59 protein-coding genes and 1 riboswitch (1 of these 60 running past the window's edge) are annotated in these 55,258 nt (G+C 72.7%); of the genes, 33 read left to right on the top strand and 26 right to left on the bottom strand.

Going from position 1 to position 55,258, the window contains the following annotated elements:
- Positions 1 to 1,726, bottom strand: partial view of an endopeptidase La gene (lon, locus tag LNK82_RS30585; protein ID WP_230570344.1) — the 5' portion only. The gene continues 662 nt to the left of window position 1, outside the view; only the first 1,726 of its 2,388 coding nucleotides appear in the window; it begins with the start codon at positions 1,724 to 1,726; its stop codon lies beyond the left edge, outside the window.
- A 153-nt stretch (positions 1,727 to 1,879) separates the two neighbouring features.
- Here lon and LNK82_RS30580 point away from each other — a divergent pair, with 153 nt between their 5' ends.
- Positions 1,880 to 2,680 (top strand): SAM-dependent methyltransferase, encoded by an 801-nt coding sequence (locus tag LNK82_RS30580; protein WP_230570343.1) that lies wholly within the window; start codon positions 1,880 to 1,882, stop codon positions 2,678 to 2,680.
- A 9-nt stretch (positions 2,681 to 2,689) separates the two neighbouring features.
- Here LNK82_RS30580 and LNK82_RS30575 read toward each other — a convergent pair whose 3' ends face one another.
- A complete protein-coding gene (locus LNK82_RS30575; protein WP_230570342.1) occupies positions 2,690 to 4,600 on the bottom strand; it encodes a patatin-like phospholipase domain-containing protein in 1,911 nt (636 codons plus the stop codon).
- A gap of 215 nt (positions 4,601 to 4,815) precedes the next feature.
- Complete coding sequence (locus LNK82_RS30570; RefSeq protein ID WP_230570341.1) at positions 4,816 to 5,457, bottom strand: CatB-related O-acetyltransferase; 642 nt, start codon at positions 5,455 to 5,457, stop codon at positions 4,816 to 4,818.
- Between the two features lie 75 nt (positions 5,458 to 5,532).
- Between LNK82_RS30570 and LNK82_RS30565 the strand changes: the two genes are divergently transcribed.
- Complete coding sequence (locus tag LNK82_RS30565; protein ID WP_230570340.1) at positions 5,533 to 6,114, top strand: TetR/AcrR family transcriptional regulator; 582 nt, start codon at positions 5,533 to 5,535, stop codon at positions 6,112 to 6,114.
- 6 nt (positions 6,115 to 6,120) lie between these two features.
- Here LNK82_RS30565 and LNK82_RS30560 read toward each other — a convergent pair whose 3' ends face one another.
- Positions 6,121 to 6,543, bottom strand: a complete 423-nt coding sequence (locus tag LNK82_RS30560; protein WP_230570339.1) for a hypothetical protein — start codon at positions 6,541 to 6,543, stop codon at positions 6,121 to 6,123.
- Between the two features lie 17 nt (positions 6,544 to 6,560).
- Entirely contained in the window at positions 6,561 to 7,478 is a 918-nt protein-coding gene (locus LNK82_RS30555) for an MBL fold metallo-hydrolase (protein WP_230570338.1), read from the bottom strand.
- Positions 7,479 to 7,571: 93 nt separating this feature from the next.
- Here LNK82_RS30555 and LNK82_RS30545 point away from each other — a divergent pair, with 93 nt between their 5' ends.
- Entirely contained in the window at positions 7,572 to 8,513 is a 942-nt protein-coding gene (locus LNK82_RS30545) for a LysR family transcriptional regulator (RefSeq protein WP_308257331.1), read from the top strand.
- The gene (locus tag LNK82_RS30540) at positions 8,510 to 9,346 is read left to right on the top strand and encodes a serine hydrolase (protein ID WP_230570337.1); all 837 of its coding nucleotides are present in this window, start codon (positions 8,510 to 8,512) and stop codon (positions 9,344 to 9,346) included. Before LNK82_RS30545 ends, LNK82_RS30540 begins: the two co-directional genes overlap by 4 nt.
- Positions 9,347 to 9,631: 285 nt before the next feature.
- Here LNK82_RS30540 and LNK82_RS30535 read toward each other — a convergent pair whose 3' ends face one another.
- Complete coding sequence (locus tag LNK82_RS30535) at positions 9,632 to 10,564, bottom strand: alpha/beta hydrolase (protein ID WP_230570336.1); 933 nt, start codon at positions 10,562 to 10,564, stop codon at positions 9,632 to 9,634.
- Positions 10,565 to 10,634: 70 nt separating this feature from the next.
- Here LNK82_RS30535 and LNK82_RS30530 point away from each other — a divergent pair, with 70 nt between their 5' ends.
- The gene (locus LNK82_RS30530) at positions 10,635 to 11,657 is read left to right on the top strand and encodes a M48 family metallopeptidase (protein ID WP_230570335.1); all 1,023 of its coding nucleotides are present in this window, start codon (positions 10,635 to 10,637) and stop codon (positions 11,655 to 11,657) included.
- A gap of 72 nt (positions 11,658 to 11,729) precedes the next feature.
- On the top strand, positions 11,730 to 12,506 hold the full coding sequence (locus tag LNK82_RS30525) for a S1 family peptidase (RefSeq protein ID WP_230570334.1): 777 nt from the start codon (positions 11,730 to 11,732) through the stop codon (positions 12,504 to 12,506).
- A gap of 83 nt (positions 12,507 to 12,589) precedes the next feature.
- On the opposite strand, the gene LNK82_RS30520 is transcribed toward LNK82_RS30525, so the two are convergent.
- Entirely contained in the window at positions 12,590 to 13,198 is a 609-nt protein-coding gene (locus LNK82_RS30520; RefSeq protein ID WP_230570333.1) for a LysE family translocator, read from the bottom strand.
- A gap of 176 nt (positions 13,199 to 13,374) precedes the next feature.
- On the opposite strand from LNK82_RS30520, the gene LNK82_RS30515 reads away from it, so the two are divergent.
- Positions 13,375 to 14,094, top strand: a complete 720-nt coding sequence (locus LNK82_RS30515) for a S1 family peptidase (protein WP_230570332.1) — start codon at positions 13,375 to 13,377, stop codon at positions 14,092 to 14,094.
- Between the two features lie 95 nt (positions 14,095 to 14,189).
- Positions 14,190 to 14,648 (top strand): GNAT family N-acetyltransferase, encoded by a 459-nt coding sequence (locus tag LNK82_RS30510; protein WP_230570331.1) that lies wholly within the window; start codon positions 14,190 to 14,192, stop codon positions 14,646 to 14,648.
- Here LNK82_RS30510 and LNK82_RS30505 read toward each other — a convergent pair.
- On the bottom strand, positions 14,602 to 15,780 hold the full coding sequence (locus LNK82_RS30505) for an 8-amino-7-oxononanoate synthase (protein ID WP_230570330.1): 1,179 nt from the start codon (positions 15,778 to 15,780) through the stop codon (positions 14,602 to 14,604). The two genes, LNK82_RS30510 and LNK82_RS30505, sit on opposite strands and share 47 nt — an antisense overlap.
- A gap of 36 nt (positions 15,781 to 15,816) precedes the next feature.
- On the opposite strand from LNK82_RS30505, the gene LNK82_RS30500 reads away from it, so the two are divergent.
- Entirely contained in the window at positions 15,817 to 17,055 is a 1,239-nt protein-coding gene (locus LNK82_RS30500; RefSeq protein WP_230570329.1) for a cytochrome P450, read from the top strand.
- Here LNK82_RS30500 and LNK82_RS47935 read toward each other — a convergent pair.
- Entirely contained in the window at positions 16,975 to 17,874 is a 900-nt protein-coding gene (locus LNK82_RS47935) for a quinone oxidoreductase family protein (RefSeq protein WP_230570328.1), read from the bottom strand. The two genes, LNK82_RS30500 and LNK82_RS47935, sit on opposite strands and share 81 nt — an antisense overlap.
- A 117-nt stretch (positions 17,875 to 17,991) precedes the next feature.
- Between LNK82_RS47935 and LNK82_RS30490 the strand changes: the two genes are divergently transcribed.
- Positions 17,992 to 18,576 carry a TetR/AcrR family transcriptional regulator gene (locus LNK82_RS30490; RefSeq protein WP_230570327.1) on the top strand — a complete coding sequence of 195 codons (585 nt, stop codon included), beginning with the start codon at positions 17,992 to 17,994 and terminating at the stop codon, positions 18,574 to 18,576.
- Here the strand turns inward: LNK82_RS30490 and LNK82_RS30485 are convergent.
- Both LNK82_RS30485 and LNK82_RS30480 read right to left on the bottom strand, forming a co-directional pair.
- On the bottom strand, positions 18,565 to 18,732 hold the full coding sequence (locus LNK82_RS30485; RefSeq protein ID WP_230570326.1) for a hypothetical protein: 168 nt from the start codon (positions 18,730 to 18,732) through the stop codon (positions 18,565 to 18,567). The two genes, LNK82_RS30490 and LNK82_RS30485, sit on opposite strands and share 12 nt — an antisense overlap.
- Entirely contained in the window at positions 18,726 to 18,887 is a 162-nt protein-coding gene (locus LNK82_RS30480; protein ID WP_230570325.1) for a DUF6247 family protein, read from the bottom strand. Before LNK82_RS30480 ends, LNK82_RS30485 begins: the two co-directional genes overlap by 7 nt.
- A 206-nt stretch (positions 18,888 to 19,093) precedes the next feature.
- A riboswitch (cobalamin riboswitch) is annotated at positions 19,094 to 19,165 on the top strand.
- Between the two features lie 57 nt (positions 19,166 to 19,222).
- Here LNK82_RS30480 and LNK82_RS30475 point away from each other — a divergent pair.
- The 9 genes from LNK82_RS30475 to cobA all read left to right on the top strand — a co-directional run bounded on the left by LNK82_RS30475 (position 19,223) and on the right by cobA (position 28,977).
- Positions 19,223 to 21,196 carry a putative cobaltochelatase gene (locus LNK82_RS30475; protein WP_230570324.1) on the top strand — a complete coding sequence of 658 codons (1,974 nt, stop codon included), beginning with the start codon at positions 19,223 to 19,225 and terminating at the stop codon, positions 21,194 to 21,196.
- A gap of 10 nt (positions 21,197 to 21,206) precedes the next feature.
- Positions 21,207 to 21,821 (top strand): cob(I)yrinic acid a,c-diamide adenosyltransferase, encoded by a 615-nt coding sequence (cobO, locus tag LNK82_RS30470; RefSeq protein ID WP_230570323.1) that lies wholly within the window; start codon positions 21,207 to 21,209, stop codon positions 21,819 to 21,821.
- Entirely contained in the window at positions 21,818 to 23,191 is a 1,374-nt protein-coding gene (locus tag LNK82_RS30465; RefSeq protein WP_230570322.1) for a cobyrinic acid a,c-diamide synthase CobB, read from the top strand. The genes cobO and LNK82_RS30465 overlap by 4 nt, the downstream gene beginning before the upstream one ends.
- Positions 23,192 to 23,256: 65 nt before the next feature.
- On the top strand, positions 23,257 to 24,363 hold the full coding sequence (locus tag LNK82_RS30460) for a cobalt-precorrin-4/precorrin-4 C(11)-methyltransferase (RefSeq protein WP_230570321.1): 1,107 nt from the start codon (positions 23,257 to 23,259) through the stop codon (positions 24,361 to 24,363).
- 1 nt (position 24,364) lies between these two features.
- Positions 24,365 to 25,207: a bifunctional cobalt-precorrin-7 (C(5))-methyltransferase/cobalt-precorrin-6B (C(15))-methyltransferase gene (locus LNK82_RS30455; protein WP_230570320.1), complete on the top strand. Its 843-nt coding sequence runs from the start codon at positions 24,365 to 24,367 to the stop codon at positions 25,205 to 25,207.
- Entirely contained in the window at positions 25,204 to 26,463 is a 1,260-nt protein-coding gene (locus LNK82_RS30450; protein WP_230570319.1) for a cobalamin biosynthesis protein, read from the top strand. The genes LNK82_RS30455 and LNK82_RS30450 overlap by 4 nt, the downstream gene beginning before the upstream one ends.
- Before the next feature lie 98 nt (positions 26,464 to 26,561).
- The gene (locus LNK82_RS30445; protein ID WP_230570318.1) at positions 26,562 to 27,353 is read left to right on the top strand and encodes a S1 family peptidase; all 792 of its coding nucleotides are present in this window, start codon (positions 26,562 to 26,564) and stop codon (positions 27,351 to 27,353) included.
- A gap of 70 nt (positions 27,354 to 27,423) precedes the next feature.
- A complete protein-coding gene (locus tag LNK82_RS30440; RefSeq protein ID WP_230570317.1) occupies positions 27,424 to 27,708 on the top strand; it encodes a hypothetical protein in 285 nt (94 codons plus the stop codon).
- 51 nt (positions 27,709 to 27,759) lie between these two features.
- A complete protein-coding gene (cobA, locus tag LNK82_RS30435) occupies positions 27,760 to 28,977 on the top strand; it encodes a uroporphyrinogen-III C-methyltransferase (protein WP_230570316.1) in 1,218 nt (405 codons plus the stop codon).
- Here cobA and LNK82_RS30430 read toward each other — a convergent pair.
- The gene (locus tag LNK82_RS30430; protein ID WP_230570315.1) at positions 28,922 to 29,863 is read right to left on the bottom strand and encodes a hypothetical protein; all 942 of its coding nucleotides are present in this window, start codon (positions 29,861 to 29,863) and stop codon (positions 28,922 to 28,924) included. The two genes, cobA and LNK82_RS30430, sit on opposite strands and share 56 nt — an antisense overlap.
- A gap of 88 nt (positions 29,864 to 29,951) precedes the next feature.
- Between LNK82_RS30430 and LNK82_RS30425 the strand changes: the two genes are divergently transcribed.
- Positions 29,952 to 30,833 (top strand): ArsR/SmtB family transcription factor, encoded by an 882-nt coding sequence (locus tag LNK82_RS30425; RefSeq protein ID WP_230570314.1) that lies wholly within the window; start codon positions 29,952 to 29,954, stop codon positions 30,831 to 30,833.
- Here the strand turns inward: LNK82_RS30425 and LNK82_RS30420 are convergent, their stop codons facing one another.
- Positions 30,834 to 31,298, bottom strand: a complete 465-nt coding sequence (locus tag LNK82_RS30420) for a winged helix-turn-helix transcriptional regulator (RefSeq protein WP_230570313.1) — start codon at positions 31,296 to 31,298, stop codon at positions 30,834 to 30,836.
- An 82-nt stretch (positions 31,299 to 31,380) separates the two neighbouring features.
- On the opposite strand from LNK82_RS30420, the gene LNK82_RS30415 reads away from it, so the two are divergent.
- Entirely contained in the window at positions 31,381 to 32,388 is a 1,008-nt protein-coding gene (locus LNK82_RS30415; protein WP_230570312.1) for a 4Fe-4S binding protein, read from the top strand.
- A gap of 61 nt (positions 32,389 to 32,449) precedes the next feature.
- On the opposite strand, the gene LNK82_RS30410 is transcribed toward LNK82_RS30415, so the two are convergent.
- Both LNK82_RS30410 and LNK82_RS30405 read right to left on the bottom strand, forming a co-directional pair.
- Positions 32,450 to 33,928 carry a DEAD/DEAH box helicase gene (locus tag LNK82_RS30410; protein ID WP_372470688.1) on the bottom strand — a complete coding sequence of 493 codons (1,479 nt, stop codon included), beginning with the start codon at positions 33,926 to 33,928 and terminating at the stop codon, positions 32,450 to 32,452.
- A 186-nt stretch (positions 33,929 to 34,114) separates the two neighbouring features.
- Positions 34,115 to 34,624 carry an HXXEE domain-containing protein gene (locus LNK82_RS30405; protein ID WP_230570310.1) on the bottom strand — a complete coding sequence of 170 codons (510 nt, stop codon included), beginning with the start codon at positions 34,622 to 34,624 and terminating at the stop codon, positions 34,115 to 34,117.
- 26 nt (positions 34,625 to 34,650) lie between these two features.
- Here LNK82_RS30405 and LNK82_RS30400 point away from each other — a divergent pair, with 26 nt between their 5' ends.
- A complete protein-coding gene (locus LNK82_RS30400) occupies positions 34,651 to 35,208 on the top strand; it encodes a TetR/AcrR family transcriptional regulator (protein ID WP_230570309.1) in 558 nt (185 codons plus the stop codon).
- On the opposite strand, the gene LNK82_RS30395 is transcribed toward LNK82_RS30400, so the two are convergent.
- The 3 genes from LNK82_RS30395 to LNK82_RS30385 all read right to left on the bottom strand — a co-directional run bounded on the left by LNK82_RS30395 (position 35,171) and on the right by LNK82_RS30385 (position 37,926).
- A complete protein-coding gene (locus tag LNK82_RS30395) occupies positions 35,171 to 36,148 on the bottom strand; it encodes a serine protein kinase RIO (protein ID WP_230570308.1) in 978 nt (325 codons plus the stop codon). The two genes, LNK82_RS30400 and LNK82_RS30395, sit on opposite strands and share 38 nt — an antisense overlap.
- Before the next feature lie 224 nt (positions 36,149 to 36,372).
- Entirely contained in the window at positions 36,373 to 36,909 is a 537-nt protein-coding gene (locus LNK82_RS30390; RefSeq protein WP_230570307.1) for a hypothetical protein, read from the bottom strand.
- A gap of 66 nt (positions 36,910 to 36,975) precedes the next feature.
- Entirely contained in the window at positions 36,976 to 37,926 is a 951-nt protein-coding gene (locus LNK82_RS30385) for a helix-turn-helix domain-containing protein (protein ID WP_230570306.1), read from the bottom strand.
- 86 nt (positions 37,927 to 38,012) lie between these two features.
- Between LNK82_RS30385 and LNK82_RS30380 the strand changes: the two genes are divergently transcribed.
- Positions 38,013 to 38,249 carry a hypothetical protein gene (locus tag LNK82_RS30380; protein WP_230570305.1) on the top strand — a complete coding sequence of 79 codons (237 nt, stop codon included), beginning with the start codon at positions 38,013 to 38,015 and terminating at the stop codon, positions 38,247 to 38,249.
- A 3-nt stretch (positions 38,250 to 38,252) separates the two neighbouring features.
- Here LNK82_RS30380 and yaaA read toward each other — a convergent pair whose 3' ends face one another.
- Positions 38,253 to 38,990 carry a peroxide stress protein YaaA gene (gene yaaA, locus LNK82_RS30375; RefSeq protein WP_230570304.1) on the bottom strand — a complete coding sequence of 246 codons (738 nt, stop codon included), beginning with the start codon at positions 38,988 to 38,990 and terminating at the stop codon, positions 38,253 to 38,255.
- Positions 38,991 to 39,630: 640 nt separating this feature from the next.
- A complete protein-coding gene (locus LNK82_RS30370) occupies positions 39,631 to 39,984 on the bottom strand; it encodes a VOC family protein (RefSeq protein ID WP_230570303.1) in 354 nt (117 codons plus the stop codon).
- A gap of 142 nt (positions 39,985 to 40,126) precedes the next feature.
- Here LNK82_RS30370 and LNK82_RS30365 point away from each other — a divergent pair, with 142 nt between their 5' ends.
- Positions 40,127 to 41,872 (top strand): proline--tRNA ligase, encoded by a 1,746-nt coding sequence (locus LNK82_RS30365; protein ID WP_230570302.1) that lies wholly within the window; start codon positions 40,127 to 40,129, stop codon positions 41,870 to 41,872.
- A 94-nt stretch (positions 41,873 to 41,966) separates the two neighbouring features.
- On the opposite strand, the gene LNK82_RS30360 is transcribed toward LNK82_RS30365, so the two are convergent.
- From LNK82_RS30360 to LNK82_RS30350, 3 genes are read right to left on the bottom strand one after another with little or no spacing between them, the layout of a single operon-like run.
- On the bottom strand, positions 41,967 to 42,680 hold the full coding sequence (locus tag LNK82_RS30360; RefSeq protein WP_230570301.1) for an HAD family hydrolase: 714 nt from the start codon (positions 42,678 to 42,680) through the stop codon (positions 41,967 to 41,969).
- On the bottom strand, positions 42,677 to 43,378 hold the full coding sequence (locus LNK82_RS30355) for a DUF8017 domain-containing protein (protein ID WP_230570300.1): 702 nt from the start codon (positions 43,376 to 43,378) through the stop codon (positions 42,677 to 42,679). Before LNK82_RS30355 ends, LNK82_RS30360 begins: the two co-directional genes overlap by 4 nt.
- Positions 43,375 to 44,292: a DUF8017 domain-containing protein gene (locus LNK82_RS30350; RefSeq protein ID WP_230570299.1), complete on the bottom strand. Its 918-nt coding sequence runs from the start codon at positions 44,290 to 44,292 to the stop codon at positions 43,375 to 43,377. Before LNK82_RS30350 ends, LNK82_RS30355 begins: the two co-directional genes overlap by 4 nt.
- Positions 44,293 to 44,419: 127 nt before the next feature.
- On the opposite strand from LNK82_RS30350, the gene LNK82_RS30345 reads away from it, so the two are divergent.
- Positions 44,420 to 45,451, top strand: a complete 1,032-nt coding sequence (locus LNK82_RS30345) for a YhgE/Pip domain-containing protein (RefSeq protein ID WP_230570298.1) — start codon at positions 44,420 to 44,422, stop codon at positions 45,449 to 45,451.
- On the opposite strand, the gene LNK82_RS30340 is transcribed toward LNK82_RS30345, so the two are convergent.
- A complete protein-coding gene (locus LNK82_RS30340; RefSeq protein ID WP_230570297.1) occupies positions 45,347 to 45,754 on the bottom strand; it encodes a YjbQ family protein in 408 nt (135 codons plus the stop codon). The genes LNK82_RS30345 and LNK82_RS30340 overlap by 105 nt on opposite strands.
- Positions 45,755 to 45,803: 49 nt before the next feature.
- Between LNK82_RS30340 and LNK82_RS30335 the strand changes: the two genes are divergently transcribed.
- Genes LNK82_RS30335 through LNK82_RS30320 form a run of 4 tightly spaced genes read left to right on the top strand, consistent with a single transcriptional unit; the run spans position 45,804 to position 48,906 of the window.
- Entirely contained in the window at positions 45,804 to 46,589 is a 786-nt protein-coding gene (locus tag LNK82_RS30335) for an SDR family NAD(P)-dependent oxidoreductase (protein ID WP_230570296.1), read from the top strand.
- 41 nt (positions 46,590 to 46,630) lie between these two features.
- Positions 46,631 to 47,110, top strand: a complete 480-nt coding sequence (locus LNK82_RS30330) for a DUF4442 domain-containing protein (protein ID WP_230570295.1) — start codon at positions 46,631 to 46,633, stop codon at positions 47,108 to 47,110.
- Between the two features lie 7 nt (positions 47,111 to 47,117).
- The gene (locus LNK82_RS30325) at positions 47,118 to 48,125 is read left to right on the top strand and encodes an aminotransferase class V-fold PLP-dependent enzyme (protein WP_230570294.1); all 1,008 of its coding nucleotides are present in this window, start codon (positions 47,118 to 47,120) and stop codon (positions 48,123 to 48,125) included.
- 25 nt (positions 48,126 to 48,150) lie between these two features.
- The gene (locus LNK82_RS30320; RefSeq protein ID WP_230570293.1) at positions 48,151 to 48,906 is read left to right on the top strand and encodes a hypothetical protein; all 756 of its coding nucleotides are present in this window, start codon (positions 48,151 to 48,153) and stop codon (positions 48,904 to 48,906) included.
- 67 nt (positions 48,907 to 48,973) lie between these two features.
- Here the strand turns inward: LNK82_RS30320 and LNK82_RS30315 are convergent, their stop codons facing one another.
- Together LNK82_RS30315 and LNK82_RS30310 are read right to left on the bottom strand one after the other, a co-directional pair.
- Positions 48,974 to 49,408 carry a ferritin-like domain-containing protein gene (locus tag LNK82_RS30315; protein ID WP_230570292.1) on the bottom strand — a complete coding sequence of 145 codons (435 nt, stop codon included), beginning with the start codon at positions 49,406 to 49,408 and terminating at the stop codon, positions 48,974 to 48,976.
- Entirely contained in the window at positions 49,405 to 49,848 is a 444-nt protein-coding gene (locus LNK82_RS30310) for a hypothetical protein (protein ID WP_230570291.1), read from the bottom strand. The genes LNK82_RS30315 and LNK82_RS30310 overlap by 4 nt, the downstream gene beginning before the upstream one ends.
- Positions 49,849 to 50,059: 211 nt before the next feature.
- Between LNK82_RS30310 and rimP the strand changes: the two genes are divergently transcribed.
- The 4 genes from rimP (at position 50,060) to infB (ending at position 55,178) form a co-directional block, all read left to right on the top strand.
- Positions 50,060 to 50,602 carry a ribosome maturation factor RimP gene (gene rimP / locus LNK82_RS30305; RefSeq protein ID WP_230570290.1) on the top strand — a complete coding sequence of 181 codons (543 nt, stop codon included), beginning with the start codon at positions 50,060 to 50,062 and terminating at the stop codon, positions 50,600 to 50,602.
- The gene (gene nusA, locus LNK82_RS30300; protein ID WP_230570289.1) at positions 50,599 to 51,621 is read left to right on the top strand and encodes a transcription termination factor NusA; all 1,023 of its coding nucleotides are present in this window, start codon (positions 50,599 to 50,601) and stop codon (positions 51,619 to 51,621) included. Before rimP ends, nusA begins: the two co-directional genes overlap by 4 nt.
- Positions 51,563 to 51,988 carry a YlxR family protein gene (locus LNK82_RS30295; protein WP_308257325.1) on the top strand — a complete coding sequence of 142 codons (426 nt, stop codon included), beginning with the start codon at positions 51,563 to 51,565 and terminating at the stop codon, positions 51,986 to 51,988. Before nusA ends, LNK82_RS30295 begins: the two co-directional genes overlap by 59 nt.
- An 88-nt stretch (positions 51,989 to 52,076) precedes the next feature.
- A complete protein-coding gene (gene infB / locus LNK82_RS30290; RefSeq protein WP_230570287.1) occupies positions 52,077 to 55,178 on the top strand; it encodes a translation initiation factor IF-2 in 3,102 nt (1,033 codons plus the stop codon).
- Positions 55,179 to 55,258 lie beyond the last annotated feature (80 nt).

The following is a 55,258-nucleotide window of genomic DNA, read 5'->3' as shown; positions in this document are numbered from 1 at the left end:
GGATGTCGACGGTGACCGGCAGGGTGGATTGGTCCAGGGCGACGCGTGCGGTCACCTTGCGGAGGACGCGTGCCAGGGAGCGTTCCAGTTGGCGCACGCCGGCCTCGCGGGTGTACTCGCCGGCCAGTTTGCGCAGTGCCGGCTCGGTGATGGTGACGTCGTCGGGGGTGAGGCCGGCGCGTTCGACCTGGCGCGGCAGGAGGTGGTCGCGGGCGATGGTGACCTTCTCGTCCTCCGTGTAGCCGTCGAGCTGGACCAGTTCCATGCGGTCCAGGAGGGGACCCGGGATGGATTCCAGGACGTTGGCGGTGGCGAGGAAGACGACGTCGGAGAGGTCGAGTTCGACTTCCAGGTAGTGGTCGCGGAACGTGTGGTTCTGGGCCGGGTCGAGGACTTCCAGCAGGGCCGCCGTGGGGTCGCCGCGGTAGTCGGCGCCCACCTTGTCGATCTCGTCCAGGAGCACGACGGGGTTCATCGAGCCCGCTTCGGAGATGGCGCGGACGATCCGGCCGGGCAGTGCGCCGACGTAGGTGCGGCGGTGGCCGCGGATCTCGGCCTCGTCGCGGACGCCGCCCAGGGCCACCCGGACGAACTTGCGGCCCATGGCGCGGGCGACGGATTCGCCGAGTGAGGTCTTGCCCACGCCGGGAGGGCCGACCAGGGCCAGGACCGCGCCGGAACGGCGTCCGCCCACGACGCCGAGACCGCGATCGGCGCGGCGGCGGCGGACGGCCAGGTACTCGGTGATGCGCTCCTTGACGTCGTCCAGCCCCGCGTGGTCGGCGTCGAGGACGGCGCGTGCACCCGCGATGTCGTAGGCGTCCTCGGTGCGTTCGTTCCAGGGCATGTCGAGGACGGTGTCGAGCCAGGTGCGGATCCAGCCGACCTCGGGTGACTGCTCGGAGGTCCGTTCGAGCTTGTCGACCTCGGACAGGGCGGCCTTGCGGACGTTCTCGGGCAGCTCGGCGCCTTCGACGCGGGCCCGGTAGTCCTGCTCGTCGGTGGCGGGCTTGCCGTCGAGCTCGGCCAGTTCCTTGCGGATCGCGGCCAGTTGTTGGCGCAGCAGGAACTCCCGCTGCTGCTTCTCGACGCCTTCCTTGACGTCCTTGCGGATGGTCTCGGCGACGTCGAGCTCGGTCAGGTGCTCGCGGCCCCACTCCAGCAGCTTCTCGAGCCGCTCGGTGACGTCGCTGGTCTCCAGCAGCCAGACCTTCTGCTCGTCACTGAGGTACGAGGCGTAGCCGGCGAGGTCGGCGAGGGCGGACGGGTCGTCCACCTGCTGGACCGAGTCGACCACCTGCCACGCGCCGCGCTGCTGGAGGATCGTGGTGACCAGCCCCCGGTACTCGCGGGCCAGTTCGCGGGTGCGGTCGTCGACCGGTGATTCGTCCGCGATGGTCGCCTCGACCCACAGCGCCGCGCCGGGGCCGGTCGTGCCGGTGCCGATGCGGACCCGCTCGGTGCCGCGCACGACGGCCGCGCGCTCGCCGCCGGAGAGCCTGCCGACCTGCTCGATCAGGGCCAGCGTGCCCACCTTGGCGTACTTGCCGTCCAGCCGGGGCACCAGCAGGACCTTCGACTGACCGCCCGTCGCCGTCGCGGCCTCGATCGCGGCGCGCGCCTCGGCGGTGGCGTCCGAGCCGCTGAGGCGGATCGGCACGACCATGCCCGGCAGCACGACGACGTCGTCCAGCGGCAGCACCGGCAGCGCCACAGTCTCGCCCATGATCCCTCCAAAGTTGAGTCTGACTGGCTCAACCAAGATGAGCGGGGGTTTGTTTCCGGTAGGTGTTCGCCCAGAGCGAGCGTCCATTCGGGGGTTGTGCCCGGTGGGCGACGTCGCGACGATCACGCGGTCGGCTGACGAGGAGATGTGCGCATGGAGCAGGCAAGCTGGGTTCCGTCATCGGTGGACCTGGACCGGCCGAGCGCGGCCCGCATGTACGACTACTTCCTGGGTGGGTCGCACAACTTCGCGGTGGACCGCGAGGCGGCGAAGTCGGTCGAGCAGATCTTCCCCGGAATGTCCGGCGCGGCCCGGGCCAACCGGTCGTTCCTGCGCCGTGCGGTGCGGTACCTGCTGTCTCAGGGCATCGACCAGTTCCTCGACCTGGGGTCGGGCATCCCGACCGTCGGCAACGTGCACGAGATCGCCCAGCAGACCAACCCGGCGGCACGGGTGGTGTACGCGGACGTCGAGCCGGTGGCCGTGGCGCACAGCACGGCGTTGCTGGCGGACAACCCGCTGGCCAGCGCGATCCAGGCGGACCTGCGCGACCCGGACTCGGTGCTGGGGAACGAGGAGGTCCGGGCGGTGCTCGACTTCGACCGGCCGATCGGGCTGCTGATGGTCGCGGTGCTGCACTTCGTGCCGGACGAGGACGAGCCGGCCGCGGCCATCGCCCGGTACCGGGAGGCGCTGGCGCCGGGCAGCTTCGTGGCCATCTCGCACGCGAGCTGGGACGGCGTGTCGCAGGAGGGTCGGGAGAGCGGCGAGCAGGTCAACGCGATCTACCGCCGCACGGACAGCCCGTTGGTGCTGAGGACCGGCGCCGAGGTCGCCGCCTTCTTCACCGGGCTGGAGGTCGTGGAGCCGGGCGTGGCGCCGTTGAGCGAGTGGCGGCCGGATTCGGACGACGCCTACATCAGCGCGTACGCGGGGGTCGGGAAGAAGGTCTGACGGCGTCGGTCACTCGGGCGGGGTGAGGCGGAGGTCCGGGTCGATCGGCGGCTCGCCGTCGAACGGGCCCTCGGGCACGGCGCCCAGCGCGTCGAGGGTGAGGCCGATCTCGCGGGCGTTCGGGTCGGTGTCGGGTGGCGTGGCGAACCAGGCGTGCAGGTCCTCGGGGATCCGGTAGCGGGCGGTGAGGTCGCGGTAGAGGGCGGCGCGGTCGCCGGACTGCTCGGCCAGCTGCTGGTACTCGCGCATGGCCAGCCGCATCCGGATCCAGCGGTAGCGGTCGGTCTTGGTGGCGTCGTCCTCGGTGAACCGGGTGCGCAGCAGTCGTCCGGCCTCCGCGCCGCGTTCGGCCAGGGCGCGGATGGTCTCCGGGCGCATGAAGAGGTTCGTGCCGCCCTCCAGGGCTCCCACGCGGACGTGCGCGATCCGTCCCCGGTAGCCCGGCAGGGCGGACTGCATGGTGTCGCGCCAGTCGAGCATGGTGTTGAGGATGGCCGACGCGAAGTGCTGCACGAGCCCGATGCCGCGCCACGGCGTGCCGCCGGTGGACGCGTCCTGCTCGGGCAGCCAGACGTCCCGGTCGTCGCCCGGCGGGTAGGACTGGAGGCTCAGGCCGAACGTCGGCCAGCGCGGCAGCAGGTTGTCGAAGAAGTGGATCGGGAAGTTGCTGGTGATGCCGCCGTCGGAGAACCAGTGCACGCGCGGCTCCGGCTCGGCGCGCACCAGCGGCACCGCGGCGATCAGGCCGGGCAGCGGCATGCTCATCCGGACGGCCAGCGCGACGGGCAGGTTCTTCGGCAGCGCGTGGAGGGTCTCGGCGGGGTGCAGCGGGCAGTGGTGCGGTGTGGCGTCGTGGCCGAGCTTGTCGACGGTCCGCGGCGGCAGCACGGTTCCCAGGCACGTGGGGCAGAACAGCCACGCGGCCGGCGGTTCGGTGAACGGCAGGCGGTAGGGGCGGCCCTCGGACAGGTCCGTGGTCATCAGGACCAGGTTGGTGGTCAGGTCGTCGAACGTCAGGTCCGTCGTCCCCGAGAGGTCGTCCAGCACGTCGGCGATCCAGTCGCTCAACGGCGGCACGCCGGTCGACGCGGGCACGCCGCACCGGCGGTCCCAGAAGTTCGGCCGGAACGCGCCGGTGCCCGGGATGAGTCCGAAGTGGACGGTGGTGGCCATCCGGTCGAGGAACCGCTTGGCGCTCAAGCCGTAGGTGACCGCGACCGCGCTGACGAACGCGAACCCGAGCACCAGCCACCACACGGCGGCGGTGGCGGCGCTCGCCAGGCTCGGGGCCGTCCAGCGCGTGCCCAGGGCGACCGGGATCAGCGGGACGACCAGGAGCAGCCCGGTGCCGATGCGGCGCAGCCACGCGTCCCGGCCGTTCGGCAGGACTCTCAGCACGATGCCGGGCACGGCGACGAGGGCCGCGACGGTGAGGCTGATCAGCGCCCACGTCGGCGTGGAGCCCCAGTCGATCGAGTGAAACCACAGCGTCGGACCGATGAGCCACAGCCCCAGTGCCACGGCGAGGAACACCCGTGCCCGCCAGCCGATCGCGCTGATCAGGGCGAGCAGGAGGCAGGTGAGCGGGCTGCGCCCGGTGGAGTCGCGGCGCTGCATGGAGGCCGCCACGATCCGGTACAGCTTGCGGGTGTGCTCGCTGGGCTGGAAGAGCTGCGCCAGCCGCCAGCCGGGCGCGGCGAACCAGTCGACGACCTCCGCGAGCTTGCGGAAGCCGTCCCGGTCCCGGCCCTTCTCCGCGGCGGCGGTGAACGCGGCCCCGATCGCACCGGCCGACGCGCCGCCCAACGACCGGAACCGGTAGTGCCCGGCCAACTCCACGACCGCCAACGGGTAGACGACGCCGCTCGCCGCCCCGCCCCGCATGGTCAGGTCGCAGTACCGGTTGAAGTCCTCGGCCATGGCGAACCTCCCGGCAACCATGATCTCCCGCCGCCGGCGCGCGTGGCGCTAGACCAATCGGTTGTCGCACCCGCGTGTCGAACGCCCACGGCCCGCGTGTCGAACGCTCAGGACCCCCGAATTCCACGTTCAGGTACCGCGCACAGGGACCTGAACGTAGAACTCGGGGGTCCTGACGGTTCGACACGCGGGACCTGAGCGTTCGACACGCGCGTTTACAACTGGGTCAGCGCGATGTGCTCGATCTCGGCGGGTGTGCCGGACATGATCGTGCGGACGTGTTCGGTCACCAGCTCGATCGGCCAGTCCCACCACTTGGCGCGCAGCAGCCGGGCCACGTCCTCGTCGGCGTAGCGCTGCTTCACGGGCTTCGCCGGGTTGCCGCCCACCACCGCGTACGGCGGCACGTCCGACGTCACCACCGCGCCGGTCGCGATGATCGCGCCGTCGCCGATCGTCACGCCCGGCATCACGAGCGCGTTGTAGCCGAACCAGACGTCGTTGCCGACCACCGTGTCGCCACGCGTCTCCATGCCGGTCATCAGGTCCATCGTCTTCTCGGCCCACGTGCCGCCGAAGATCGTGAACGGGAACGTCGACACGCCGATGTTGAGGTGGTTCGCGCCGGCCATGATGAACCTGGTGCCGGTGGCCAGCGCGCAGAACCTGCCGATGACCAGCTTCTCGGCGCCGTACCCGTAGAGCACGTTGCGGGTCTCGAACTCCAGCGCGTGCTCCGGGTCGTCGTAGTACGTGTACTCACCGACCTCGATCGTCGGCGACGTCACCAACGGCTTGAGCTGGACGACGCGGTCCGCGTGCGGCAGCGGGTGCAGGACGGTGGGGTCTGGGATCAAAGCAGAGGGCTCCTAACGCGACTGGTGTTGCGTTAGAGTGGCACACCTCGCCCACTAACGCAACTGGAGTTGCAGTTGACCTCACGACCGGGTGGACGCTCGGCCCGCGTCCGCGAAGCCGTCCTCGAAGCCGTGCACGCCGAGCTGACCATGCGCGGCTACGCCGGCCTGACGGTCGAGAACGTCGCCGAACGCGCGGGCGTGCACAAGACCACCGTGTACCGCCGTTGGGGAACGGTCGACGTGCTCATCGCCGACGCCCTCGACCACACCCGCGAGTCCGAGTGGCCGGTGCCCGACACCGGCACGCTGGAGGGCGACCTGATCGCCATCGCCACCGAGGTCGCGGACACCTTCGCCGACCCGGTGCACCGCCTCGTGCCGATCGCGATCGTCATCGCGGCACAGCAGTCCGCCCGTGCCCAGGACGCGAAGCGCCGGTTCTACGCCGCCCGGCAGGCCGAAGCGGCCAAGGTCGTCACCCGCGCCGTCGACCGCGGCGAACTCCCACCGCAGGCCGACCCGGTCGAACTCATCCGCCTCACCTGCGCCCCGCTGTACCACCGGATCTTCATCACCGGCGAGCCGGTCGACCGCGCCACCGCCGAACGCTCCGCCCGAGCCGCCCTGGCCGCCGCCCGCGCCGGCCTGCTCTGAACCGGATCAAGCGTCGGACAGCCGGAGATCACCTTCCCGACACCGGCACCGCACGCGGCCCGACGGGAACACGAGGTCGAGAGCTATCCGCCCGGTGCGCGGTTCGTACTCCTGGGCGACCGCGAGCACCTCTTCCCCGAGGTGACGGGCGAACGGCGTCTCACCGCCGATCGGCCCGACCTCGACCCGCCCGTACTCCTGCATGTCGTAGCCCTCGTGGGGCGGTGACCCCTCCACGATCAGGCACCAGTCCGAACCGGTCGTGACGTGCGTGCACCCCTCCTGGTCGTCCACCAGCCACACGTCCAGCGGATCGGTCGGCACCTCCGAGCCGTAGTGGTGCCAAGCCGCGATCACCCGCTCCAGCCGTCGACCGACCAGCCGCCGGGGATCGGTGCCGGCACCGTGCAGTCCACAACGAGCGTCCACGGGCGAACCGTACGCCGCTACAGCTCGTACCAGCGCAGGATTTCCGGGTCCAGCACGCGGGCCGCGAGGCCGATCCGCCGCGCCGTCTCCGCCAACTCCGCCGCCGCCGCGGGATTGCCGCGCGGCGGCAGGGCGGGGTCGTCCAACTGGGTCACCATGTCGTCGTGGTGGCTCGGGATCAGCACCTTGGGCCGGGTCGCCCGCAACGCCCGCGCGGTGTAGTCGTGCACGTTCGCGTGGCCGCTCATGCCCAGCACGAGGACGTCCGGCCGCAGTCCCGCGACCTCCCGCTCGACGTAGTTCGCCGTCCCCGACAGGAACAGCACCGAGAACCCGCCCACGGTGATCATGTACGCCAGCGAGCCGCCCTCCACGAGGTCGCTGATCGTCGCCGGCGCCTTCGGCGGCGCGGTCAGGCTGCCCGGCGCGAAGTACCCGTACGAGCCGAACTGGCTGTGCAGGCTCCGGAACACCTGGACGGTGAAGCCGTGGAAGTCCAGGTACTCCCCACCGGACGCCACGACCACGTTGTCCCCCGGCACGCCCTGCGCCACCAACAAGTGCCGGTGCGTCTCGGTCCCGATCACCCGGGAACCGTGCTTCTCCACCACGTACGGGATCTCCGACAAGTGGTCGTAGTGCCCGTGCGTCGCCAGCACCAGCTCCGGCCGCTCCCCGAGGTGCCGGTCGACCAACTCCCTCCGCACCGCCAGCGGGTGGTCGGCGATGAACTCCCCGTCCTCGCCGAACACCGGCAACCGGCTCAAGTACGGGTCGATCAGCACCCGCCGACCGCCGAACAGCACCTCCCACCCGGCGACACCCAGCCACCGCAGGCTCACCCCGCTGCGCCCCGCCGCGAACGCCACCCCCGGCAGCCCCGCACCCGCCACCGCGACCGCCGCCGACCCGATCAACACCTGTCGCCTGTTCACGCACATGCCACCAACAAGACCAGTGCCCGGCCGCACGTGTCCAAGTCCGATATCAGCACGTCTGCCATATGCGAACGGCTATCATCCCAGCTCGTGGACCTCCTGCGGCACCTGCGGTACTTCCTGGCCGTGGCCGAGGAACTGCACTTCGGCCGTGCGGCGGCCCGCCTCCACATGTCCCAGCCACCGCTGTCGCAGAGCATCCAACGCCTGGAACGCGAACTCGGCGTCCGCCTCTTCGACCGCGACGCCCGGCACGTCGCCCTCACCGACGCGGGCCGCCAGATCCTCACCGAAGCCCGCGGCCTGCTCGCCCGCGAAGACCGGCTCCGCGCCCTCGCCGGACGGTTCCGCCACGGCGAGGCCGGATCACTGCGCGCGGGCGTCCCACCGGACCTGGGCGGACGAGCGGTGGCCGCCCTCCTCCCGGCGTTCCGCCACCGCAGCCCCGTCGAGCTCAAGCTCCGGGAGATCGGCACCGCCGAACAACTGCGCGCCCTGGCCGACCGCAGCCTGGACGTCGGCGTCCTGCGCTTCCCGTTCGACGTCTCCTGGCTGAGCCTCGGCCCGGTCCTGACCAGCCCGCTGGGCGTCCTCCTGCCCCGCGACCACCCCCTCACCACCGCCCCGGACGTCCGCCTGGCCGACCTGAACGGCCTGGCCCTCGTCCTCTTCCCCCGCACCACCGCACCCGCGCTGCACGACGAGGTGCTGACCACGTGCGCCCGACACGGCTACACACCCACCGACGTCCACCAAGCCGGCAACCCGGAATTCGCGCTGGGACTCGTCCTCGCCGGCGGCGCGGTCGCCCTGCACGACGGCGTCACCCCACCACCGGACGCCGCCTGGCGACCACTGCGCGGCAACCCCATCCTGTGGCGGACCTCGGCCGCCTGGCCACGTGGCCGCCAAACCCCTGCCGTCACCGCCTTCGCCGACGCCGTCACCGAAGTCCTGACCGCACAAGGAATGCGCCACGCCGAGGGCACGCTGCCCCGCTACCCCCGCCCGGCCGCGGAGTACCTGTCATGACCGCCGCCCGCGTGCGCGCCGCCTTCGCCGACGCCGGCGTCACCGGCACGCTGCACGCCATCGACCTCGACCACCCCGACCGCGAGCTCTCCGTCGGCGCCGACGACCCCGTCGTCCTCGCCAGCGTCTTCAAAGTCCCCCTGCTCGTCGCCCTGCACCACAGCGCCCACGACCTGACCGACCGGATCACCCTCGACCACCACCGCAGCACCGGCCCCACGGGCATCGGCGGCATGCTCGACCCCGTCACCATCTCCCTGCGAGACCTGGCCTACCTGGCCATCACCGTCTCCGACAACGCCGCCGCCGACGCCCTGGTCGACCTCATCGGCCTCGACACCATCAACCGGACAACCGACCAACTGGGCCTGACCCGAACCCGAATCGTCCACCGGGCAAGGGACTTCATGCGCACCATGGCCGAAGACGCCGCCCCCGCCGAACCACCGGCCGCCCTCACCGACCCGGTCGTCCTGTCCCGACTGCGCGCCCTGGACCCCGACCAGACCAACCGCAGCACCGCACGCGACCTGACCACCCTGCTGCACCACATCTGGCACCACGAAGAATGCGCCCCGATCCGCCGCCTCATGGCCCTTCAAGTCTGGCCACACCGCCTGGCCTCCGGCTTCCCCTTCGACGACGTCCGCGTAGCCGGCAAAACCGGCACCCTCCCGACCATCCGCAACGAGATCGGCGTCGTCGAATACCCAGACGGCGGCCGTTACGCCGTAGCCATCTTCACCCGCAGCGCGAGCACCGCCTTCACCCTTCCACCAGCAGACGCCGTCATCGGCCAAGCCGCCAGACTGGCCATCGAACACCTCCGCTAGACCTCCCAAAGGAAGGGCTTCGTGTCATCCCGCCGACCTGGCTCCGCCCTACCGCGCGTGTCAAGGGGGCGCGGGTTCACCTCTGCCCGCGGCGTGCACTGATGTCGCGCGCCCCCTTGATACGTGTGGTAGCCCGTAGGGAGGTCGGTGGGATGACACGGACCCCGACCAACAACGGACCCGCAGCCTGACCGCAAAACCCCGTCATCCTGCTGATCTGCCCGTCCGGCGAGGACGCTTCTAATCTTTCAAGCCCTTGCCTCCACTCCACCCACTTCACCCTCATCAAATCCCATCCAAGAACTCGTCCACCTCGGCCAACGCCCTCAACCGCACCGGCTCCGCGGACAGGAACAGATCGTGCATACCGCCCTCCACCTGCACCACCCGCACGTGCCGACCGATCTTCGGCCCCCACACCCGCATGTGCTCCACGTCCAGCACGGTGTCCGCCGTCATCGCCTCGGGCGTCCACCGCTTCGCGTGGAGATGGCTGCGCCCCGACCGCAACAACAGCACCGGCGCCTCCACCTCCAACCCCCGGTGCAGCCGGGCATGACCACGACGGATCGCGCGCAACCACCCCGCGTGCACCGGGAACGCCTCGATCGGCTTCCACGTCGTGTCGAAGTCCCACTCCCCGTGGTGGTCGCGGTGGATGCTCTCGCCGTACACCGGCCCCAACCCGGGCTTGAGCACCAGCTTCGGCGCCACCCGCCCGACACCCCGGATCAACGCCGTCCCGACCGTCCGCACCAGCCACGGCTCGGCCAGGTCCAACCAGGGGCTGTTGAGCACCAACGCGTCCAGCACGTCGTCCGAACGCCGCTCGTGCGCCCACAGACTCGTGATGAGCCCACCGGTCGAATGTCCCATCACCACCAGGTGCCGGTGGCCGTCCTCCTCGCGGATCACCCGCGCCGCGGCGTCGATCTCCTCGAAGTGCTCGGCCAGGTCGGTCACGTAGTTCGCCACCTGCCCCGGCCGCAACGACCGCCCGTACGCGCGCAGGTCGATGGCGTAGAAGTCGAAGCCGCGCGCGGTGAAGTGCTCGGCCACGTGCCGCTGGAAGAAGTAGTCCGCGAACCCGTGCACGTACAGCACCGCGCCGCGGATCGCCGGCTGCGCGCGGCGGCGGACCAGGGTCGCGGTCGTGTCACCGCCGCCCAGGGGCAGCGCGCGGGTCTCGTAGTCGGTGCCGAGCACGTCTGCGTTCACCAGGTCAGTGTGCACGCCGATTCGTCCGATCGGGGAGATGTGGGGCGCGGGTCGTGGCACTGTGGGAACCATGAGCAGCGAGGAGATCGAACGGTCGAGCGCGCGGGTCCGGTTCCCCGGCATCAGCCCGCGTGCGTACGAACACCCGGTCGACCGGGGGGCGTTGGCGGTCTTGCGCGCGGTGCCGGGCATCGGCCCGGTGTTGCAGGCGGTGGCGGGCGCGTTCACGGAACGCGGTGAGAGGTTGGGCTACCTGGCGTCGAGCATCCGGGTGGGCCCCAGGCAGTACGCGGAGCTGGACCGGCTCCGGCTCGAGGTGGCGGCGACGCTGGACGTCGACCCGGTGCCGGAGCTGTTCGTGAAGCGCGACCCGGTGCCCAACGCCATGACGCTCGGCATCGACAAGCCGTTCATCGTGCTCACCACGGGCCTGATCGAGCTGCTGGACACCGAGGGCCTGCGGTTCGCCATCGGGCACGAGATGGGGCACGTCCTGTCGGGCCACGCGCTGTACCAGACGATCCTGCAGCGGCTGATGCAGTTGCAGCACGGTCTCGGCTGGATGCCGGGCGGCTACTGGGCGATCACCGCGATCATCGCCGCGCTGCGCGAGTGGTACCGCAAGACGGAGCTGTCGTGCGACCGCGCCGGCCTGCTGTGCGGGCAGGACCCGGCCGCCGCGCTGCGCGTGCACGTGGCCATGGCGGGCGGCATGGACCTCAGCCAGGTCGACACGGCCGAGTTCCTCAAGCAGGCCAAGGAGTACGAGCAGGTCGAGGACGTGCGCGACAGCGTGCTCAAGCTGATCCGCACGTGGCCGCTGACCCACCCGATGGCCGTGGTCCGCGCCGCGGAGCTGCAGAAGTGGGCGGCGGGCGAGGAGTACCGCGCCATCCTGACCGGCACGTACCAGCGGCGCGAGGACGACCGGCCGACGAGCTCGTTCACCGAGGACATCAAGTCCGCGGCCCGGTCGTACAAGGAATCGGCGGCCGAGTCCGAGGACCCGCTGATGAAGGTGTTCAACGAAGTCGGCGACGTGCTCGCGGGGGCGGCGGGCCGGGTGCGCAGCAAGTTCACCGGAGCGGACTAGTCCACTTGGCCCAGCGGAACCGGCCATTCTGGCTAACCTCCTCCTGACGCCTTTGATCAGGAGGAGGGGCCGATGCGGCTTGGCGCGTTGTTGATGACGTTGTTGATGGCTTTCGCGGGCACCGCCACAGCGGACGCGGACGTGAACGTGAACACGGACGTGGGCGAGCGCGTAGTGGGCGGTGAACGGGTGTCGATCGCGGACCACCCGTGGGTGGTGTACGTGGCCGACGCCGCCGGCAACCAGTTCTGCGGCGGCACTCTGGTCTCGCCGACCAAGGTGGTCACCGCCGCCCACTGCGCGACCACCCGGACGCCCCGCAACACGCGGGTCGTGCTGGGCCGTGAGGACCGCAAGGGTGACGATGGCGTGGTCGCCCGGCTCTCCGCGATCTGGGTCCACCCCGAGTACGTGGCCGCGGACCAGGGTGCGGACGTCGCCGTGCTGACCTTGCGCTCACCGGTGGACTACACGCCTCTCCCGCTGGCGCAGCCGTCCGACGGGGTGCTGTACGAGCCGGGCACGAGCGGTCGGGTCTTCGGCTGGGGTCGGACCAGTGAGCAGGGCTCGACCTCGCGCTACCTGCTCGGCGCGACCGTGCCGGTGACGGACCACGAGTACTGCCGCACCGCCTACCCCCAGTTCGACCCGGCCGAGATGACGTGCGCCGGTTACCCGGAGGGCGGCGTCGACACGTGCCAGGGCGACTCGGGCGGCCCGTTCGTGGCCGGCGGGAAGCTGATCGGCGTCACCTCTTGGGGTGAAGGTTGCGCCCGGGAGGGCAAGCCGGGCGTCTACAGCAACGTCGCCGCCTACTCCCAGGCGATCGAGGAGCAACTGGCGGCCTGACCAACCGGCGTGCGGGCCCTCCGGGGTCCGCACGCCGCCTGGTAACCCGACCCCGAGGAACCCGACCAATTCGGGAACTCGACCTACAGCACGAGCCCGATCGACATCGTGGCGAACACCGCCGCGCACACCGCGTCCAACGCCGTGGTCACCCCGGGCCGCCGCAACGAGCCCGCCACCCGCGCCGCCGCCACCACGATCGTCAGCTCCCACAACGCCGCGAGCCCCAGGAACACCGCCGCGAGCATCCCGAGCTGCCACGTCGGGTCGCCCGTGCCGATGAACTGCGGCAGGAACGCCAGCGAGAACAGCAGCATCTTCGGGTTGGTGATGTTGGTCAGGAACCCCTGCCGGAACGGCCGGGGCGGCGCGACCGCCACCACCTCCCCGCCCGAACGCCGCAGCAGCCCGCGGGTGATCGTCACGGCCAGGTAGAGCAGGTACGCCGCGCCGACCCAGCGCAGCCCGGTCAGCACGGCCGGGTAGCGGGCGATCACCACGCCCAGACCCGAGATCACCAACGCCACCTGCACGAAGGCCGCGGTGTGGATGCCCGCCAACGCCAGCAGTCCGGCCCGCGTGCCGGACCTCATCGAGGTCCGCAGCAGGAGGAAGGCGTCCACGCCGGGCGTCAGCACGACCACCGCGCAGGCGATCAGGAACGCCGGCAGCCGGGTGAAGTCCAAGTGCATGGAAACCTCCCTCATGTTCCGGACAGATCGCCGTGATCTGCCTCACTGACCGTCAAATCTTCGGTCCTGCAGCACTCTAACAACAGATTTTCCGGACCTCATACCCGAATCCCGCGCGCCCCGACCTTCCGCTACGGTCGGTGCCCGTTCGGCCACTTGACGTAGAGAGGTGCTCCATGCGCATCAGCGCGCCGGTCTTCGCCGTTCTCGTTCTGGTCCTGTCGGCGCTGCCCGCGGACGCGATCGTCGGCGGCCGGGACGCGCCCGCGACGCCGTGGGCGGTGGCGTTGTTCGACGGGGGCACCTTCTTCTGCGGCGGCGCGCTGATCGCACCGGACAAGGTGGTCACCGCCGCGCACTGCACGGTCGCCCGCACCGCGCTCGGCGTCCGCGACCGGGTGCCCGCCGACGTGACCGTCGTCGCCGGCCGAGCCGACCTCGACACCACCGAGGGCCGGGCCGTGGGTGTCACCGCGCTCTGGCGCCACCCCGCGTTCACCGAGGTGTCCGCGGGTGACGACGTGGCCACCCTCACCCTCGCCACCCCGCTGCCGTACCAGCCGGTCCGGATCTCGGACGCCGCGTCGGGCCAGGCCACCGTCTACGGCTGGGGCCGCACGGCCGAGCTGAGCCCGCCGAGCCGCCGTCTGCGCGAGGTCGACGTGCCGATCCGCGCGGACGCCGAGTGCGCCGCCGAGGTGCCCGACTACCGGCCGGGCGGGATGCTGTGCGCGGGCTACCCGGAGGGCGGCAAGGACGCCTGCGAGGGTGATTCCGGCGGACCGCTCACCGTGGCGGGGGAGCTGGTCGGCCTCGTGTCCTACGGCCGCGGCTGCGCCCGACCGGGCCAACCCGGCGTCTACACGCGCCTGAGCTCCTACAAGACCCAGCTCTAGAGACCGACCCGACCCGACCCGACCCGACCCCGAGCCCGAGCCCGAGCCGAGACCGACCTCGAGGCCGACCCGGCACCGTGTGGTACCACGGTGGGGTGCGTTCACACCCGTACCCGGCGACGCTGCGCCGGCAGTGGTCGGCCGACCTGACCCCCGACCAGCTCTACGCCGTGCTCAAGCTGCGCTCCGACGTCTTCGTCGTGGAGCAGAACTGCGTCTACCCGGAACTGGACGGGCGTGACCTCGAACCGGGCACCCGCCACTTCTGGCTGGAAGCCGACGACCGGCCCGGACCGCAGGCCTACCTGCGGCTGCTGGAGGAACCCGGCGGCACGTTCCGCGTCGGCCGGGTCTGCACGGCCCGCGCCGCCCGCGGTCGCGGCTACAGCCGTCGGCTGATGGAGGCGGTGCTGGCCGAGATCGGCCAGGTGGAGTGCGTGCTGGACGCGCAGACCTACGTGGCCGACTTCTACGCGTCGTTCGGCTTCGAGCCGCAGGGCGCGGAGTTCATCGAGGACGGGATACCGCACCTGCGGATGCGCCGGTCTCCGTGATCACCCGCACGGCGCGCTCGATGTCGCCCTCGGACAGGTCGGCGCGGGCGGTGAGGCGGAGCCGGGAGATCCGGTCGGGCACCGACGGCGGCCGGAAGCAGCCGACGACCACGCCCTGCGCGCGGCACGCCTCGGCCCAGTCGAACGCGGCCTCCGGCGACGGCGCCTGCACGGACACGACGGCCGCGGTCGGCGTGCTGACCCGCAACCCCGCCTCCTTCAGCCGGAACGCCAGGTCCTGAGCCACTTCCAGGGCCCGCGCGGGCCGCTCCGGCTCGTCCCGCAACACCTTCACCGCGGCCAACGCCGCCGCCGCGCTGGCCGGCGCGAGCCCGGTGTCGAAGATGAACGTGCGCGCGGTGTCGACGAGGTGCTTGATCACCCGGCTCGGGCCGAGCACCGCGCCGCCCTGCGCGCCGAGCGACTTGGACAGCGTCACCGTGGTGACCACGTCGGGCGCCTTGGCCAGACCCGCCGCGTGCACCGCGCCACGCCCGCCGTCGCCGACGACGCCGAGGCCGTGCGCGTCGTCCACGACCAGCGCCGCGTCGTGCTCGCGGCAGGCGGCGGCCAGCTGCGCCAGCGGCGCGAGGTCGCCGTCGACGGAGAACACCGAGTCCGTCACCACCAGCGCCCGCCGCTTGCCGCGCGTGGCCAGGGCGTGCGTGACCTGCTCGACGTCGCAGTGCCCGGCGACCACGACGTCCGCTTTGGACAGTCGGGTGCCGTCGATCAGGGAGGCGTGGATGTGCTGGTCGGCGACGATCGCGGTGCCGGGACCGGACAACGCGGTCAGCGCGCCCAGGTTCGCCGCGTAGCCCGAGGAGAACACCAGCGCGGACTGCGCGCCGCAGAAGTTCGCGAGCTCGTACTCCAGCTCGGTGTGCAGCTCGATCGAGCCGGTGACCAGCCGCGACCCGGTCGAGCCCGCGCCCCAGCGCAACGAGGCCGCGGCGGCGGCACCCGTGACCCGCTTGTCGCGGGCCAGGCCGAGGTAGTCGTTCGAGGCCAGGTCGAGGTTCGTCGAGTCCGCCGGTCGTGGCCGGACCCGGCGGGCGAGACCGGCTTTCGCGCGCGCCTCGGCACGCGTGTCGATCCAGTCGAACACCGAGTCACCTGTGCGCACACTCACGCCGGCAGTGTCGCATCCGACGGCTACGGTGCCGGCGTGGACCTCTTCCAGCCGGAGCCTGCCGATCTGCGCTCGTTGCGGGAGAACGCGCCGGTCCACCGCGACGAGCGCACCGGGATGTGGCTGGTCAGCCGCTACGACGACGTGCGCGCGGTGCTGGCCGACCCGCGGCGCTTCCACCCGGACAACGCGTTGACCGCGGTGACCCCGATCCCGGGGCCGGTGCTGCGGGTGCTGGCCCGGGCCGGGTTCTCGCTGCCGCCGACGTTGGCCAACAACGGCACCGGGACGCACGCCGACCTGCGCCGACTGGTCTCCCGGTTCCTCACCCCGGCCCGCGTCGCGGCGATGGGGCCGCGGATCGCCGAGCTGACCGCGGAGCGCCTGGACCGGCTCGACCTCGGCCGACGTGCCGACCTGCACCCGGCGCTGGCCCGCGACCTGCCCGCGATCGTGCTGCTGGAGGTCATGGGGATCCGGGACGTCGACGTCGAGGCGCTCAAGGCCTGGAGCACGGCGTCGTTGGAGCTGTTCTGGGGTGACGTCACGCCCGAGCGGCAGCACGAGCTGGCCCGTCCCGCCGCCGCGTTCCACCAGTGGCTGACGTCGCGGATCAAGGCCGCCGACCCGGAGGGCGACGACCTGTTCGGCGCGTTGCGGGCGCAGGGCGTGCCGATCCGGGACGCGGCCGGGCTCTGCTACTTCCTGCTGATCGCGGGCCAGGAGACGACGACCCAGCTGCTGTGCGCGGCGTTCCACGCGGTCCTGCGGCAGGACGGCCTGTGGCCGCGGCTGGACGAGCCCGGCGTGGCTGGCGCGTGCGTGGAAGAGGTGCTGCGCCGTGACCCGCCGGTGAGCACGTGGCGGCGGATCACGGCGGAGCCGGTCACCCTCTCCGAGGTCGCGATCCCGGCGGGCGAGCCGCTGCTGCTCATGCTCGCGGGCAGCGGCTCGGACCCGGACGTCTTCGGCGAGCCCGAGCGCTTCTGCCCGGCCAGGCCGAACGCCCGCAAGCACCTGGCGTTCGGCTTCGGCAGGCACTTCTGCCTCGGTGCCGGCCTGGCGAGGCTGGAGGCGGAGGTGGTGCTGCGGGAGACCGCGCGGCGGTTCCCGGACCTGCGCCTGGCCTCGGCCGGGCCGCCGCCGATGCTGGGCCTGCTGTCGTTCCGCGCGCCGTTGAGCGTGGAGGTCGAGCTAGGGGACCAGCACCACCTTGCCGGTCGACGCCCGGGTCTCCAGCAGTTCGTGAGCGCGGGCCGCGTCGGCCAGCGGTAGCGCTTCGCCCAGCACCGGGCGCAGCCCCGAGGTGAACGCCCGCCGCACCGCGTCGGGGGTGACGGGGTTGCCGAACCCGAGCACCGCGACGCCCTTGCGGAACACGTCGGACGCGGTCACGTCCAGCGGCTCGCCGCTCGCGAAGCCGAACACGGCCAGCCGGCCGACCCCGTCGCGCAACAGCTCGAACGACTGCCGCGCCACGGCGCCGCCGACCGAGGAGAACACCACGTCGACCGGCTCGACCCAGGTCGGCCAGTCCGGCTCGCCGTAGTCCACGACCTCGTGCGCGCCCAGCTCACGGGCCAGCGCCAGCTTCCGCTCGCCCCGCGCGGCGGCCACGACCGTCGCGCCCGCCCGTGCCGCGACCTGCACGAGCAGGCTGCCGACACCTCCCGCCGCCGCCTCGACCAGCACCCGTTCGCCCGCGGCGAGCCGGACCGCGTCCGCGGCGGCCACCGCCGTCGCGCCCTGGAGGTACAGGGCCAGCGCCTCGTGGTCGGACAGGTCGTCGGGCACCTCGGTCGCGTCCTCGGGCAGCAGGGCCAGTTCGGCGTAGCCCTCGCCGAGCGCGAAGCCGATCAGCCGCCTGCCGTCGGGGCCCACGCCGACCACCTCGCCGCCGAGCGCGCCGGGTGCGAGGTCGTACCAGGGCACCACCCGCGCGCCCGTGCCCGACCGGATGATCGTCTCGCCGTAGTTCACGCCGATCGCCGTGACGCGGACCAGGACCTGGCCCGGCCCGGCGACCGGGTCGGGCACCTCCTCCACGCCGAGCACGTCCGCCGGACCGAACTCGTGGAACCGCACCGCTCGCACAACGCCTCCCGACCTTCAAACGGACTGACGGTCCGTTTCTTGTCCGCTACCATACGGACTACCGGTCCGCTTTTGTCAAGCAAGTCGATCGAGCCGAGGGGTCGAGGGAGGTCCACGATGCGGAAGGACGCCGAGCGCAACCGCGCCGCGGTCCTGGCCACCGCCGCGCGCCTGATCGCCGAACGCGGGCCGGACGGGTTCTCGATGGACGACGTCGCCGCCGCCGCGGGCGTCGGCAAGGGCACGGTGTTCCGCCGCTTCGGCGACCGCGACGGCCTCGTGCAGGCGGTGGTCGACGAGACCTCCGAGTCGTGGCGGGCGGAGGCGGAGGCGTTGCTGGAAGCCGGCGACGTCCCGCCGGGGGAGCGGGTGATCACGTTCGTGGCGACCCTGTTCGACCACGTGATCGCCGCCCTGCCCCTGGTGAGCGCCTTCGAGCGGGTGTCCACGCGCAGCATCGCGTGCGACGCGGACGCCAAGCTCACGCACCAGCGCCTCGTCGCGTTGATCTCGCAGGTCAAGCCCGGCGCGGACGCCGAGTACCTGGCGCACGCCCTGATCGCCCAGGTGCGTGCCGACACGCTGCGCCACATGGTCGACCGGTGCGGTCTGGACGTGGCCCGGGTGCGTGCCGGTGTGATCTCGCTCGCTCGCGGCGTGCTGGCGGGCGACCTGGTGCCCGCCGGGCCGTCAGTGGAATGACACCCACGTCACGACGAGCACGTCGACGCGGTCCTGGCTGGTCGGCAGGAGGTGGGTGATCAAACCTCGCCCACCGCCGAAGTCGAGCTGGAACAGCCCGCCCGCGGGGTTGTCGGGGTTGAGCGGGCGGCCTCGCTCCGGCTCGAGCGTCAGCACCTCGAACGCCTCGACGAGCGCCGTGACGGGGTTCGGCGTGTCGCGGTCAGTGCGGCGTCGAACGCGGCGTCGAACTCGTCGGTCTGCTCGGGCAGCAAGGCGGCGCGGATGGCCTCCGGCGACCCGAACCGGGCGGCGGCCTCCGCATCGCCCACCCACTCCGGTGCGGGCTCCAGGCCGTCGACGTCCGGAGTGGGCGGGCTCAGGAGAACGCGGGGCCGGTGAGCTCGTGGCCGCATCCCAGCGCCGCGTACGGGCCCCGGCCCCGGTCCGATGCGACCCGGTGTGATCGTCCTCGCCCGCCCGGGACTTGGAGCCCGCCGGCGGAAGTGCGACGATGCCCAGGCTTGAGGGGGTGCGCGAGGAAGCCGGTGTGAATCCGGCACGGTCCCGCCACTGTGACCGGACCGAGGAGCCCGGGAGTCAGGAACTCGACCCCCGACTCATCGACCGGACACGGGCGTGGACACCCGAGGAAGGACACCGCCGCATGGGCGCGCGTTTCCCCTTTTCCGCTGTCGTCGGCCACGACGACCTCCGCACGGCTCTGCTGCTCAACGCCGTGCACCCCGGTATCGGCGGGGTGCTCGTCCGAGGCGAGAAGGGGACCGCGAAGTCGACCGTGGTCCGCGCCCTCGCCGCACTGCTCCCCGAGCTGGACGTGGTGCCGGGCTGCCGGTTCGGCTGCGACCCGGCGACACCGACCGACTGCCCCGACGGGCCGCACGGCCACGGCGCGGAACGGCGGCCGGCACGGCTGGTCGAGCTGCCGGTCGGCGCGACCGAGGACCGGCTGATCGGCTCGCTCGACCTGGAACGCGCGTTGACCGAGGGCGTCCGCGCCTACCAGCCCGGTCTGCTGGCCGCCGCGCACCGGGGCGTGCTGTACGTGGACGAGGTGAACCTCCTGCACGACCACCTCGTCGACCTGCTGCTCGACGCCGCCGCCATGGGCCGCGCGCACGTCGAGCGCGAAGGCGTGTCCGTCTCGCACGCCGCGTCGTTCCTCCTGGTCGGCACCATGAACCCGGAGGAGGGCGAACTGCGCCCGCAGCTGCTCGACCGCTTCGGCCTCACGGTCGCGGTCCGCGCCTCGCGGGACGTGCCGACGCGGACCGAGGTCGTGCGGCGGCGGTTGGCGTACGAGGCCGACCCCGACGGCTTCGCCGCCCGCTGGGCCGAGGCCGACCAGGAGCTGGCCCGGCGGATCGTCGCCGCCCGCGACCGGCTCGCGGACGTGGTGCTGCCGGACGCGGAACTGCGCCGCATCTCCGGCATCTGCGCCGCGTTCGAGGTCGACGGCATGCGCGCGGACCTCGTCGTGGCCCGCACCGCGACCGCCCACGCCGCCTGGCGGGGCGCCGACGAGGTGGCCGAGGAGGACGTGGAGGCGGCCGTGCGGCTGGCGTTGCCGCACCGCAAGCGCCGGGACCCGTTCGACGAGCCGGGGCTGGAGGAAGAGCAGCTCAACGACGCCCTACAGCAGGGCGCGGAAGCCGCCCAAGAGCCCGAAGACGGCCCGGACGACGACCCCGAAGGCCCGGACGACGACGGTGGCGGCTCGGAGCTGCCCGGCGAGCCGCCGGAGTCCACTTCGGACGGCAAGGACAAGGGGAAGGGCGAGGGCAACGGTTCGGCCGACCGGTCGCACGCCCCGGCCCCGGCGTTCCGCGCCCGGCTGTTGCAGGTGCCGGGGGTGGGTGAGGGCGCACCGGGCAAGCGGTCGCGCGCCCGTGCCCGCACCGGCCGCGTCGTCCGTTCGTCCACAGTGGATGGAGCGGGCCTGCACCTGGTCGGCACGCTCGGCGCCGCCGCCCCGCACCAGGCCGCCCGGGGCCGCAGCGGTCCCGGCCTGGAACTGCGCGGCGCGGACCTGCGGCTGTCCGTGTGCGAGGGCAAGGAGGGCAACCTCGTGCTGTTCGTCGTCGACGCCTCCGGCTCGATGGCGGCCCGGCAGCGGATGTCGGCCGTCACCGGCGCGGTGATCTCCCTGCTCCGCGACGCCTACCAGCGGCGGGACAAGGTCGGCGTGGTGACCTTCCGCGGCCGGGAGGCCCAGGTCGCCCTGCCGCCCACGAACTCGGTCGACGCGGCGGCGGCCCGGCTGCGCGCCCTGCGCACCGGCGGCCGGACCCCGTTGGCGGACGGCCTGCTGCGCGCCCGCCGCGTGCTGGACACCGAACGCGTCCGCGACCCGCGCCGCCGACCGCTGCTCGTGCTGCTCACCGACGGCCGCGCGACGGCGACCGGCACGGGCGGCGACCCGATGCGCGACGCCCTGCGCGCGGCCGGCCTGCTGGCGGCCGACCGGGTGGCGTCCGTCGTCGTGGACTGCGAGCACGGCCCGGTCAGGCTCGGCCTGGCCACCCGGGTGGCGGGCGCGCTGGAAGCGGCGTGCGTGCGCTTGGAGGAACTGTCCGCAGACCAGGTGGCGGGCGTCGTCCGCGCCGCCCGAGCCGCTTAGGAGCGTCGAAATGCCTCAAGGTCAACCGTCCGTCGTTCCCGACGACGGCCTCAGCACCCGTCAGCGCCGCAACCGGCCGTTGGTCGTGCTGCACACCGGCGAGATGAAGGGCAAGTCGACCGCCGCCTTCGGACTGGCGCTGCGCGGGTGGAACCAGGGCTGGTCCATCGGCGTCTTCCAGTTCGTGAAGTCAGCGAAGTGGAAGGTCGGCGAGGAGTCGGCGTTCCGCGCGCTCGGCCGCCTGCACGAGCAGACCGGCGAGGGCGGCCCCGTCGAGTGGCACAAGATGGGCGAAGGCTGGTCCTGGACCCGCAAGCAGGGCACCGAGGACGACCACGCCGCCGCCGCGCGCGAGGGCTGGCGGGAGATCGCCCGCCGGCTGGCCGCCGGGCAGCACGGCCTCTACGTGCTGGACGAGTTCACCTACCCCATGCACTGGGGCTGGATCGACGTGGACGAGGTGGTCGACACCCTGGCCGACCGGCCCGGCCACCAGCACGTCGTCATCACCGGCCGGCACGCGCCCGACAAGCTGGTCGAGGCCGCCGACCTGGTGGTGGAGATGACCAAGGTCAAGCACCCGATGGACGCGGGCCAGAAGGGTCAGAAGGGGATCGAGTGGTGAACCGGCTGGTGGTCGCCGCGCCCGCGTCGGGCAGCGGCAAGACCACCGTGGCCACCGGCCTGATGGCGGCGCTGCGCCGCGCGGGCGACAAGGTCGCGCCGTTCAAGGTCGGCCCGGACTACATCGACCCCGGCTACCACTCGGTGGCCACCGGCAGGCCGGGCCGCAACCTCGACCCCGTCATGGTCGGCGAGCACCGGGTGGCGTCGCTGTTCGCGCACGGCGCGCGCGGCTGCGACGTGGCCGTGGTGGAGGGCGTGATGGGCCTGTTCGACGGGCGGGTGGACACCGAGGGCATCGGGTCCACCGCGCACGTCGCCAAGCTCCTGTCCGCGCCGGTGCTGTTCGTGGTCGACGCGCGGGGCCAGAGCCGCAGCCTCGCCGCCCTGCTGCACGGCTTCCGGGGCTACGACCCGACCGTGCGGCTCGGCGGCGTGGTGCTCAACCAGGTCGGCTCGGCCAGGCACGAGCACGTGCTGCGCGGCGCGTGCGCCGAGGTCGGCCTGGAGGTGCTCGGCGTGCTGCCGCGCGACCCCCGGTTCGCGCTGCCGTCACGCCACCTCGGCCTGGTCACGGCCGCCGAGCACGGACCGGCCGCCACCGCCGCCGTGGACGCGATCGCCGCCGCCGTCGCGCGGCACGTCGACCTGGACGCCGTGCGCCGGCTCGCCGCCGAGGTGCCCGCGATGGCCGTGCCGACGTGGGACCCGCACGCCGAGGTCGAGCACGTCGACCGCGCGCCGACGGTCGCGGTCGCGGGCGGCGCGGCGTTCACGTTCGGCTACGCCGAGCAGGTCGAGCTGCTCACCGCGGCCGGCGCGGACGTCGTCGTGGTCGACCCGCTGCGCGACGAATCGCTGCCCGAGGGCACGTCCGGCCTGGTGCTGCCCGGCGGGTTCCCCGAGCAGCACGCGGCCGAGCTGTCGGCCAACGAGAAGCTGCGCGCCGCCGTCGGCGCCCTGGCCCGCGGCGGCGCGCCCGTGCACGCCGAGTGCGGCGGCCTGCTGTACCTGGCGAACTCGTTGGACGGCGCGCCGATGTGCGGCGTGATCGACGCGGACGGCTCGATGACGTCCCGGCTCACCCTCGGCTACCGCGACGCCGTCGCGCCGCAGGACTCCGTGCTGGCCCGCGCGGGCTCCCGGATCACCGGGCACGAGTTCCACCGCACCGCGCTGAGCGTCCCGCACGGCGCGAAGCCCGCCTGGCAGTGGCGCGGCCACGACCTGCGCCCGGTGGCCGAGGGATTCGTCCTCGGCCGGGTGCACGCGTCGTACCTGCACACCCACCCGGCGTCCGCGCCGGAGGCCGTGACCCGCTTCGTCCGGGCCTGCGCGAACGAGTCCGCGCGCTCCGAGGCCACTCGTTAGTGGATCGCGCTCGCGCGGTACGGTCCTTGCCCACCAAGCCGAACACGTCGTGGGGAGCAGTTGTGATGACTGGTCGGGTCTCCTTCGTGGGCGCCGGTCCCGGCGCCGCCGATCTCATCACCGTGCGCGGCGCGAAGCGGATAGCCGAGGCCGACGTCGTGCTGTGGTCCCCCGGCGTGGTCGAGGTGGAGTGCGTGCGCGAGCACGCCCGCGCCGACGCCGAGCTGGTCGACTTCTCCCGCGTCACCGAGGCCGAGGTGGTCGAGGTGTACCGGCGCGCGTCGGCGGGCAGGCTCAAGGTGGTGCGGCTGCACGCGGGCGACCCGTCGCTGTGGGGCGGCTTGCGCGACCAGCAGGACGCGTGCCGGCGGCTCGGCTTGGAGACCGACGTCGTGCCGGGCGTGTCCCAGGTGTCCGCCGCGGCGGCGGCCGTCGGCCGCGAGCTGACCACTTCGGACGTCGCGCAGTCGTTGCTGCTGGTCGGGCCCGACACCGCCGAGCACGTCGCGGAGTTCGCCGCGCACGGCACCACGATGGCGATCTCCGCGTCCGGCTCCCGGGCCGGCCTGCTGGTCGAGCAGTTGCGCGCGGGCGGGTGCGCCGACGACACGCCGGTCGTGGTGGCGTACAAGGTTTCCCTGCCCGACGAAACGGTCGCGCAGACGACGGTGGGCGAGCTGGAGGCGTGCGTCAAGGAGCACAAGCTCTACCGCACCACGCTGTTCCTGGTCGGCAAGGTGCTCGCGCAGCCCTCGTCGCGCCGGCGTTCCCCGGTGGTCGAGGGCGACGAGCCGGTGCGCAGGCCGCGGGCGTCGAAGTGGGCCGCGCGCGCGAACCGCCCGGTGGTGAAGTCGGCCGGTGACTCGCCGTCGGCGGCGGCGGCGTGGTCGGCGGTGCACGACTGGCAGGAGACCGCGCGCACCAAGCGTTCCGCGCCCGCGAAGCCGAAGGCCGTGCCGGTCGGCGAGCCGCTGCTGGAGCTGGTCGTCGACGCGCCGCAGCACATGCCGGAGAACGTGACGGAGAACGCGCCGGTGGAGCACGACGCCAAGCCGAAGCCCAAGCCCGTGGTCGCCGCCGCCGCGAAGCGCAAGCCCACCACCGTGCAGGCGAGCACGACCCCGCGCAAGCCGTCCGGGTCGCGGGCCAAGAAGAACAAGCGCGTGAACTGACATGGACGTCGTCGCGCTGCACCGCTTCGTCACGGCCGCCGGCCGTTCGTGGGACGACGTGACCGTCGTGGACGCAGGCTTCGTCGGCCTGCGGCACGCGCTGAACGTGTGCCGGGCCAAACCCGCCGTCGTCGTGTCCGGCGCCGACCCGGCGGAACTGGCCCGGGGGCTGGCCGGCTGGCGGCGCGCGCTGGTGGTCGAGTCGGCCGCCGGTCTGTCCATTGTGGACCCGGCGGACGCGGTCGCCCGCCAGTGGTCCGAGCCCGGCGCGATCCTGTGCCTGGCCGAGCAGGGCTTCGCGCCCGCCGGCGAGGGCTGGGCGCTGCCGGACGGCGACTTCGCGCAACGCGACGGCATGATCGCCGTCGCCGAGGTGCGGGCGCTGGTGCTGGCCCGGCTCGCGCCACGCCCCGGCGTGCTGGTGTGGGACGTCGGCGCGGGCCCCGGCGCGATCGGCGTCGAGTGCGCCCGGCTCGGCGCGGCCGTCGTCGCGGTGGAGCGCGACCCCGTGCAGTGCGTGCGGATCATCGCCAACGCCTCCGCGCACGGCGTGGACGTGCGCGTGGTCGAGGCCGAGCTGGGCGACGCGGGTGAGCTGCCCCGGCCGGACGCGGTGTTCGTCGGCGGCGGTGGCGCGGACGTGGTGCGGCGGTGCGTGCGGTCGGGCGCCCGGCGGGTCGTGGTGGCGACCCCGGACCTGGACCGCGTGCTGCCCGCGCGCGACGCGTTGCTGGAGGCCGGGTACGCCGTCGAGGGCAGCCAGGTGGCCGCCGCACGGCTCACCGGCGGCACGTTGCTGGCCACCAACCCGGTGACCGTGTTGTGGGGAGTGAAGAAGGCGTGATCGGTGTGTTCGCCGCCGGCGAGCGCGGGCGGCGGGCCGCGGTCGAGCTGGCCGGGTTCCTCGGGCCCGACGCGGTGGTGCCGGACGGTCCGATCGGGCCCGCGCTGCGCGCGTTGTGGCCTCGGCTGGGTTCGGCGGTGTTCTTCCTCGGCACGGAGGCGACCGTGCGGCTGGTGGCGCCGTTGCTGCGCGACGAGCGGGCCGACCCGGGCGTGGTGTGCGTGGACGGCGGGTTCGCCGTGTCGCTGCTCGGCGGCGCGGACGCCGTGGCCGAACGGGTCGCCGACGTGCTCGGCGCGCAGGCCGTGACCACGGCGGCGTCGGCGGGTTCGCCGCTGGACGAGCTGGTCGAGCTGCTGGACGCCACCGTCGAGGGCGACCTGGCCGCGTGCGGCGAGGCGGTCCGGTCGGGCGAGCCGGTGCTGCTGGCGAACCCGCTCGGCTTCCCGTTGCCCGCCCTGCCGGACAACGTCGTTCCCCACGGCCACGGCACGGGGTGGAGCGTGCTGGTGGACGACCGCGTGCCCAAGGGCCCCGCCGACGACCGCGTGGTGCGGGTGGTGCCGCGCACGCTCGTCGTGGGCGTCGGGTCGAGCACGGGCGTGTCGGCGGCGGCGGTGTCGGCCGCGCTGGCGGCGTTGGAGGAGGAGCGCGGGCTGGACCTGCGCGCCGTCCGGGCGTTCGCCACGCTGGACCGCAAGGTCGCCGAGCAGGGCATCGCGGACGCGTTGGAGGACTGGGGTTTCTGGCACGACTCGACCACCGCTCCGCTGCTGTCCTACCCGGGCGAGGAGCTGGCGGTGATCCCGGTGCCGAACCCGGCGGAGCTGGCCATCGGCATCCCGAGCGTGGCCGAGGCGGCGGCGCTGCGCGGCGCGATGGAGTTGTCCGCGGGCGGCCGGGTGGAGATCGCGGCCGAGAAGGTGAAGGGCGTGGGTGTGACGGTGGCCGCCGCACGGGTGCTGCCACGCGGCCGGTTGGCGCTGGTGGGGCTGGGTCCTGGTGACGCGGACGAGCGCACGCCGCGCGCCGAGGCCGAGCTGCGGCGGGCGTCGGTCGTGGTGGGCAGCGCCGAGTGCGTGGCGCAGGTGCGGCACCTGCTGCGGCCGGGCACCAGGGTGGTGGCCGACGGCGCGGTGCGGCTGGCCGAGGACGGCGCGGCGGTGGCGTTCGTCGAGGCGGGCGCCGGGCCGGATGTTGCCGGGCCGGTTCGCGCCGATGTCGTCCGCGTGACAGGGGTCACTCGTCAACTGTGAAGTGCCGACGAGCCGTCGAAAGGCGGTTGTCGGCTCCGTCGTCTTGGTCCTAGCTGGAGGTGCGCCCGCACAGGCGTCCCTGCACCGGAAGGATCGACATGGCGAAAACCCTGCGTCGCCTGCTCACCGTCCTGGCCGCGACGGTGGCCGCGATCGGTCTGATGACCACCGCGCCCGCCTCGGCCGAGACCTCCTCCGACACCGGCGTGTCGCCGTTCATCGTCGGCGGCACCCGCGTGTCCACCAGCACCTACCCGTGGGTCGTCTACCTGGCCACGAGCTCCGGCGGCCAGTTCTGCGGCGGCACGCTCGTCAAGGCCAACAAGGTCGTCACGGCCGCGCACTGCGTCAGCGGCCGGAGCGCGTCGAGCACCCGCGTGGTGCACGGCCGCGACGACAAGCAGAGCACGGCGGGCACCGTGGCCACGGTGAGCCGGATCTGGGTGCACCCCAGCTACCGGACCGCGAGCTCGGGCTACGACGTCGCGGTGCTGACCCTGGGCACCAACATCAGCTCCACCTACCTGCCGCTGGCCACCCCGTCCGACACCGCGCTGTACGCGGCGGGCACGAGCGCCCGGATCTACGGCTGGGGCACCACGTCCTCCGGCGGCTCGGCCTCGCGGTACCTGCTCGGCGCGACCGTGCCGGTGACGTCCGACGCGACCTGCCGCACGGCCTACTCCAACTACAGCCCGACCTCCATGGTGTGCGCCGGCTACCCGAACGGTGGCACTGACACCTGCCAGGGTGACTCGGGCGGCCCGCTGGTCGCGGGTGGCAAGCTGATCGGCGCCACCTCGTTCGGCCGCGGCTGCGCGCTCGCCGGCTACCCCGGCGTGTACGCGCGGATCGCCTCGTACTACTCCACGATCACCGCGCAGCTGTAATCGCCCGCGACGGGCCCACGACCGGGTGGTTTGCCGGTCGTGGGCCCGTTCGGCGTGTTCGATGCGTGACATGCGCCGACTACTGCTCGTGATGCTGGTCGTGTGGTCCGCCGTGCCGGGTGTGGCGTCCGCGGCGGAGGGTCTGCACTCGTGCTCCACGTCGATCGACGGCAAGGCCGCCTCGGGGCGGTGCGAGGGCCGCGGGTCGTTCCGCCTGGTCGTCTCGTGCGAGGACGGCTCGACCGCCACCAGCTCGTGGCTCACCGTCTTCAACGGCTCCGCCAGGACCAGGGTGCACTGCCGGTCGAACGCCGTGGACGCCTCGATCGAACAGCGCGAGCCGAGGTTCCCATGATGTGAAGCACCCGGGTTGGACAGGACATGTCCGGTGTGGATGCTTCTACCCATGCACGGTGAACAGCACTACCTCGTGGGCCTGGACCTGACCGGTCGGCGGGTCGTCGTCGTCGGCGGTGGCACGGTCGCGCAGCGCAGGCTGCCCAGGCTGGTCGCGGCGGGCGCCAGGGTGGAGGTGATCTCGCCCGAGGTGACCCCGGCGGTCCAGGGCCTCGTCGACGGCGGCGAGGCGGTCTGGCACGCCCGCGAGTACGCCGACGGCGACCTCGACGGCGCCTGGTACGTGCTGGCCTGCACGTCCTCGCCCGAGGTGAACGCGCGGATCACGGCGGACGCCGAGGAGCGCCGCGTGTTCTGCGTGCGCGCCGACGTCGCCGTGAAGGGCACCGCCGTGACGCCGGCGGTCGGCGAGCACGACGGCCTGCTGGTCGGCGTCCTCGCGGGCGGGCAGCACCGCCGTTCCGCCGGGGTCCGCGACGGCCTGCTCTCGGCGTTGCGCGACGGTTCCATCGCCGACCACCACGACCAGCCGGCGGGCGTGGCGCTGGTCGGCGGCGGCCCCGGCGACCCGGACCTGATCACCGTGCGCGGGCGCAGGCTGCTGGCCAGGGCGGACGTCGTGGTGGCCGACCGGCTCGCGCCGCGCGAGCTGCTGGACGAGCTGCCGCCGCACGTCGAGGTGGTGGACGCGGCGAAGATCCCGTACGGCCGCGCGGCGACGCAGGAGTTCATCAACACCACGCTGGTCGAGCACGCCAAGGCCGGCCGGTTCGTGGTCCGCCTCAAGGGCGGTGACCCGTACGTGTTCGGCCGGGGCTTCGAGGAGCTGATCGCCTGCGCCGAGGCGGGCGTCCCGGTCACCGTCGTGCCCGGCGTGACCAGCGCGTTCGGCGTGCCCGCGCTGGCGGACGTGCCGGTGACGCACCGGGGCGTGGCGCACGAGGTGGTGGTCGTGTCCGGGCACGTGGCGCCGGACGACGAGCGGTCGCTGGTCGACTGGTCGGCGTTGGCGCGGCTGAGCGGCACGGTCGTGATCCTCATGGGGGTGGAGCGGGCGGCGGCGTTCGCGGACGCCCTCATGGCGGGTCGTCCGGGCGACACCCCGGTGTCGGTGATCCAGGAGGGCGGCACCCGCACGCAGAAGGTGGTGCGGTCGACGCTGGCGTCCCTGGCCGCGGACATCGCCGAGCACGGCATCCGCCCGCCCGCGATCATCGTTGCGGGACCGGTTGCCGCGCTGGCGGACGAGCTGCCGTTCCGCTCCTGAGCGCCAACCCCGCCCCGGCGGCCACGACCACCACCAGCCCGCCCAGGGCTGCCCACGTCGTGGCGCCGGGGTGGACCAGCGGCTCGCCGCGCAACGCCTGCCAGACGAGCACCGCGAACAACCCGGCGTACCCGAGCGCGGCCACCGCGACCAACCGGGTGCGGACGCGTTCGGCCACCCCGAACGCCGCCAGGGCCAGCACCAGCAGGATCATCACCTGCAACCCGTGCATCCCGACGAAGTGCGGCACGCGCAGGTCCCCGCCGGTCGTGCTCCAGCCCGTGATCGGCATGCCTGCCCCGCCGTCGAGCACGCCGACGCTGTGCCCGCCCACCAGTTCGACTTCGCGCCCACCCGCGTCGACCGCCGTGACGGGCTTGCGCGGACCCACCATCAGGTAGCCCGACGCCATGCCGAGGATGGCCAGGTAGAGCCCGCCCCGCACGGCCCACCGCACGTCCGGCCGCCCGAAGCGCTGGAACGACAGCACGAGCGCCAGCACCACGTTGGCCAGGAACATCGCCGGGATCAACGTCGCGAAGGTCTGCTGCACGAACCGGTTCAGCGGGTCGTCGGAGCCGTTGTAGTGGGTGAACATGCCCCGACCCGCCTGGACGACGATCAAGCCGACCTCCAGGAGCATGATCCCCGCGATCACCGTCGCCGTCCCGGACGTCCACCTCCGACCCCGGTGGGGCAGGGAGAGCATCCACGACAGCGTCGCCGAGTAGACCGCCAACGACAACGTGAACTTGAACGGCTTGGCCCACAACGGCACGTCCTGCAGCAACCGCCCGTCGACCACCATCGCCACCGCGCACCCCAGCGCGCCCACCGCCATCACCACGGCCAACCACAGGGTGGGCCGGTGCCACGTCTTCGTCATGCCGACCAGCCTCGGCCGTCGACCCACCAAGATCACTGGTGCGGGCCGGCCACCGCGCGGTAGGGCTGGCCATGCCCTCGGTGGGACAATGGCGGCGAGTGGAAACGGGGACGTCGTGGCGGTGTGGGTGCGGCTCGCCGGGGTGGGGCTGGCCAGGGTGAGGTTCGCCTACTCCCCGGTGTTCGAGACCGTGATGGCGGTCGACGGCCTGCGGACACCGGGCGCGCACGCCGTGCACCTGCCGTGGGTGCGGTGGGCGCGGGAGCGGGTCGAGGGGATCGCGGGCCTGGACGCGTTGCTGGCCAGGCTGGAGGGTCCGACGAAACCGGCCGACCTGATGCCCGTGCCGGACGTGCGGATGCCCGACCTGGACGCCGAACTGCGCCAGGTGCCCCGACCGGAGGCCGACGTGATCCGGCGCTGCCACGACCTCCTCATCGCGCCGCACTGGAAGCGCATCACGGCCGTCCTCGAAGCGGACATCGCGGCACGTGCGGCGACCCTGGCCGACCAGGGCGTGGAGGCGGTGTTCCACGACCTGCACCCGGAGGTGACGTGGGCCGACGGCGAACTGGTCCTGCACCGCAAGCCCGAGCACCGCGTCGACCTGGCCGAGCGCGGTCTGGTCCTGTGCCCGAGCGTGTTCTGCTGGCCCAAGGCGTGGATCGCGATCGACCCCGTGGGTCAAGGGGTGCTGCGCTACCCGGCCAGGGGCATCGGCACGCTGTGGGAGGACCGGGAGGCGCCGCACGACCTGGCCGCCCTGATCGGCCGGACCCGCGCCCACCTCCTCACGCTGCTGGAAGCGCCGAGGAGCACGACGGACCTGGCGGCGGCACTCGGCGTCACGGCGGGCGCGGTGTCGCAGCACATCGGCGTCCTGCGAGCCGCCCGCCTGGTCACCACGCGCCGCGAGGGCCGGCACGTGCTGCACATGCGCACCGCTCGGGCCGACGCGCTCATGAGCTGATCACGACCCGGGCCAGGGCGTGGCCGACCCGAGCCGAAGGCCGAGCTCCCGCGCGGGCTCCACCACGTGCCCGTGCTCGCACACCGGCACGAGCGACACCTTCCCGCCGCACCCGACGTGCTCCGGCTCGACCGGCGGCGGACCGTCGGCCAGGTGCCGGTCACCCCAGGCCATCAACGCCATCAGCACCGGCCACAGCTCCCGCCCCGACGGCGTCAACGCGTACTCGAACCGCTGCCGCGAGCCGAACTCCTGGTACGGCACGCGTTCCAGCAACCCGGCCTCCACCAGCGAGGACAGCCGGTTGCTCAACACGTTCCTGGCGACGCCGAGGTGGTCGCGCAGCTCCTCGAACCGCCGGACGCCGTTGGAGATGTCCCGCACGATCTGCAACGACCACCGCTCACCGAGCAGCACCAGCGCCCGGGCGATCGAACACCGGTCGTTGTCGATGACGACTCCCATGCCCCCGACCCTACAGCAGGGTTGCCGATCGAAACTCAGCCAGGCTAAGTTGCGCTGCAAGACTCAGCTTGGAGGGACAGCCATGCGACTCGAAGACCACCCGACCGTGCGCCAGGTCCGGGACAACCCGCCGCCACGACCACCGTCGACCGTGAGCACGGCGTGGTTGCGGGAGATGGCCGCGGCGGCGGGGGCGGACGACGTCGGTTTCGTGTCCGTGGACTCGCCGGACGTCGAGGTGGACCGGGAGCACGCGCGGACGGCGTTGCCGGGCGCCCGGACCTATGTCGCGTTCTGCGTGCGGATGAACCGGGACAACGTGCGCAGCCCGCTGCGCAGCATCGCCAACACCGAGTTCCACCAGGCCCTGGACGACGCGGACGCGGTGGGGCACCGGCTGACCAGGGCCCTCCAGCAGGCCGGGCACCGCGCGGTCCACCCTGCCGCCGCGTTCCCGCAGGAGATGGACGACTTCCCGGGGCGCGGGTGGGTCGTCTCGCACAAGCTGGTGGCGCAGGCGGCGGGCCTCGGCCGCATCGGCATCCACCGCAACGTGATCCACCCGAGGTTCGGCAACTTCATCCTGCTCGGCACGGTCGTGGCCGACTTCGACGTGGACGAGCACTCGCGACCGACCGACTTCAACCCGTGCCTGGAGTGCAAGCTGTGCGTGGCGGCGTGCCCGGTCGGCGCGATCTCGAAGGACGGCGCGTTCAACTTCCGGGACTGCTACACCCACAACTACCGGGAGTTCATGAGCGGCTTCACCGACTGGGTGGAGAACGTCGCCGACAGCGCGGACCGCGACGACTACCGCCGCCGCGTGACGCCGGCGGAATCGGCGTCGATGTGGCAGAGCCTGGCGTTCCGCCCGAACTACAAGGCGGCGTACTGCATGGCCGCGTGCCCGGCGGGGGAGGACGTCATCGGTCCGTTCCTGGACGACCGCAGGGCCTTCCTCACCTCGGTGGTGAAACCCCTGCAGGACAAGGAAGAGCCGGTCTACGTGGTGCCGGGCTCTCCGGCCGGGGCCCACGTCCGCAAGCGCTTCCCCCACAAGACCGTCCGCGAGGTGTCGAACGGCCTGTGACCCGCGCACGACAACGGCACCCCGCCCGGTGGACGAGGTGCCGTTGTCGAAGATCGCCGGACTAGTGCTGGGCCACCCGGCGCGGGCGACCCGAGCTGCCGCCGCGCTCGCGCTCGGAACGGCCGCCGCGGAAGCCGCCGAAGCCGCCACCGCCGCCGCTGCGCCGAGGTCCACCGCCGCCACCGCCACCGCGACGGGCGCGGACCGGGACCTCGGGCTCGACCACGGGGATGCCGCTCGGCACGCGGGCGCCCGTGATGCGGACCAGCTCCTCGTCACCGGGACGGACCTTGGTCGAGGTCGGGCGGACGCCCGCCCGCGCGGTCAGGCCCTGCACGGTGCGCCGCTGGTCGTGCGTGACCAGGGTGACGACCGTGCCGGACTGGCCCGCGCGCGCCGTGCGACCGGCGCGGTGCAGGTAGTCCTTCGGGTCGGCCGGCGGGTCGACGTGGACCACGAGGCTCACGTCGTCCACGTGGATGCCGCGCGCCGCCACGTCGGTGGCGATCAGCACCGGCATGCTGCCCTCGCGGAACTGGGTGAGGACGCGCGTGCGCGCGCTCTGCGCCTTGCCGCCGTGCAACGCGCCGGCGTGCACGCCCATGGACCGCAGCTTCTTGGCCAACCGGTCGACGTGGTGCTTGGTGCGCACGAACATGATCGTGCGGCCCTCGCGCGCGGCGACTTCGGTGACCACGTTCTGCTTGTCCTCGGCGGACACGAACAGCAGGTGGTGGTCCATCGTGGTGACGCTGCCGGTGGGCGGCGAGACCGAGTGGACCACGGGGTCGTGCAGGTACTGGCGGACCAGCTTGTCCACGTCGCCGTCGAGCGTCGCGGAGAACAGCAGCCGCTGGCCGTCCTGCGGGGTCAGGTCGAGGATCGCCCGGACCTGCGGCATGAAGCCCATGTCCGCCATCTGGTCGGCCTCGTCCAACGCGGTGAACATGACCTCGGACAGGTCCGCCGTGCCCTGCCGCACGTGGTCGGACAACCGGCCGGGGGTGGCGATCAGCAGGTCGACGCCACGGCGCAGCGCGTCGACCTGACGCGGGAACGACGTGCCGCCGACGACCGTGCGGCACCACAGGCCCAGCGAACGGGCGAACGGGTTGAGGGCTTCCTCGACCTGCATCGCCAGCTCACGGGTGGGCACGAGCACGAGCGCGCGCGGCTTGAGCGGCTTGGCCCGGCCGCCGGTCAGGCGGGACAGCAGGGCGAGGCCGAACGCCAGCGTCTTGCCGGAGCCGGTCTGGCCGCGACCGAGGAGGTCACGACCCGCCATGGCGTCCGGCAGCGTGGCGGCCTGGATCGGGAACGGCTCGGTGATGCCCGCCTGCTCGAGCGCGCGCAGCAGCTCGTCGGACAGGCCCAACTCCGCGAACGAGGGCAGCGGGCCCTCGGGCATGGTGCTCTCGACGTGGTCGGGAATGGTGGTCGCCAGCTCCGCGGCGGGAGCGGGACGACGGTTGCCCTGGCCTGGGCGCCTGTTACTGCGGGGCTTGCGGAACTGCGGGCGCTCGGAACGGCCTTGGGACATTGTCGGCAAAACAAACCTCCGGGACACGGCACGTCTCGAGGATTGCTCTGCTTGAGCAGGCGCGATCGCGGGGACGGGCCCGGCGCGCGGATCGCGCCGATAGTGGTTGGGAAGCACCACCGGCCACTCTGGCGGCCTGGGGCGCTCAGTGGCGCCACCGGGCGGTGCACCACTCAGTCTAGCCGATCACGCGGCGGAGTTCGTCACCCCGGCGGTGTTCTCGCGCACACGGGTGGCGAGCCGGGCGATCAGGTGGGCTCCGCCGACGATCACCGGGAACCACAAAAGGCCACGTGGCGACGGGTTCACCTCGATACCCGCGCGCCGGAGCCGACGCAGCGCCCACCAGCTGAACGGAGCAACGACGGTCGGCGCGGTGAGCACCCCGGGCGTGTAACCGCGCCACACCGCGCTGCTCGCCACGTGCACGACGGCGTGCAGCCCGAAACCGGTGAGCGCCGACTGGAAGAACTTCGACCTCCCGAAGGTGCGGGCACCGTCGGCCGCCGCCGCGGCGATCACGACCCCGACCACGCCGATGGCGATCGCCGCCTCCGCCGTCGTGGTCGTAGGCACGTGTTCGCGCCCGCGCGTCCAGCGGGCCGTGGTCGCCAACTCTTCGAGGTCGTGCACGACCCACGCGGCGAGCAACCCCCGGGTGACCCTCTTGCCGACCGCACCGCTCTTGCCGACCACGGCAATTACGTTACATGATGTAACGCATGGCAGGACGCCCCCGCAACGCCGAGATCGACCGCGCGCTCACCCGAGCCACCCTCGACCTGCTCCAGGAGGTCGGCTTCGAGGCGTTGACGCTCGACGCCGTCGCCGCCCGGGCCGGGGTGAGCCGACCGGCCCTGTACCGGAGGTGGCCGACCAAGCTGCACCTCGTCGCGCACGTCCTGCTGGCCGACGTCGTGCCGATGGCCGACCCGGACACCGGCAGCGCGCGCGAGGACCTGCTCCGGCTGGCGACCGCGCTGGTCGACGGCCTGTCGTGGGTGGTGCTCGCGGCGCACGCCGAGGCCCGGCGCGTGCCCGGCCTGGTCGACGGCTTCCTGGCCGACCGGCACGCGCTGGTCGACGAGGTCGTGCGGCGCGGGGTGGCGCGCGGCGAGCTCCGGGCCGGTGTCGACCCGGAGCTCGTGCGCGACCTGCTGTTCGGCCCGCTCGTCTACCACTGGCTGGCGACGGACGGGCGCCGTTCGCCGGACGTGGTCTTCGACCTCGTCTGGCCCCTGTTCACCGCAGCCCGGCCAGGTCCAGCAGCATCTCGGTGACGCCGCGCGGCTCGGCCAGCTCCGGCGACAGGCCGTGCGAGGTGAACCAGCCGGCCACGTTGCGCACGTCCCGTTCCAGGAACTCGGGCCCGCGCGGGTTCGCCACCAGGTCCACCACCTGCGGCAGGTCGATCACGATCAGCCGCCCGTCGTGCACCATCAGGTTGAACGCGGACAGGTCGCCGTGCCCGAGCCCGGCGGACGCCATCACGCCCAGCGCGTCCACCAGCTGCCGCCACAGGTCGAGCAACTCGTCCGGCTCCGGCCGCAGCTGCGCCAACCTCGGCGCCGCCGCGCCGTCCGAGCCGACGAACTCCAGCAGCAGTTCGGTGCCGTCGCGCTGCACCGGGTAGGGCACCGGCGCGCCCAACTGCCAGAGGGTGGTCAGCGCGGCGAACTCGGCCACCGCCCACCGCTCGGCGATGAGGTTGCGGCCGAACGCGCTGCGGTTCGCCATCGCGCGCATCTCGCGCGACCGGCGCATGCGCCTGCCTTCGAGGTAGCCCGCGTCCCGGTGGAACAGCCGGTGGTCGTTGCTGCGGTACCGCTTCGCGGCCAGCAGGCACGACCGGTCGGTGCCGGGCATCGCGCGTTCCAGCAGGAAGACGTCCGCCTCCTTGCCGGTCTTCACGATCCCCAGCTCGCGGTCCACCGCGGACAGGTCGGTGACCAGCCACTCCGGGTGCGGCTTCGGGCCCTGGTCGGCGTCGCCCCAGGTGGACCAGCGGTCGCCGTCGGCCGGGGTGTCCGCCGCGACGGCGTCCTCCCGCATCTGGGCGAGGCGGTCCTTGGCCTCCTCGGTGAGCCGGCCGCGACGGCCCGGCTCGACCTCGCCCTCACGGCGCGAGGTGGCCTTCTTCGCTTTCTTGGCACGCCACTTGAGGTCGTCGGCGTGGTCGAACTCGGATTCGAACTCGGTGTACTGATCGTGCTCGCGCACTGGATGTGCTCCAGGTGAAGTGGGAGTGAACGCCCCCACCCGGCGCGGTGTGGTCTTTCGCGCGGGTTCGCGTCAGGCGAGCGGGGCGAGCGGACGGGTCGGTGCCACGTCCCGGACAGCTGTCGCCATCTGGCACCTCCTCGACTCCGCCGTGGTCTGCCACCACCGGCGCTCTGCGCGTACGGGCACAGGGTGCCCGGCCCCGCGGCACGGCCGCAACCGAATTACCGCGAGCTCGTCCCGCCGCCCTGGCGCGACTCCGCGCGGTAGCTGCCGCGCTGGCCCATCCAGGCCGCGGCCAGCTGGGCGATCACCAGCGAGTCGTGCCGCAGCACGCGTTCGTCGTGCCACTGGGGCGCCCTCGGCGCGACGGCCAGCATCCGCTGCCGGGCCGTGCCGCTGAACTCCACCAGCGCGGCCACCGCCTCGTCGACCTCGTCCGGCGCGAGCGGCCGGGGCGTCGCGGTGTCGGGCAGCGAGAGGGTGGTGTCGGTGAACGTCGCCGAGGTGCCGAGGTCGCGGGCGAGCTGGTGCTCCACCGACTCCGCGTTGATCTGCCGCTGCTGCCACGTGGCATCGGCCAGGGCGAGCCGCAGGCCGAGCAGCCGGGCCAGGCACACACCGGACCACACCCGCTCCAGCGCTTCCGGCGCGCCGAGCGCGTCGGTCCGCAGGTCCTCGGTGATGCCCCGCAACTGGGCCGGGGTGACCGGGTCCGAGAACGTGGTGCTCGCCGTGTCGCCGGGTGTGTCGGGGGTCACCTGGTCATTCTGTCACCACCCTCGCGAGTGGTGACAATACGTGGGGTTCGGTCACGCAGATGGCCGTCAGCGGTGCGAGAACGACCGGCGGTAATCCTTCGGCGCGACTCCCACCACGGACGTGAAGTGGTGGCGCAGCAGCGCGGCCGTGCCGAAGCCCGAGCGGTGGGCCACGTCCTCCACGGTCAGTCGCGTCTCCTCCAGCAGTTGGCGGGCGCGCAGCACGCGCTGCGTGGTGAGCCAGCGGTGCGGTGTCGTGCCGGTCTCGGCGGCGAAGCGGCGGGCGAAGGTGCGTTCGGACATGTTCGCCCGTTCGGCCAGGCTCGTGACGGTGTGCTCCTGGTCGAGCTGGTCCTGGAGCCAGGCGAGGAGCGGCTGGAGGCTGTCGGCCTGGTGCGGCGTCGGCAGTTCGACGAACTGGCGCTGACCGCCGTCTCGCTGCGGCGCGACGACCATGCGGCGCGCGATGACCGCCGTGGCGGCTGCGCCGAACTCGCGGCGGACCACGTGCAGGCTCGCGTCGATGCCCGCGGCCGTGCCCGCGCTGGAGACGATGTCGCCGTCGTCCACGAACAGCACGTCCGGGTCGACCTCGGCGCGGGGGAAGCGCTCGGCCAGCGCGGCGGCGTGGCGCCAGTGGGTGGTGCAGCGGCGGCCGTCCAGCAGTCCCGCCGCGCCGAGGACGAACGCGCCGCTGCACACCGACAGCAGCGTGGCGCCGCGCCGGTGGGCGTCGCGGATGGCTTCGAGGAGGTGCGGCGGGTACTCGTCGCGGACCTTCGCGGCGGCCACGGCGACCAGGTCGGCGTCGGCCAGCGCGTCGAGGCCGTGGTCGGCGATCAGGGACGCGCCGACGACCTCCGTGCGGATCGGCTCGCCGGGGCGTTCGCCGCAGACCCGGAAGTCGATCGGCGGGACGCCGTCGTCGGTGCGGTCCACCCCGAAGACCTCGCAGAGCACGCCGAACTCGAACGGGGTGACGCCGTCGATCAGGACGGCCGCAACGGTGCGCAGCATGCCGTCACAGTACTTGGCAGGATTTTGACGCACAACGGCAAGACTGCCAGTTGTGGCAGGTTCTTGCGCATCGCACAGTTAGTGCCATGACTGAGATCCTCTTCGCCCTGGCCGTCGTCGCACTCGTCGTCTACGGCCTGGAGCGCAACCACCGGCGTCAACTCCGCCTCGGTTCCCGCCTGGCGGGCAGCACGGACACCGAAGACCGCGACCTGTCGCGCGTGACGGCCGACCTGCACGCCGTCGTCGCGCACACGACCGCGGACCGTCCCGCCGCGCACCGGCGTCAGGTCACGCCCGTGCGCTCGATCCGCCCGGCCTGACGGTCAGACGATCAGGTCGGCGGTGCGGGTGCCGGTCGGCTCCACCCGCAGCCCGGCCCGGCCCGCGAGCTTGACCAGGCCCTTGAGGTCGGTCGGCTCGGACCGCGACTTGACGATCGCCTGCGCTAGCCGGCCCTTGTGCGCCTTGTTGAAGTGGCTGACCGCGTTGCGCCGCCCGTTGCCGTCCTCGGTGACCACGCGGATCACGGCGGCGGCGGGGATGCGGGCCAGCGAGGTGTACGGACTCGAACGCAGGTCGACGACGAACTCGTCGACGGCGGCCAGCACCGGTTCGAGCGCGGGCCGCCAGAACCCGCCGAGCGGGCCGACGGACGGCGGCACGCTGCCACCGGACAACCGGTAGGCGGGGATGGGATCACCGCCGCCGACCACGCCGAACAGCGCCGAGGCCACCGAGAGTCGCGCGAACGCCCGTGACCTCTCCGTCTTCGTCAACGCGTCGAGGCCGAGCGCGTCGTACAGCACCCCGGTGTACCTGGCCAGCGCGGGCAGGGTGGGTGAGCGGCGCAGGGCGGCGTTGCGCTCCACCTCGCCGGCCTGGCGTTCGGAGATCCCGAGCACGGCGAGGCTCGCGGGGACGTCGTCGGCGAGCTCGACGAGCGCGTCGACGAGCTTCCCGCGCACCGGCGTGAGCTCCGGGTGGGACAGCAGGTCGAGGTCGAGCGGCGCGCCGGACCCACCAGGGGCTTTGGTCTCCGACGGGGGGAGCAGTACCAACACGAGGGCGCAGCCTATGCGCCCCCACCAGCCACTCCCGCCCTGCTCCCTCCCACCGCCCGCCGCCTCTGCCCCCGCCTCAGGCTTCCGCCCGCCCCTACCCGCGCCTCCGGCCTCCCGCCCGCCTCCGGCCTCCCGCCCCCGCCTCGGCCTCCAGCCGCCGCTGCTCTCGCCTCCGGCTTCCTCCCGTGCCTGCTCCGCCACCCTCCGCCCTCGCGCCCGGCCCGCTCGCAGTCCCCGCCCGCGCTTCCTCCCGCCCTGCTCCCTCCCGCCGTGCCCCCGGCTCGCCGCCTCCGGCTTACCGCCGGCCGCCGCACGTACTCCCGCCGGGTAATCGATGCCTGTCCCGCCCTATGCGCCCGGCCGCGCGCTCTTGCATTGCCCCTCGCCGGTCCCGACCGGCGCTCCCTCCCGCCCAGGGCCCCTCCCATGCGCCGGAGCGCACAGCGCACTCGCCCGCCGATCGGATGCCCGATGCCGGCCGCCACACCCCGCCCGGCGCTCCCTCCCGCCGACCGGCCCAGTCCTGCGCGCCGGCTGCTCCACCCCGCTCCGGACCCCCTCCGGCCGGCCACCTCCCGGGCTGCCGGCCGCCCCCCGATGACCCCCCGTGACCGCCCCCCCGGCGGCCACTTGCCGCGGGTCAGCTGGTCTGACCGACGCAGAACTGGTTGCCGTCCGGATCGGCCAGGACGGTCCAGGTCAGGCCCGGCACGGTGTGCTCGCTGATCTCCGTCGCGCCCAGCCCGACCAGCCGGGCCACCTCGCCCACGCGGTCCTCGACGTGGGCGTCGAGGTGCACCCGGTTCTTGCCCGGCGTCGGGTCGTCGACCCGTTGCAGCCCCAGCAGCGGTCCGCCCTCGCCGCCCACCGCCGCCAGCACCAGGAACTCGCCCCAGTCGTGCTGGATCGAGGTGCCGAGCGCCTTCGTCCAGAAGTCCGCCAGCCGCTGCGGGTCCGTCGTGTCGATCGTGATCATGCCGATGGTGAGCGTCATGGCCCGGCACGCTAGCGACGACCACCGACAATTCCCGCCGCGAACCCCCGGCCCCCCGCGCCCACCGGCCTAACCCGTTGGAACTGATCAGAGCAAGTTCACTACCCTTTCCCGGACAACCCGCCCACGAGGAGCACCCACCGTGATCACGAGGATGTCGTCGCTGTTCCTGCGCACCCTGCGCGAGGACCCGGCCGACGCCGAAGTACCCAGCCACAAGCTGCTGGTCCGCGCCGGCTACGTGCGCCGCGTCGCGCCGGGCGGTTACTCGTGGCTGCCGCTGGGGCTGCGGGTGCTGCGGAACATCGAGCAGGTCGTGCGCGAGGAGATGGACGCCTTCGGCGCGCAGGAGATCCAGTTCCCCGCGCTGCTGCCGAAGGAGCCCTACGAGGCGACGAACCGGTGGACCGAGTACGGGCCCAACCTCTTCCGCCTCAAGGACCGCAAGGGCGCCGACTACCTGCTCGGCCCCACCCACGAGGAGCTGTTCGCGCTCACCGTGAAGGGCGAGTACTCCTCGTACAAGGACTACCCGGTCACGCTCTACCAGATCCAGACCAAGTACCGGGACGAGGCGCGTCCCCGCGCGGGCATCCTGCGCGGTCGCGAGTTCCTGATGAAGGACTCCTACTCCTTCGACCTCGCCGACGAAGGGCTGGCGCAGTCCTACCAGCGGCACCGCGAGGCCTACATCCGCATCTTCGACCGGCTCGGCCTGGAGTACGTGATCGTCTCCGCCACGTCGGGCGCGATGGGCGGCTCGGCGTCGGAGGAGTTCCTGGCGGTCGCGCCGACCGGCGAGGACACCTTCGTCCGCAGCACGGAGTCGGACTACGCGGCGAACGTGGAAGCCGTCGTCACGCCCGCGCCCCCCGAGCAGGACCCGGCGGCGCACCCCGCGGCGCAGGTGCACCACACGCCGAACACGCCGACCATCAAGACGCTGGTCGACTTCCTCAACGCCGACACCGACCGCACCTTCACCGCCGCGGACACCCTGAAGAACGTCCTGGTGAAGACGCGCGCGCCCGGCGAGAAGGACTGGTCGCTGCTGGCCATCGGCCTGCCCGGCGACCGCGAGGTCGACGTCAAGCGCCTGGAGGCGGCGATCGAGCCCGCCGAGGTGGCGATGCTGGAGGAGGCGGACTTCGCCCGCAACTCCTTCCTGGTCAAGGGCTACATCGGCCCGGCGGCGATCCAGGACAACGGCGTGAAGTACCTGGTCGACCCGCGCGTGGTGCGCGGCACGGCCTGGGTCACCGGCGCGGACAAGGTCGACCACCACGTGGTCGACCTGGTCGTCGGCCGCGACTTCACCCCCGACGGCACGATCGACGTGGCCGAGGTCCGCGAGGGCGACGCGTCGCCCGACGGCAAGGGCCTGCTGGTCGCCGCGCGCGGCATCGAGATCGGGCACATCTTCCAGCTCGGCCGCAAGTACGCGGACGCGTTCGCGCTGGACGCGCTCGGTCCGGACAGCAAGCCCATCCGGATCACCATGGGCTCGTACGGCATCGGCGTGTCCCGCCTGGTCGCGGTGATCGCCGAGCAGAGCCACGACGACCGCGGCCTGATCTGGCCGCGCAACGTCGCGCCCGCCGACGTGCACGTGGTCGTCGCCGGCAAGGACGAGACGCTGCTCGCGGGCGGCGAGAAGCTGGCGGGCGAGCTGTCCGCGGCGGGCCTGCGGGTGCTGCTGGACGACCGCAAGGCGAGCCCGGGCGTGAAGTTCGCCGACGCCGAGCTGATCGGCGTGCCGACGATCCTGGTGGTGGGCCGCGGCCTGGCGAACGGCCTGGTCGAGGTCAAGGACCGCCGCACGGGCGAGCGCGTGGAGGTGCCGGTCGACACTGCGGTCGAGCACCTGCTGAACGTGATCAAGGGCTGATCTCCCCGCGAGGTCGCGTCGGTCGTTCGCGTCCTCATTTCCCGGCGATCACGCTCTTCGATCGTCGGGAAATCAGGGCGTGAACGACCGACTTTCAGGCGACCGAGCCGCCGTCTGCGGAGCAGCGGCCGTTCAACACCGCCGCCAGCACGGCCGCCGTGTCGGACAGGTCGTCCAGCACGACGTGCGCGCCGGCCTCACGCAGTTCCGCGACGCTGCTGCGGCCCGTCGCCACGCCGATGGCGACGGCGCCGTGGTGCAGCGCGGCGTCCACGTCGTGCGGCGTGTCGCCGATGACCACGGACCGGAACTCGCGGGCGTGCTTGGCCGTGGCCAGTCGCACCGCCTCCAGCACCAGCGCGGGCCGGTGCTCGGACACCGAGCCGTAGCCGCCGATCTCGAAGTCCAGGTGCTCGTCGAGCCCGAACGCGGCCAGCTTGTGCCGGGCGATCTCCACGAGGTTCCCGGTGACCAGCGACTGCACGACGTCCTCCCGCGCCGCCAACGCCTTCAACGCGGCCAAGGCGCCCGGGAGCGCGTGCCCCCGGGCCGGCAGCAGGTCGCGCTCCCGCGTGGCCACGTCGATCAGCTCGGCGTGCAGCCGGGCCACCAGTTCCTCGGTCGGCTCCAGGTCGTGCGCCGTCAGCAGCTCACGCGTGATGGCGCGCTCGGTGCGGCCGGGGAAGCTGGGCACGTGCACGAGGTCGATGCCCGACGTCGCGCGGAACGCGGTGCGGTACCACTCGTGCCCGAGGCCCCTGGCGTCGATCAACGTCAGGTCGATGTCCCACAGCACCAACGTGTTCACGGCAGCCGCACGCTCTCCAGGATGCGCTTCACGTCGTCGTCCGAGGGTCCTTCGGCCACGTGCGGCCCGCCCTCGGCGACGTTGAGCGCGAACACCGCCACCTCGGACCCGTTGCGCATGGCCACCGCGCTGACCGTGGCCTTGGGCGCGTAGCACGCGCTGGCGGACTGGGGCGTCACCTCGACGCTGAGCCGGACCACCCCGTCGTCACCGGACTCGACGCGCGGCTCGCCGATCTCGGGCGGCGCGTCGTTCACCGTGTACCCGCCCGCGGCGATCCGGTTCACCAGCTCGGTGGCGACCTGCTCCGGGTCGTCGTGGACGACCGAACCGGCCATCGCCTGCGCCTGGATCATGCTGCGGCCCTGGCACTGGAACGGCCGCGACACGTACGTCGTGCTCAGCTTGACCCGCCCGGACGAGCCGGCGCCGCTCGACTCCCACGACGGCGGCAGCTCGTAGGACAGGCCGGCCTTCTCGTCGTCCACCGCCTGCCAGTCCGGCTCGGCGGAGGTCGACGTGGTCGACGTCGAGGTGGGTCGCGCCGCCTGGCCGTCGCCGGAGTTGAGCACCACGATCGCCGTGACGCCGCCGCCGACGACGAGCAGCGCGACCACGCCCAGCGCGATCCACAGCGGCGCGCGGCTCGGCCGCTTCGGCGGTTGCTGCTGGTAGACGCCCAGTCCGGAGTAGCTCACCGGCTCAGCGGCTTCACGGAGTCGACCATTCCCTGCAGGTCGGCCTCGGCCAGCGGCTTCGGCTCGGCCGGGCCGCCTTCGAGGTCGCCGTTCGCCATGAACACGTGGAAGCCCTTGTCCCCCTTGAGGACCAGGACCTTGACCATGCCCTTGGTGGCCAGGCACTCGTCGCCGGACGTGGTGGCGGTCGCGTCGACCTGCACGCCCTCGATGTCGCCCAGCGGGCTCGGCAGCTTCACCGGCTTCGGCTCGCCCAGCTTGACCTCGGACTTCGGCGCGGACTTGTAGTACTGCGTGGCGAGCTTCTGGGCGAAGTCCTTGGCCACGGCGGTGAGGTCCGTCTGCGGCACCACGACACCGCCCGCGCCGCCGCGGGTGAAGCCCTTGCCGCCGCAGTCGTACGCGCCGTTGACGGTGAGGCCCGTCAGCTTCACGTCCGGCATGGCCTCGACCGGCGCGCTGCCCGGCGAGGGCGACCAGCCCTTGGGCACGTCGTAGCTGTAGGACAGGGCGGTCACCGGCAGGCAGTTCCAGCCCTGCTTGACGGGCTCGCAGGTGGAGTTCGGCGGGGTCGACGGCGTGGTCTTCGCCGTGGTGGTCGTGGTCGTCGACGTGCTGCTCGTCGTGGTGTCCTGCGCGACCGGCGTCGTGCCGTCCGGCCTCGTCAGCACGAACGCGGTCACGCCGCCGCCGACCAGCACGACGACGACCGCGCCGATCACGAGCCACAGCTTGGCCTTGCTCTTCTTCTCGGGCGGGGGCTCCTCACCGCCGGAGAAGACGCCGAGACCGCCGTACGAGCCGCCGTAGTTCTGCGGGAAGACCTGCTGCGGGTAGCCCTGGTCCTGCCGGCCCCAATCGCCCTGGTTGGGCTGGCCGCCCCAGCCGGACTGCCCGTCACCTGGGTAAGTCACGGCCCAAACCGTACCCGGTGCCGCTCGCGGCCCGGACCGCTCCGATCAATTCAGCGCACGTTGACTTCTGCGGGCGGCCGGTCGTAGGCTCTAATTCAACACTTGATGAACTACCTGGGAGGGCACCATGGCCGCACTGCACGACCGGCCGCCGTCGGTCATCGCGGTGGCCACCGCCGTCGCGGGCGCGTTGATCGCGCTCGTGCTGGGCCTGCTGACGTTCGGGGTCCAGGCGACGGTCCACCCCGACGCCGTGCCGCTCGCGGTCGCCGTCGGCGCCGACGCGCCACCGCCGCTGCGCGGTGTCGCCGACAAGGTGGCCGGCAGCGACGTGGCGGAAGTCTCGTGGCGGGTGACCACGCCGGAGGACGCGCGGGGGCTGCTGTCCCGCCAAGAGGTCTACGGGGTGCTCGAACTCGCGCCCGACGGCGCGACCGTGCTGCTGTCCGGCGCGGTGAACCCGTCCGGCACGCAGGTCGCCCAGCAGGTGCTCGGCGGCGTCGTCCAAGGGGCCGGGATGGAGGCGAAGGTCGTCACGCTCGACCCGTCGTCCGCCGCCGGTCGCACGGCGCCGTTGGCCGCGAGCGCGCTGCTGTGGATCACCGGTCTGATCGCCGCCGCGGCGTTCACGGTGCTCGCCCGCAAACCGACCGTGATCGGCCGGCTCGCGGGCATCGCCACCACGACCGTTCTGGGCGTGGCAGTCGTCGCGGGCCTCTTCGCCCTGTGGGACTCGTCCCTGCCCCTCACCACGACCGTGCTCGGCTACCTCGCCCTGGTCGGCGCGGCGTTCGCGCTGGTCCAAGGCGCGCTGCTGAGGCTGCTCGGCATCCGCGCGATGGCCCTGCTCGGCCCGCTGTACCTGATCGCGCCCGCCGTCGCCGGCCAGGTGCCGGAGCTGATCGACCCCGTCTACCGGGCCCTGCTGTGGTCCTGGACCCCGTTCCGCTTCTCCACCGAGGGCGTGCGCGCCCTGCTGCACGGCGGGGCGCCGACCACCGCCCAGGTCTGGGTGTTCGTGGGACTGGCCGCCGCGGGACTGCTCGTCCTGCTGCTACCCGGCCAGGAAGCTCAGCCGGACCTTGCGGACGGGGTTGTCGACGTTGGTGTCGACGAGGCAGACCGACTGCCAGGTGCCGAGCGCCAGCACACCGCCTAGCACCGGGATCGTCGCGTAGGGCGGCACGAGCGCGGGGAGCACGTGGTCACGGCCGTGACCGGGCGTCCCGTGCCGGTGCCGCCACCTCCCGTCGGCGGGCAGCAGCTCGCGCAACGCGGCCAGCAGGTCGTCGTCGCTGCCCGCGCCGGTCTCCAGCACCGCCAGGCCCGCGGTCGCGTGCGGCACCCAGACGTGCAGCAGGCCGTCGCCGTCCACGTCGGCCAGGAAGTCCTCGCAGGCGCGGGTCAGATCGTGGACGACCTCGGCCGAGCCGGTGCGGATCTCGATCTCTTCGCTGCGCATGCCTCCAGAGCTTAAATCGCGGTGCGCCCCCGCCGCCCGGTCAGGCACGATGCCCCACGTGATCCACACCGCGATCGTCACCGGGGCCAACCAGGGCATCGGGGCGGCGACCGCCAAGGCGCTCGCCGCCCGAGGCGTCAACGTCCTCATCTCGTTCCTGCGCTTCGCGCCCGCGCCGGACCCGAGCCTGCCGCGCGAGTACTTCACCGCCCGCGAGTCGGACGCGGCGGACGTGGTCGCCGCCATCACCGAGGCCGGCGGCAAGGCGCACGCGCTGGAGGTCGACCTCACCGACCCGCTGGCGCCCGGCACGCTCTTCGACACCGCGGAGAGGGTCTTCGGACCGGTCGACATCCTGGTCAACAACGCCTCCAGCTGGGTGCAGGACACGTTCCTGGCCGTCGAGACCGACCAGTTCGGCCGCGTCCTCCAGGCCGTCACACCCCAGACGTTCGACGCGCAGTTCGCCGTGGACGCCCGCGCCGGCGCGCTCCTGATCGCCGAGTTCGCCCGACGGCACATCGCCCGCGGCGGCAACTGGGGCCGCATCGTCGGCCTGACCTCCGGCGGCCCGCTCGGCTTCCCCAGCGAGGTGTCCTACGGCGCGGCGAAGGCGGCGCTGGACAACTACGCCATGTCCGCGGCGGCCGAGCTCTGGCCGCACGGCATCACGTCCAACGTCGTCAAACCGGGCGTCACCGACACCGGCTGGGTCAACGACGCGGTGCGCGCCGAGCACGACGTCTCCCAACCCGAGGACGTCGCCGAGGTGGTGGCGTTCCTCTGCTCGGACGCCGCGGCGAAGGTGACGAAGAACGTCATCACCCTGCACTGATTCCACCCGGCGGGCTATTACTCGCTGGTAACATAGTCGCCGTGAAGGCATCCCGACTGCGCCGCGGCATGAACCTGTGGCCACCGTTCCTGTTCGCCGGCATCCGCGTGGTCGAGCTGTCCGACGACTACCGCCACGCCAAGGTCCGGATGCGGATGCACTGGTGGAACCGCAACTACGTGGGCACGCACTTCGGCGGCTCGCTGTTCGCGATGACCGACCCGTTCTGGATGCTGCTCGTGCTCCACCACCTCGGCCGCGAGCACCTGGTGTGGGACCGGGCGGGCGAGATCGAGTTCGTCAAGCCGGGCCGCGGCACCGTCCACGCCGAGTTCCACCTGACCGACGAGCACCTCGACGAGCTGCGCACCCGTGCCGCCGCCGACAACAAGGCCCTGCTGTGGTTCTCCACCGACGTCGTGGACTCCGCCGGCGAGGTGGTCGCCCGCACCCGCAAGCAGGTCTACGCCCGCCGCAAGAACCGCAAATCGGTGGACGACGGGGTGGCCGAGAACGTGTGATCACCCCATGCGCTCAGCCTTCGGCACGACCTTCGACGTCCCCCTCGGCTACCTGAACACCGCCAGCATCGGCGTCCCGCCCGTCCCCGCCGCCAAGGCCGTCGCGGACGCCGTGCGCCGGTGGTCGGCCGGCGCGGACGGCCCGGGCGCGGTCGACGAGCACGTGACGACGGCGCGCGGGGCGTTCGGCCACCTCGTCGGCGTGCCGTCCGAGCGCGTCGCGATGGGCGCGTCGGGCTCCCAACTCGTCTCCCTCGTCGCCGCCGGACTGCCGGCCGACACCTCGGTCCTCGTCGCGCGCGGCGAGTTCACCAGCCTGACCTTCCCCTTCGCCGCCCGCGGCCTGCGGGTCACCGAAGTCGATCTCGACGAGATCGTCGCCCACGCGGGTGCGCACGACCTGGTCGCGGTCAGCGTCGTCCAGTCCGCCGACGGTCGCATCGTCGACCTGGACGGCCTGCGCGCGACCGGCGTGCCGGTCCTGCTGGACGCCTCCCAGGCGGTCGGCTGGCTACCGCTCGACCTGGGGTGGGCCGACTGGGTCGTGGCCGTCGGCTACAAGTTCCTGATGGCGCCACGCGGCTGCGCCTGGCTGGCGTGCTCTCCCGCGGCCCTGGAGCGCACGGTGCCCGTGGCGGCCAACTGGTACGCCGGCGACGACCCCTGGAGCACCGTCTACGGCCTTCCGCTCCGCCTCGCCCCCGACGCCCGCGGGCTCGACCTCTCCCCGGTCCTGCTGTCCCAGTTCGGCGCCGCCGTCTCCCTGCCCCTCGTCGCCTCGCTGGACCTGGGCGCGGTCCGCGACCACAACGTGGCCCTGGCCGACGCCCTGCTCGCCGGCCTCGACCTGCCGCCACGGGGAACGGCGATCGTCTCCCTCGACCTCCCCGACGCCGCCGACCGACTCGCGGCGGCCGGCGTCCGGTCCAGCATCCGGGCCGGCCGCGTCCGCCTGGCCTTCCACCTCTACAACACCGTCGAGGATGTCGATCAGGTGCTCACAGCGCTCGCCTGACCCTCTTCCGTTACCGTGGGTCTTTGTGTCGGTTCCTCCCGAATCACCCGAAGAGGTGACGCAGCGGATCCCGCCCATCCGACCGTCGGACACCGCCCCGCTGTGGCGGTCGGAGATCGGGCAGTTGGACTCGCTGCTGAGCTCACCTCCGCCCCCGCCACGCCGCGCGCCCGCCGCCCCCACGGCGCACCCGCGTCGCGGGATGGTGCTCAAGGGCCTGGGCCTGCTCGGCGTGGCGGTGGTGTCCGGCCTGGTCTGGCTGGTCGTGATGCCGAAGAACACCCCGACCGGCACCCCCACCACCACGTCCGCGCCGTCGGGCGAATTCTCCTTCGCCGCGTCCTCCGACGTCCCCGAGCCGCTGAAGGACAGCGACTGCGCGGCGCACGCCTACGGGCAGACCAAGACGTTCCTGACCAACACGCCGTGCCAACAACTCACCCGCGGCCTGTACACGACGACCACCCCTGACGGGGTGAAGGTCTACACGTCCGTGTCAATCGTGCGGATGAAGACGACCGAGGACGCCGCCAAGCTGAAGGACCTGACCACCCGCGACGGCACCGGCAACGTCAACGACCTGGTCAAGGACGGCGCCGTCCGCGTCCCGAACCTGACCACCCTGGCCAACGGCGGCTTCGCCGCCCGCCTGCAAGACCGCGACGTGATCATCATCGAATCGGACTCGGTCAAGCACGGCCCCGACGAGAACGCGCACAACCAGCTGATGAAGCGGATCAGCAACGACGCCTTCCGCCTCGCCGCCGACCTCAACGCCTAACTGACGGCTGATCTGCCCGTCCGGCCGAGGACGCTCTTGATCTTCAACGCTCTTGCCCCCGCCGCCCTCACCCAACCCCGGCCCCAGGAAACGCGATCGACGTGGGCGTCACCCCCGCCACCTTCCTCCACCGGGTCGCCCGCACCGCCGACACCGTCAACGCGTCCAACGCCGACGTCCGCAACGCCGCGTCATCGGTCCGCTCCAACACCCCGCGCCAAGCCACGCACGCATCCGTCTCCACCGTGATCAACGCCGCGATCGCCGACGCCGCGCTGTCCACCGGCTGAGGCGGCAGGTACGCCGCCGCCGGAGGCCTCGGCGTCGCGCCCGCATCGCGCAACCAGCGCTCCGTCACATCTCGCCGCGCCCGGTGCGCGTTCGCCCCGTCCGCCACCGCCGCCGACTGCTGGGGCACCGAGATGAACGCGCTGACCAGCCCATACGTCCACACCGCCGCGTGCTCCGCCGCCAACGCGTCCTGCACCGCATCGACACTCACGACAGCGCCTCCACCAAGCTGGCGCACCCCGCCGCCACCGAGGCGACCAACCCCACCCGGTGCGACTCCACCTTCACCACCAGCTCACCCGCCTGCTTCTGCGCCGCCTGCAACGCCGGCGCCAACGCCTCCCGCGTCGCCCCCGCCTGGGGTGCCACCGAGGCCAACGTCGTCGGCGCCACCGACGACCCCGGCACCCGCGGCGTCGCCCGGTCGACCTCCGCCTGCAACCGCGTCGCGTGCTCGGTCCGCGCCGCAGCCGTCTCGGGGGCTCCGACCGCCGCGGCGAGCGCGGCGTCCGACAGCGCCGCCTTCACCAACTCCGCCAGCGGGTCCGGTGGCGGCGGAGGGGGAGGGGGTGTGGTGCACGCGACTGCCAACGGCGCCGTCGCCGTCGCCAGCAGCACCGCGCGCCTGCTGAACGCCGTTCTTCCGATCACGTGTTCCGATCCTGCCAGAGCCGCACCCACCCACCACCTCACCCACCACCACCTTCACCCGCCCCACCCGCCACCCCACCCACCACCGCCTTCGCCCGCGGCACGTGGGAGGCCGCCGAACGAGATAGTCTGGGCGACCACGGCCGGCGAAGTGCAGCGTCGGCCGGGGTTGCCGTGCCCTCTGCACTCGAACAGAACCTGGAGTCACCACATGTCCAGCCCGCCGCGCGGAGAACTCGCCGCGCAGCTAACACCCGTCGTGCGGGAGGCGGTCGAAGCGATCGGCTTCGACCTCGAACTGCTCGACGTGAACCAGGCTGGGCGTCGCAGGCTGGTCAAGGTGGTCGTGGACGGCGACGACGGGATCGGGTTGGACGAGGTGGCGCAGGCCAGCCGCGCCGTCTCCGCCGCCCTCGACGCCAACGAGCACCTGATCGCCGGGCCGTACACGCTCGAGGTCACCTCGCCCGGCGCGGACCGCCCGCTCACCAAGCCTCGCCACTGGAAGCGCAACCGGCTGCGCCTGGTGAAGGTCAAGCCGCAGGCCCCTGCCAAGGAGCCGGAGCCGGTCGAGTTCTTCGGCCGGGTCGGCGATGCCGACGACACCGGCGTCGTGCTGCTGGTCAAGGGCGAGCTGCGCCGCGTCGAGTACCGGACGATCGAGCGCGCCGTCGTCGAAGTCGAGTTCAAGCAGCCGCCGGTCGACGAGCTCGCGCTCCTCGAAGGCAAGCACCTGAAGGAGGAGTCGGAGTGAACGTCGACATCGCCGCTCTCAGGGCGATCGAACGGGACAAGGACATCCCCTTCGACACCGTTCTCGAAGCCATCGAGACGGCCCTGCTGACCGCCTACAAGCACACCGAGGGCCACCACGCCCACTCCCGCGTCGAGATCGACCGCAAGAGCGGCGCGGTGCGCGTGCTCGCGCAGGAGCTGAACCCGGACGGCACCGTGGCCGAGGAGTGGGACGACACCCCCGAGGGGTTCGGCCGCATCGCCGCCACCACCGCCCGCCAGGTCATCCTCCAGCGCCTGCGCGACGCCGAGCACGAGCGCACGTTCGGCGAGTTCTCCGCCAAGGAGGGCGAGATCATCGCCGGCGTGGTGCAACGCGACGCCCGCGCCAACGCCCGCGGCATGGTCGTCGTCCAGGTCGGCGACACCGAGGGCGTGCTGCCGCCCGCCGAGCAGGTGCCCGGCGAGTCCTACGAGCACGGCTCGCGGCTCAAGTGCTACGTCGTGGGCGTGTCCCGCGGCTCACGGGGCCCGCAGATCACCCTTTCGCGCACGCACCCGAACCTGGTGCGCAGGCTGTTCGCGCTCGAGGTGCCCGAGATCGCCGACGGCACCGTGGAGATCCCCGCGGTGGCACGTGAGGCAGGTCACCGTTCGAAGATCGCGGTCCGCACCACCGTCCCCGGCGTGAACGCCAAGGGCGCGTGCATCGGGCCGATGGGCGCCCGGGTGCGCAACGTCATGAGCGAGCTGGCCGGTGAGAAGATCGACATCATCGACCACTCGGACGACCCGGCCACGTTCGTCGGGAATGCCTTGTCACCGGCGAAGGTTGTGTCCGTCAGGGTGCTCGACGAGCGCGCCAAGACGGCACGGGTCGTGGTCCCGGACTTCCAGCTCTCCCTCGCCATCGGCAAGGAGGGGCAGAACGCCCGGCTGGCCGCTCGGCTCACCGGCTGGCGCATCGACATCCGCAGTGATGCGGAGGCCGGCGGGTCCGCTCCGGCGGGCGCATCGGCATCCGGTTCGGCTGAATAGGCAACAGGGGATAGACTTCTCAGTGGTTCAACGTCGGGGATCGGATCTCACGCACATCGGCCCGGTTCGTACGTGCATCGGATGCCGCGCTCGGACGTTGCCCTCCGAGCTGCTGCGCGTGGTGGTCGTGGACGGGGCTGTGGTCCCGGACACACGTCGACGGTTGCCCGGTAGGGGAGCATGGCTGCACCCCGATCCGGACTGCCTCCGCAACGCCGAGAAGCGACGGGCGTTCTCCAGGGCCTTCCGGGTCCAGGGGCCGCTCGACGTGGAACGCGTGCGCGGTCATCTCGAGCAGTGTGGGCTCCAGGTCGCGGGATCGCCCCGTGACCAGCAGGAAGCAAGGAAGCAGGTCGACCCGTCATGAGTCAGCCGTGAAGCTGAAGACATGAACGCGCGACGTTAAGACGAGGTCGACGGGACTTGCCCGCCGGCCTCCCTCACAGAGGAGTGCAGTGGCAGGTAAGGCCCGCGTGCACGAGCTCGCCAAAGAGCTCGGAGTCACGAGTAAAGAACTACTCACCAAGCTCGCCGACCAGGGCGAGTACGTGAAGTCCGCGTCCAGCACCGTCGAGGCCCCCGTGGCCCGACGGCTCCGTGACGCCTACGCCAAGGGCGAGTCCAAGCCCAAGCCCGCAGGCGCCCGCCCGGCGCCGCCGAAGCCCGCGCCGACGAGCGCGGCCTCGGGCGAGACCAAGAGCGAGACGACCCCGCGTCCGCCGGCGCCCGCCGGCAAGCCGGGTCCGCGCCCGGTGCCCGGTCCCAAGCCGATGGCGCCCAAGCCGGTGGCCAAGCCCGCCGCTCCGGCGCCCGCGGCTCCGGCCCCCGCCGCGCAGCCCGAGGCCCCGGCGGCGGCAGCAGCGGCTCCGGCGCCCGTCCAGCCGCCCAAGCAGCAGCCGGCCGCCGCACCCGCGGCGCAGCCGCAGCAGCCCCAGCGGCCTCAGCAGGCGCCCCAGCAGGCGCCGCGGACCAGTGGCCCCGGCCCTCGTCCCGGCCCTCGCGCACCGCAGCAGCAGCCCGCCGCGGCGCAGAACACCCCGTCCGTGGTCCCGCCGCGCCCGCAGGCCCCCAAGCCCGCCGGCCCGCGGCCCCCGCGTCCGGGCAACAACCCGTTCGGCGTGGGCGGAGGCGCTCCGGCGCCGCGCCCGCAGGCGCCGCGCCCGGCCGCGCCGGGTGGCGGCGAGCGGCCGTCCGGCCCCAAGCCCGGTGACTCGCGCCCGGCCGGCCCTCGTCCGGGTGGCTCCGGTGGCGGTCCCGGCGGTCCCCGGCCCAACCCCGGCAACATGCCGCCTCGGCCGAACCCGGGCATGATGCCCGGTCGTCCCGCGCCCCGTCCCGGTGGCGGCGGTGGCGGCGGCGGTCGTGGCCCCGGCGGTCCCGGTGGCGGCGGCGGTGGCCGCGGTCCTGGTGGCGGCGGCGGTCGTCCCGGTGGCGGCGGCGGTGCCGGTGGCGGCTTCCGCCCTGGTGGCGGCGGTGGTGGCGCCGGTGGCGGCTTCCGTCCCGGTGGCGGCGGTGGCGGCGGCGGTGGCTTCCGCCCCGGCGGCGGTGGCGGCGGTGGCGGTGGCGCACCGGCCGGTGGTGGCGGCGGTTTCCGCGGTCGTCCCGGTGGTGGCGGTCCCGGTGGTCGCGGCGGTGCCGCGGGTGCCTTCGGCCGTCCCGGTGGTCCGGCGCGTCGTGGCCGCAAGTCGAAGCGGCAGAAGCGCCAGGAGTACATGGACAACATGCAGGCGCCTTCGGTCGGTGGCGTCCGCCTGCCCAAGGGCAGCGGCGAGACGATCCGCCTGCCGCGTGGCGCCTCGCTGACCGACTTCGCCGACAAGATCAACGCCAACCCGGCTTCGCTGGTGCAGGTGCTGTTCCACCTCGGCGAGATGGTCACCGCGACGCAGTCCGTCTCCGACGAGATCCTGGAGCTGCTCGGCTCCGAGATGAACTACAACGTGCAGGTCGTGTCCCCCGAGGAGGAGGACCGCGAGCTGCTGGAGACGTTCGACATCACCTACGGCGACGACGCCGGCGGCGAGGAGGACCTCCAGATCCGTCCGCCGGTCGTGACCGTCATGGGTCACGTCGACCACGGCAAGACGCGCCTGTTGGACACCATCCGCACGGCGAAGGTGGCCGAGGGCGAGGCGGGTGGCATCACCCAGCACATCGGCGCCTACCAGGTGAACACGGAGCTCGAGGGCAACGAGCGCCTGATCACGTTCATCGACACCCCGGGTCACGAGGCGTTCACCGCCATGCGTGCTCGTGGTGCGAACTCGACCGACATCGCGGTCATCGTGGTGGCGGCCGACGACGGCGTGATGCCGCAGACGGTGGAAGCGATCAACCACGCCCAGGCGGCCAACGCGCCGATCGTGGTCGCGGTGAACAAGATCGACAAGGAGGGGGCCAACCCCGCCAAGATCCGCCAGCAGCTCACCGAGTACGGGCTGGTCGCCGAGGAGTACGGCGGCGAGACCATGTTCGTCGACATCTCGGCGAAGCAGGGCATCAACATCGACGGCCTGCTGGAAGCGATCCTGCTGACCGCCGACGCGTCGCTCGACCTGCGGGCCAACCCGGAGATGGAGGCGCAGGGCGTCGCCATCGAGGCGCACCTGGACCGCGGTCGCGGTCCGGTGGCCACGGTGCTGGTCCAGCGCGGTTCGCTCCGCGTGGGTGACTCGATCGTGGCGGGCGCCGCCTACGGTCGCGTGCGCCGCATGGTCGACGAGCACGGCGCGGACGTCACGGTGGCGACGCCGTCGCGTCCGGTGCAGGTCATCGGCCTCACCTCGGTGCCCGGCGCGGGCGACACGTTCCTCGTGGTCGAGGAGGACCGGGTGGCCCGGCAGATCGCCGAGCGCCGCCAGGCCCGCAACCGCAACGCGATGAACGCCGCGAAGCGCAAGCGCGTCAGCCTGGAGGACCTGGACGCCGCGCTGAAGGAGACGAGCGCCCTCACCTTGATCATCAAGGGCGACAACTCGGGTACCGTCGAGGCCCTCGAGGACGCGCTGATGAAGATCGAGGTCGGCGACGACGTCGAGCTGCGGGTCATCCACCGCGGCGTCGGTGGCATCACCGAAGGCGACATCAACCTCGCCGTCGCGGGTAACGCCATCGTCCTGGGCTTCAACGTCCGGGCCGAGGGCAAGGCCACCGAGCTCGCCAACCGCGAGGGCGTGGACGTCCGCTACTACACGGTGATCTACCAGGCGATCGACGAGATCGAGCAGGCCCTGAAGGGCATGCTCAAGCCGGAGTACGAAGAGGTCCAGCTGGGCCGCGCGGAGGTCCGCGAGGTCTTCAAGTCCTCCAAGGTCGGCACGATCGCGGGTTGCCTCGTGATGTCGGGCGAGATCCGGCGCAACGCCCGGGCCCGCCTGCTGCGCGACAACAACGTCGTGCAGGAGAACCTGCCGATCAGCTCGCTGCGCCGGTTCAAGGACGACGCGACCGAGGTCCGCGAGGGCTTCGAGTGTGGTCTGACGCTCGGCAACTACAGCGACCTGAAGGTCGGCGACATCATCGAGACGTTCGAGATGCGCGAGAAGCCGCGCGCCTGATCGTCTTCAGCCAGGTGCGGGGGCGGCGTAACCCGCGGCCCCCCACCACTGGACACCCCATGGGGTTAATCAGGGGTAGT

Origin of the sequence: Saccharothrix luteola (assembly GCF_020859565.1) — a bacterium.
Classification (GTDB): domain Bacteria; phylum Actinomycetota; class Actinomycetes; order Mycobacteriales; family Pseudonocardiaceae; genus Actinosynnema; species Actinosynnema luteola.
The sequence above is the reverse complement of the archived record's forward strand: the minus strand, read 5'-3'. Positions and strand labels throughout refer to the sequence as shown.

Excerpts from the sequence above, each read along its gene's own strand:
- LNK82_RS30385 (WP_230570306.1), bottom strand. The coding sequence starts at position 37,926 with ATGCTGCGCACCGTTGCGGCCGTCCTGATCGACGGCGTCACCCCGTTC.
- LNK82_RS30425 (WP_230570314.1), top strand. The coding sequence starts at position 29,952 with ATGGCGGCGAGTGGAAACGGGGACGTCGTGGCGGTGTGGGTGCGGCTC.
- LNK82_RS30295 (WP_308257325.1), top strand. The coding sequence starts at position 51,563 with ATGCGGAGGCCGGCGGGTCCGCTCCGGCGGGCGCATCGGCATCCGGTT.
- LNK82_RS30455 (WP_230570320.1), top strand. The coding sequence starts at position 24,365 with ATGGACGTCGTCGCGCTGCACCGCTTCGTCACGGCCGCCGGCCGTTCG.
- LNK82_RS30460 (WP_230570321.1), top strand. The coding sequence starts at position 23,257 with ATGACTGGTCGGGTCTCCTTCGTGGGCGCCGGTCCCGGCGCCGCCGAT.
- LNK82_RS30515 (WP_230570332.1), top strand. The coding sequence starts at position 13,375 with ATGCGCATCAGCGCGCCGGTCTTCGCCGTTCTCGTTCTGGTCCTGTCG.
- LNK82_RS30540 (WP_230570337.1), top strand. The coding sequence starts at position 8,510 with ATGACCGCCGCCCGCGTGCGCGCCGCCTTCGCCGACGCCGGCGTCACC.
- cobA (WP_230570316.1), top strand. The coding sequence starts at position 27,760 with ATGCACGGTGAACAGCACTACCTCGTGGGCCTGGACCTGACCGGTCGG.
- LNK82_RS30325 (WP_230570294.1), top strand. The coding sequence starts at position 47,118 with ATGCGCTCAGCCTTCGGCACGACCTTCGACGTCCCCCTCGGCTACCTG.
- rimP (WP_230570290.1), top strand. The coding sequence starts at position 50,060 with ATGTCCAGCCCGCCGCGCGGAGAACTCGCCGCGCAGCTAACACCCGTC.
- LNK82_RS30475 (WP_230570324.1), top strand. The coding sequence starts at position 19,223 with ATGGGCGCGCGTTTCCCCTTTTCCGCTGTCGTCGGCCACGACGACCTC.
- LNK82_RS30440 (WP_230570317.1), top strand. The coding sequence starts at position 27,424 with ATGCGCCGACTACTGCTCGTGATGCTGGTCGTGTGGTCCGCCGTGCCG.
- LNK82_RS30490 (WP_230570327.1), top strand. The coding sequence starts at position 17,992 with ATGCGGAAGGACGCCGAGCGCAACCGCGCCGCGGTCCTGGCCACCGCC.
- LNK82_RS30340 (WP_230570297.1), bottom strand. The coding sequence starts at position 45,754 with ATGCGCAGCGAAGAGATCGAGATCCGCACCGGCTCGGCCGAGGTCGTC.
- LNK82_RS30580 (WP_230570343.1), top strand. The coding sequence starts at position 1,880 with ATGGAGCAGGCAAGCTGGGTTCCGTCATCGGTGGACCTGGACCGGCCG.
- LNK82_RS30415 (WP_230570312.1), top strand. The coding sequence starts at position 31,381 with ATGCGACTCGAAGACCACCCGACCGTGCGCCAGGTCCGGGACAACCCG.
- LNK82_RS30380 (WP_230570305.1), top strand. The coding sequence starts at position 38,013 with ATGACTGAGATCCTCTTCGCCCTGGCCGTCGTCGCACTCGTCGTCTAC.
- LNK82_RS30575 (WP_230570342.1), bottom strand. The coding sequence starts at position 4,600 with ATGGCCGAGGACTTCAACCGGTACTGCGACCTGACCATGCGGGGCGGG.
- LNK82_RS30520 (WP_230570333.1), bottom strand. The coding sequence starts at position 13,198 with ATGCACTTGGACTTCACCCGGCTGCCGGCGTTCCTGATCGCCTGCGCG.
- LNK82_RS30420 (WP_230570313.1), bottom strand. The coding sequence starts at position 31,298 with ATGGGAGTCGTCATCGACAACGACCGGTGTTCGATCGCCCGGGCGCTG.
- LNK82_RS30430 (WP_230570315.1), bottom strand. The coding sequence starts at position 29,863 with ATGACGAAGACGTGGCACCGGCCCACCCTGTGGTTGGCCGTGGTGATG.
- LNK82_RS30335 (WP_230570296.1), top strand. The coding sequence starts at position 45,804 with ATGCCCCACGTGATCCACACCGCGATCGTCACCGGGGCCAACCAGGGC.
- LNK82_RS30445 (WP_230570318.1), top strand. The coding sequence starts at position 26,562 with ATGGCGAAAACCCTGCGTCGCCTGCTCACCGTCCTGGCCGCGACGGTG.
- LNK82_RS30410 (WP_372470688.1), bottom strand. The coding sequence starts at position 33,928 with ATGTCCCAAGGCCGTTCCGAGCGCCCGCAGTTCCGCAAGCCCCGCAGT.
- LNK82_RS30525 (WP_230570334.1), top strand. The coding sequence starts at position 11,730 with ATGCGGCTTGGCGCGTTGTTGATGACGTTGTTGATGGCTTTCGCGGGC.
- LNK82_RS30370 (WP_230570303.1), bottom strand. The coding sequence starts at position 39,984 with ATGACGCTCACCATCGGCATGATCACGATCGACACGACGGACCCGCAG.
- LNK82_RS30345 (WP_230570298.1), top strand. The coding sequence starts at position 44,420 with ATGGCCGCACTGCACGACCGGCCGCCGTCGGTCATCGCGGTGGCCACC.
- LNK82_RS30400 (WP_230570309.1), top strand. The coding sequence starts at position 34,651 with ATGGCAGGACGCCCCCGCAACGCCGAGATCGACCGCGCGCTCACCCGA.
- cobO (WP_230570323.1), top strand. The coding sequence starts at position 21,207 with ATGCCTCAAGGTCAACCGTCCGTCGTTCCCGACGACGGCCTCAGCACC.
- LNK82_RS30530 (WP_230570335.1), top strand. The coding sequence starts at position 10,635 with ATGAGCAGCGAGGAGATCGAACGGTCGAGCGCGCGGGTCCGGTTCCCC.